The organism is Paenibacillus alginolyticus DSM 5050 = NBRC 15375 (assembly GCF_000422905.1).
Lineage (GTDB): Bacteria > Bacillota > Bacilli > Paenibacillales > NBRC-103111 > Paenibacillus_E > Paenibacillus_E alginolyticus.
This window is the reverse complement of record NZ_AUGY01000014.1, coordinates 1-57,671: the sequence shown is the minus strand read 5'-3', so window position 1 is coordinate 57,671 and position 57,671 is coordinate 1. Positions and strand designations below refer to the sequence as shown.

Genomic DNA, 57,671 nt, shown 5'->3' with positions numbered 1-57,671 from the left:
TATACGCGTTGAAGATCACCAAGACTATATTATCCTTGCCTATACGGATGACGGTAAAGGTATGACGCAAGAAGTTCTTGATCAAATTTTTGATCCTTTCTTTACGACGAGCCGCGGCAAAGGCGGAACGGGTTTAGGGATGAATATTGTCTATAATCTCGTCACGCAATCGCTGAATGGAACCATCGATGGTTCTAGTACGTTAGGACAAGGAAGTTTATTTACGATTACGATTCCGAAAGAGGAGGAAGCCGTACAATGACAGGACAAGATGGGTTAATGGACCAGGATGAGCTTCTTTTTGCTGAGGAAGAAGAGACTGATTCAGCCAAGGAACCTACGAACGAACAAGACCCTTGGGTCGTACTCATTGTTGATGATGAGAAACAAATTCATCAAGTGACGAAAATGGTTCTACAAGATTTCGAATTTGATGGAAGGAAGCTGGAATTCCATAGTGCTTATTCGGCTTTAGAAGCCAAACAGCTGTTGAAACAACAACCGAATGCCTCGTTAGTACTTTTAGATGTTGTCATGGAGCAAGATGATGCGGGGCTGCAAATTGTTAAGCACATACGCGAAGAATTGAATAATCAGGCGATACGTATTATTTTGCGTACAGGCCAGCCAGGTCAAGCACCTGAACGTACGGTCATTATGGATTACGACATAAATGATTATAAAGAAAAGACAGAGCTCACAACGCAGAAGCTGTTCACTACTGTAGTTACGGCACTGCGTTCCTATAGGGATATTAAAACCATTGAGAAAAGCAGATCTGGCTTGGAGGAGATTATTAAGTCCTCTGCTTCGCTGTTCGAGCTGCAATCTATGAAGAAATTTGCTTCCGGCGTTTTAACACAAATGACGTCCATCGTTAATTTACATAAAAATGCGCTTCATTGCAGCTTTGCTGTGACCAAAGGTGTTGAAGATATTTATATCCTAGCAGCGAGCGGGGATTATGCATCCAATCAAGATGAACGAGCACGGGATGTTGTTCCTGCGGATGTTCTCGAAGAGATTGAACATGCCTTTCATTCCAAAAAAAGCAGCTTCGCTTCTGATCGCTTTGTGATTTATTTTCAAAGTAAGATGGGGATGGAAAATGTTATCTATATGAATGGATTCAAAGCACTCAGCGAATGGGAGCATTATTTAGTTGATATTTATTGTGCGAATGTTTCTGTGGCTTTCGAAAATATTTATTTAAATGAAGAGCTGGAAAGCACACAGCAAGAAATTATTTATACGATGGGCGAAATCACGGAAACGAGATCCAAGGAAACGGGACATCATGTGAAAAGAGTTGCCGAATATTCCCGTTTACTGGCCATTAAATATGGATTATCCGAGCAGGAAGCCGAAGTTATTCGCTTGGCATCGCCAATGCATGATGTTGGTAAAGTTGGCATACCGGATGCGATTCTAAATAAGCCTGGATCGCTCACAAGTGAAGAATTTGACATTATGAAAACTCATTCGAATCTTGGTTATGAAATGCTTAAGCATTCGAACAAGCAAGTCTTAAATGCCGCAGCTATCATCGCACAGCAGCATCATGAGCGTTATGACGGTACAGGATATCCGCAAGGACTTCGCGGCGATGAAATACATCTCTATGGCCGTATAACCGCATTAGCTGATGTCTTTGATGCTCTGTGCAGCGATCGTGTCTATAAGAAAGCATGGGAACTTGATCGCGTAATGGATTTACTTAAAACGGAACGAGGACGTCATTTCGATCCTGTGATCGTAGATCTCTTTATTCAGCATTTGGATGAGTTCCTGGTCATCAAAGAGTTTTACAAGGAGCAGCGTTAACGGCATTAATTATCAATAAAGCATAATATGTGAATAGCCTTCTCAGCAAAACCAGATCTTAAATGAACGCGGAGCCCTTGTCCTTGGACAGGGCTTTTTGGTTTGCCAATAAAGATTGATAAATGACAGCTAGCGAAAAGGTGGATGCGTATAAAAGAAATGTATCAAGGAAAATATGTTTCCCTATTGCAACATTTATGGATATGGGTAATAATGTACTGAGAGTTGCCTTTGCTAAACAATTATGCGCTTGTACAAATTAAGAGGCAAGAATTAGAAAAGATAATCCAATCGGGGAGGGCATATCAAAATGAATATGACAAATGTAAGTGGGTTTTGGAAAATGAGCGCTGCTGTTGCGTTATTAGGTATCATGTTGACCGTGTCAGCGTGTGCGAATACTGAAAAAACATCAACATCGACGGAGAAGGAAATTAAAGTCACTACAACAGTAGGTATGATTACAGATATTGTTGAAAATGTAGGTTCTACTCATGTGAAAGTAACGGGGCTTATGAATGCCGGGGTGGATCCGCATTTATATAAAGCCTCGCAAGGCGATATTAAAAAGTTGGATATTGCGCAAATCATTTTCTATAATGGACTTCACTTAGAGGGCAAAATGGTTGAGATTTTGGAAAAGATGGGTAAGCAAAAACCTACCGTAGCTGTGTCGGATAAAATCGATCGCAAAGTATTGCGCTCCGGAGCTGAAATGGAAACGGAATACGATCCGCACATTTGGTTTAATGTGAAGCATTGGATGAAAGCTACTGAGCAGGTGAGAGATTCACTTAGTGAGTTAGATCCAACACATAAAGAAGATTACAAGAACAATGCAGCAGCGTACCTCGTAAAACTTCAAGAATTAGACCGCTACGCGACGGAACAAATCACTTTAATTCCAGAGACATCCCGAGTTCTAGTAACTGCGCATGATGCTTTCGGCTACTTCGGAGATGCGTATCACATTCAAGTCAAGGGACTTCAAGGGATTAGTACAGCTTCGGAGTATGGTTCCAAGGATGTCAGTCAGCTCAGAGATTTCTTGGTCGAGAAAAAGGTGAAAGCGGTATTCGTCGAATCCAGTGTTCCCAAAAAATCGATTGAAGCGGTCATTCAAGGAGCGAAGGAAAAGGGTCACCAAATTCAGATTGGCGGGGAGTTGTTCTCTGACGCCATGGGTAAAGCAGGCACGCCAGAAGGCACTTATGTGGGCATGGTTCGTCACAATGTAGATACCATCGTAAACGCATTGAAATAGCAGTCGCTATAGAATGGCTTGGGAGGATTGAATATGAAACAAACACACGCGCCGCTATCGATACAAAATATGACCGTAGCTTATCATAAGAAACCTGTATTGGAGCAAGTATCATTCACCGTTCCGGAAGGTAAATTGATTGGAATTGTCGGTCCCAATGGAGCAGGGAAGTCCACATTAATTAAAGCGGCTCTCGGCTTAATTCCAAGTCTATCCGGCGAAGTGAAGATATATGGAAAGCCTTATAAAGAGCAGCGCCATCTTGTCGGTTATGTGCCTCAGCGTGAATCGGTGGATTGGGATTTCCCTACCAATGCTCTAGATGTTGTAACGATGGGAAGGTATAGTCATTTGGGTTGGTTCCGCAGACCGGGAAATAAAGAAAAGCAAATGGCAATGTCTTGTTTAGAAAAAGTAGGGATGGCTGACTTCGCAGATAGACAAATTAGTCAACTTTCTGGTGGTCAGCAGCAGCGTATTTTCTTAGCGAGAGCACTCGCACAAGATGCAAGCTTATATTTTATGGATGAACCTTTCGTTGGTGTTGATGCCGCTACGGAAAAAGCGATTATTACGCTGCTCGGAGAGCTCAAGAAACAAGGGAAAACGGTGTTTGTGGTCCACCATGATTTATCTACCGTGAAAGAGTACTTCGATTGGGTTATCTTGTTGAATGTTGGAATTGTGGATATTGGACCGACGAATGAAGTGTTTACGAAGGAGAAATTACAGCAAACATATGGCGGTAAATTAGCGATCTGGGATCGGGAAGACGCCGGGATGCAAATAGGATAGCGAGGTGATCAACATGTTGGAGTCATTATTTCACTTATGGTTAGATCCGAATGCGCGATGGATATTACTTGGATGCTCATTATTAGGACTAAGCAGCGGTGTGTTAGGAAGCTTTGCTTATTTACGCAAACAGTCGTTGATGGGAGACGCGTTGTCCCATGCAGCCCTTCCGGGTGTCTGTGTCGCATTCATGATATCGGGCTCCAAATCGATCCTATTCTTCTTAATAGGCGCAGCTGTGGCAGGCTTACTTGCCACTCTAAGTATCGGATGGATCACACGCTATTCCAAAATCAAGCAGGATTCAGCTTTAGGTATTGTATTATCCGTGTTTTTTGGGGTAGGTATTGTATTGCTGACACAAATTCAGCATAGTTCAAGCGGCAATCAAAGTGGATTAGATAAGTTTCTATTCGGTCAAGCGGCATCTATGGTTAACTCCGATGTCATTACAATGGCTATCATATCATTCCTATTAGTTGGTATTTGTACGTTGTTTTTTAAAGAATTTAAATTATTAAGTTTTGATCCAGGCTATGCGCGAGGTTTAGGTTTTCCAGTAGCGATTCTAGATCACTTCATGATGTTTCTTATTGTTGTTGCTGTTGTTGTGGGGATTCAAGCGGTTGGCGTCGTTCTAATGGCCGCATTGTTGATTACACCTGCTGTTGCGGCTAGATATTGGACGGAGAGGTTGGGTCTAATGGTCATCTATTCTGGACTGTTTGGGGCTTTCAGCGGATTCGTAGGGACATATCTGAGTACGATGGGCAGTAATTTGCCAACAGGTCCACTTAGTGTGCTAGCGGCGACAATCTTATTCGTCTTTTCCCTCTTATTCGCTCCAAAACGGGGACTGATCATGAAGCTTATCAGGCAGTCCTCCATGAAACAAAAGATTCAAAAAGATTCAGAATCCGAGCATTACGTTAAGGCGAAAGGGGTGAGCCAAGTTGAATGATCTGTGGATTATTTTAACGGCTGCTCTTGTCGCGGCTGCTTGCTCCTTGGTGGGCTGCTTCCTCGTATTGCGTAAAATGGCTATGATCGGCGATGCCATCAGTCATTCGGTGCTTCCGGGAATCGTGATTGCTTTCCTGATAAGCGGCTCAAGAGGTTCTATTTTTATGCTTATCGGTGCCGCGGTTATCGGTCTCATCACTGTATTTTTAATTCAGCTTTTTCAACAGAGCGGTGTACAGTCAGATGCTTCAATTGGCGTCGTATTTACGGCCATGTTCTCCATAGGCGTTGTACTTGTCAGTTTGTATACAAGACAAATCGATCTGGATTTGGATTGTGTCCTTTATGGAGAAATCGCCTATGTGCCATGGAATATCATTGAAGTCGGCGGTGTGAGTATCGGACCTAAAGCTATATGGGCGGTAGGGTTTGCTCTTCTTCTCAGCAGTGTTGTGATTGGACTCTTTTATAAACAGTTTAAACTCTGCTCGTTCGATCCGGCACTTGCGGCTGCCGTGGGAATTCCAGTTTTGTTATTCCATTATCTATTGATGGGTTTGGTGTCGATCACGACAGTGGCTTCATTCGAAAGTGTGGGTGCGATTCTCGTCGTCGGCATGCTGATAGTGCCTGCGGCTACAGCTTATCTTTTAACTGAGAAACTAAGTGTTATGCTCGTTTTGAGTGTGGCCGTTGGGGTAGTCAGTTCAATAGCTGGATATTTCGTAGCTTACTTACTTGATGCGTCTATTGCGGGCTGTATGATTAGTGTAGCAGGGGTAATGTTCGTTTTTGCTTTCCTAATGTCGCCAACCAATGGACTGATCATCCGTAAAATTCGCCAAAAACGCGGATTATCTGGGGTAATTCCTGAATCCGTCTAATAAAATGGTATGAAATCTGCTTCTTTGTCTCTTTTACGGAGATGGAGGAGCATTTCTTTTAATTTACATTTCCTGTATGCTAGAAAGGGGTTAGAGATAGAGAGAAAGAAGGTGTAACCATGGAAGGAATTGGACTCGTACTGGAAGGCGGAGGTATGCGTGGCGTATACACCGCTGGAGTCTTGGAATACTTTATGGAACAGGATTTATATTTTCCATATGTCGTTGGTGTATCCGCAGGTGCATGCAACGCTGTTTCATATATTTCCAAACAACCCGGGCGTAATAAAAAAGTAACGATTGGTTATATTAGGGATCACCGATATTTAAGCTATCGCAATTTATTCCGTCACAAAAGCATATTTGGGATGGATTTCATATTCAATGAGTTGCCCAATAAGTTGGTACCGTTTGATTACGATGCCTTCTACAACTCGCCGCAGCAGTTTGCTATCGGTACTACCGATGCGCATACAGGCGAACCTATTTATTACACGAAGCATCAGCTCATGCAGCAAACCATGCCGATTGTTCAAGCTTCAAGCTCATTGCCTTTTGTAGCGACACCCATTCATTATGAAGGTCGGACCTTATTTGACGGTGGCTTAGTGGAACCGATTCCTGTGAAGAAGTCTCTTGCTGACGGGAATAAAAAGCATATTATCGTGCTAACCAAAGAAAAAGGTTATCGCAAGACTCCATTTAAACAGCGATGGTTAGCTAAAAGCTTTTATCCGGCTTATAACGGCCTAGTAAATGTACTTGTCAATCGAAGCGAAATCTATAATGGAACCTTAGAAACCATTGAAAGAATGGAAGCGGATGGAAGTGCGATCGTTATACGGCCTTCGTCCAAAGTAGTAGTAGGCCGCATGGAAAAGGATCCTTTGAAATTAGAAGCGCTGCACGAGCTCGGGTATCAGGATGCGAAGCGAATGGGCTTGCAGTTGAAAGAATGGCTGCTTAATTGATTGGAAGGAGTTATGTTCGTGGCAAAATCAAATCAAAAAATAACGACATTTTTAATGTTTTCTGGCCAAGCTGAGGAAGCGATGAATTTGTATACTTCTTTATTTGACCAATCTGAAATATTGACTATAAAGCGCTATGGAGCGGGCGAAGCAGGCGCCGAGGGGAGTGTTCTGCGCGCCACATTTTCACTTCATGGACAAGTATTTATGTGCATAGATAGCAGTATGAAGCATGATTTCACGTTTACGCCTGCAATTTCGTTGTATGTCACGTGTGAGAGTGAAGAGGAAATTGATCGCGTGTATGAGAAATTAGCATAAGACGGTACTGTTTTGATGCCACTTGCGGCTTACCCATTTAGCGAAAAGTTTGGTTGGGTTGGTGATCGCTTTGGCGTCACATGGCAATTGACTCTTGTGAAAAAATAGATAGATGAATAAAGGCCACTGTTCATTAAGTGAAGCGCCCCAATAAGAATAGGCATTGGAAAAACATATATCATAATACCGTCATGTAATTATCATTTCTGTTTGCAATAAGTACGAACATGAGGTATGTTATAAACAAACCAATAAGAACCCACGGGAGCTTGAGAAGTCAGGCTGAGATTGTGACCGTCATTGTCACTCACCGTTAATCTGATCTGGGTAATGCCAGCGTAGAGAACTCTAATAAATGCACGTTCATTCGATTTGTTTCGAATGGGTTTATCATTTTCTACTCATGGCGCTCCCGGATAACGGGGGCTTTTTCTTGTGGTTAAATAGAGATGTGGAGAGGGGAAACAAAGAATGAAATGGAAGAAAATTGCACCACTTATGCTAGTCAGCCTGTCAGTCGCCTTGGCTGGTTGCGGCAATAAGGTGGCTGAACAGCCGGCAAAGCAAACGACTAAGCCGTTAACGAACGTGAAAGTCGTTCTAGACTGGACGCCAAATACGAACCATACTGGGTTATACGTTGCAAAGGATCAAGGCTTTTTTGAAAAAGAAGGACTAAATGTAGAAATTATTGCTCCCGGTGAAGGCGGAGCCGATGCGATGATTGCTTCAGGGGCTGCGGAATTCGGTGTCAGTTATCAAGAAAGCATTACGCAAGGACGAATTCAAGGTGTGCCGTTGGTTTCCATTGCTGCGGTGATTCAACACAATACATCCGGTTTTGCATCGCCGGTAACGAAGAACATTAAGTCACCGAAAGATTTTGAGGGAAAAACGTATGGCGGTTGGGGTGCTCCGTCAGAAAGTGCGATGATCGACTCGCTTATGCAATCCGAGAAAGCAGATCCGAGCAAAGTGAAGATCGTGAACATTGGTGATGCCGATTATTTCACAGCCGTGAAACGGGATATTGATTTCGCATGGATTTACTATGCTTGGACAGGTGTAGATGCCGAGCTGCGCGGCGAGCCGCTGAACATGATTTATTTGAACAAATATTCGGATAAACTGGATTACTATACACCGGTTCTTGCGACAAGTGAGAAAATGATCAAAGAGAAGCCTGAGCTCGTTAAAGCCTTCATGGCTGCTGCATCGAAAGGTTATCAATTTGCAATCAGCAAGCCTGAGGACGCTGCTAATATTTTGATCAAAGCCGTGCCAGATCTAGATAAAAAACTTGTGCTTGCCAGTCAAAAATGGCTCAGCCCACGTTATCAAGATGATGCTGCTCGTTGGGGCGAACAAAAAAAATCCGTTTGGGAAAATTATGCAAGCTGGATGCTAGATCATAAGCTGCTTGAGAAAAATATCGATGCAGATGCTGCATTCACGAACAAATTCTTACCGGAAAGCTCAAAATAACACGATTTGTTGGAGGGGGCACTTAGAGTGGCTAATGCACTTGTCAGTATTCAAATCATTCCGAAAACGAAAAACAATGAAGATGTCATCCCCTATGTAGATCGTGCAATTGAAGTTATTGCCAAGTCTGGCGTGAAGTATTTCGTATCTCCGCTGGAGACGACGATGGAAGGGGAGCTCGACCAACTTCTGGCGATCATTCAAGACATGAATGCCGCAATGATTGAGATGGGCAGTCCTAATGTAATTTCGCAGGTGAAAATTTACTTCAATCCGTCGGGTGCTTCTATGGACAAGTTGACGGAGAAATACAGATAATGAAACAGCATCGCTGGTTCAAAGCGGGGTGGCCACCGATTGTTGTGGTCATCCTTCTGCTGCTTTTATGGCAGCTTGCCGTGACTTGGGGAGGTACAGCAAGCTGGCTGCTGCCTAGTCCGCTCAAAATATGGAAAGACGGCACTACGGATATGCCCAGAGTATGGATGCACACATTCGCCACATTGCGATTAATGTTGATTGGGTTTAGTGCTGGTGTAACAGGCGGCGTGATTGTTGCTAGCTGCTTGCATCGGGTACCTGCGTTAAAGGCTGGCTTTTACCCGCTGCTTATTTTATCTCAAAATGTCCCGACCATTGCACTGGGGCCGCTGCTTATCATTTTATTCGGTTTTGGCATTTTACCTAAAATTCTATTAATCTCACTTGTCTGTTTCTTTCCGGTGACGATGTCTACCTTGGACGGTTTTATGCAAACAGATCGCAGCATGTACAACTATATGCAGATGATCGGCGCCAGCAAACGGCAAATCTTTTATAAATTAGAGCTGCCGCATGCTTTGCCATTTCTCTTCACAGGACTCAAAATATCGGCTACATACAGTGTGATGGGGGCCGTGATTGCCGAATGGCTTGGTGGAGGCGTTGGACTGGGCTATTATATGATTTTGCAAAAATCAGCGTTCCGCGCGGATCGCGAATTTGTCGCTATTCTGATGATTGTTACGCTCAGCTTACTCTTTTTCTGGCTCATTGCAGGGCTTGAGAAGCTCGTCATTCGATGGAACGCGAAACGGTCATCTTAAGAAAGGGGAGATGAGTTCATGAGTAAATTAGAACTTAGAGGCATTCATCAAACGTTCCCTGGCAAAAAACAGCGCGTATCCGTGCTTGCGGATATTTCTTTGCATGTTAAAGAAGGGGAGTTCGTTTCACTTATCGGCCCCTCAGGCAGCGGAAAGAGCACTCTTTTTCACATTATTGGCGGGCTAGTGAAGCCTTCTTCAGGGGAAGTGTGGCTGGATGGCGTGAATGTGACTGGCTCTAAAGGTCTAATCTCATACATGCCACAGCAGCCTGCTTTGTTCCCATGGCGTTCTATTGAGTCCAACGTTGCACTTGCTCAGGAAGTTGCAGGAGAAACGCGATCAGACGCTCTGGCAAAAGCACGGGAGTGGCTGCCCAAGGTTGGATTAGGCGGCTATGAGCAAGAGCTTCCGCATGTACTTTCAGGAGGGATGCAGCAGCGTGTCTCTTTTCTGAGAGCTTTGCTAAGTCCGCAGGAACTCATGTGTCTGGACGAGCCGTTCGGCTCTTTAGACGCACTTACCCGGCAAGATATGCAGGCGTGGCTGCTAAATATATGGGAACAGAATAAGCGCTCGATTTTATTTGTGACGCATAGCATTGAAGAAGCGCTGTTTCTTTCCGATCGTATCTATGTTCTCTCTAACAAACCTGCCAAGGTCATAGAAGAGCTGGTTATTCCGTTTGCAAGGCCTCGTCAAGAGTCTGTCATGCTTGACACGAAATTTCAAGAGCTTAGGCAGCATATTCAGGGGCTTTTGCGTCAGGAGATTACGTATGATAAAAGCCATTGATGCTCATATTCATCTCGATATGTACATGGAAACAGATGCAACGACTCTGTTAGCGGAATTAGCAGAGTGCCACATCGAGGGACTGATAGCAGTGTCTAGGCATCTGGACTCTTGTAAGGCGACTGAGCGACTGCTGATGCAAGCCCCAGAGCAAGTTTTTGCTGCCTATGGTTATCATCCTGAACAAGAAATACCAACGGATAATCAGTTGAATGAATTAATTCAATGGATTCGTGAGCGTTCGTCTACGATGGTCGCTGTTGGTGAAATTGGCTTGCCTTATTATATGAGGCTTGATGCAGAAGCAGAGGGGCGTGCTTTTGAATTAGCGCCTTACTTTGCACTGCTTGAGCGCTTCTTGAAGCTGGCAGCGTCTTTGGATAAACCGGTCGTCTTGCACGCTGTGTACGAGGATGCTGACATTGTGTGCGACTTACTTGAGAAGCATGGCATTAAAAAGGCGCATTTTCATTGGTTCAAAGGGTCGCATTCAACGGTGGAGCGAATGATTCAGGCTGACTATTATATTTCCATAACACCGGACGTTCTCTACGAAGAAGAAATACGTACACTTGTTCGAGAGTATCCGATTGCGCTGTTAATGGTCGAAACGGATGGTCCATGGCCGTTCGAGGGCCCCTTTGAGGGGCAGCAGACGCATCCGCGTATGATCCATGCTGTCGTTGAACAGATAGCCTTTCTAAAAGGACTGCCTATGGAAGAAGCGGCACTTAAGTTATTGAATAATACCAAACAATTCTACGGCATTCCTTCGCCTCACTTATTTTAATTAAATCTAACTGGACAACTTTTCGGATAGGTTTTATAATAAACAGAGAACGCATGTTCGATTTTTGGATAAGGTGAGTGTTGAAATGACTATAAGATGCGGTTGGGTTAATGAAGATCCGTTATATATCGATTACCATGATCATGAATGGGGAGTTCCTGTCCATGATGATCGCCATTTGTTCGAGATGCTTAACCTAGAGGGCGCACAAGCAGGACTGAGCTGGTATACGATTCTGAAGAAGAGAGAGAGCTACCGGGAAGCGTTCGATGGGTTTGATCCGCAGATTATTGTGAACTATGACGATAAGAAGCTGAATGAACTTCTAGAGAATCCAGGGATCGTTCGCAATCGCTTGAAAATAGCGTCTGTTGTTCAAAATGCGAAAGCCTTTCTTAAAGTGCAGGAAGAGTTTGGCACGTTTGATTCCTATATCTGGGGCTTCGTTGGCGGGAAGCCGATCAACAATCGTTGGACGGATATGAGTCAGGTGCCTGCCACGACGGAAATCTCGGATGCGATGAGCAAGGATTTAAAAAAACGCGGCTTCAAGTTCGTCGGTTCGACGATTTGTTATGCTTATATGCAAGCAGTTGGCATGGTGGATGATCACAACCAAACTTGTTTTCGATATAACTAGCTGTTCAATGACACAATAGTTCCTACATTGTTGTTAACGACTCAAAGCACCTACATTCTGGTAGTGTGTTACATATAAGTACCGAAAGCATCGGGAGGGAACAAAGTCTTCAAAGACTTTGTAATCCTCTCTTTTTTAATTTCCATCAGCAGACTCATCTGCACCGACTAACCGCATCGCGGCCCCATACTGGGCTTAAGTCGATGAGGCGTCGAGAATATAACAACATCATACGAAAGTTCATAAAAAACTTAACGCTATACGAAAATGGTATAATTCATTTATTAACCAACTTGAAAGAAGGGGAAGAAATGGATGGTTAGGAGTCCGGATATGAATACGGATATTAATCTATTTAACAATTTACCGTTGATGGATATTGTAACGATGAACTAGGGGAATGAAATTGGCTAACCTTATTGCTGCCAGTCCAACGGCCTTAAGTCGGGGAGGTGTTGAGAACACAACGGCGTTAGATGAAATAACAGCAATGTTATTATTGAAAGAAATTCAGGAAGTAAATGTTAAAAAAGATCCAATATTAGTGTATACTAGAAAGTAAAACAAAATGGGAGTGAAGGTAATGAGTCTAGAGGAGAAACTAATTAAGGACTTTTTAGCCTTGCCAGAAGATAAAAAGATCGAAGTAATTGATTTTGTTGAATTTTTAAAGACGAGAAATGAAGATAATTTAGAGAAGATGATGGATGAAATTATTAATGAAAATAGTGAAGCTCTTGAGGAGCTGGCTAAGTAATGAAATCCATTGAAATTACTCACGTAATTACTTTTCATAAGAAAATTGTAATAGCTACAGGTGGTTCGGAAGGAATTAGGGATATTGGATTGATTGAAAGTGCTCTTAATAAAGCATTCGTAACATTTGATGGGCAAGATTTATATGAGGGAACTATAAGGAGAATTTCAGTTATCACCTATTCACTAATAAAAAACCATGGGTTTGTCGACGGCAATAAACGTGTTGGAGCAGCCACGATGTTACTATTGCTGAAATTGAATGGAGTAACAATAAAGTATAGTCAAGAAGCATTAATTGAACTAGGATTAAAAACTGCTGATAGCATTTATAAAGAAGAGGATATAGAGCAATGGGTTCTCCAACATCAGGTTTAATCGACTTGGTGTTTTTATTATTTAAGGGCTTTTTTAGAAAGGTATTCGAAAAAGGCCGTTACATCATCTTAGACAATGTTCCGACTGTGGGGCTTATGCCCCTTGGTCTGCCAGAGGTAATTCAAGAAGAGTTGCGATAAAGAGAAAAGGCCATCTGTACGGACATTGTCCATGCAGATGGCCTTATTTGTTCTTAAGCATATTGGAGTTGTTTCTCCATCAAGTTTGTTTTAATTAAATAGATTCTCTTGCGAATGTAGAAGTCATATACGGCTCCTGTTAGTTCGCGAGGTTTAATGCGGTTATTGGTGTCGTTATCTATGATTGTCACCGAACCATCGTCATAAAACTTGAACGTATAATCGGCGTAGTGGGTGTGTGCTTCGTCCAGCATGGCGTCAATCTGTCCGGGAAGAAGATGGTCAGTGTCACACAATGCTTTGTGGTACCAATAATCCCTCTCAATAAAACGAAAATTGTGACTGGTGTTCATCATGTTAACAACCTCCTCATCTAATTGGAACATTTGTTCTTGTTTTTATTATAGCAAACAAATGTTCGTAATGGAAGAGGAATCTATGAAAAATGGGAAATATTTTCATATGAAAAAACCTCCAATCAATTGGATTGGAGGTTCGTTCTGGAAACGATATGCTTCGTGATGGCCAGACCATGCATACGACCTGTCTCAATGAAAATTTCGTTCGCATCATATTTAGAAGAAGCAACAACACCAGCTACATATAAACCTGGGATGTTCGTTTCCATCGTATCTGGTTGAACTAGAGGAGCGTTGGTTTCTACGTGAAATTGTACACCGATGGAGGTCAGAAGACCGCGATCCGGTCGAAATCCGGTTAGGGCAAGTACGAAGTCATTGTCTAAAGTGACGTGTTCGGTTGCTTTACGTACGGTAATGGTATGCTCGTCAATACGTTCAACTTGAGAATCGAACCACATTTGAATACGGCCTTTTTTCACCATACTTTCAAAAATCGGACGAACCCATGGTTTAATGTTGGCTGAGAAGTCCTTGCCGCGGTAAACCACTGTAACTTCAGCGCCAACTCTGAGCAAATCCATAGCGGCATCGACTGCGGAGTTGTTTCCGCCAATAATGGCTACTTTGGCTCCGGCATAAGGATGGGCTTCTTTATAATAATGTGTAGTCTTTGGCAGTTCTTCACCGGGAATGCCAAGCAAATTAGGATGATCAAAGTAGCCCGTAGCTACGATGACGTTGCGCGTGTTATATGCGGCTTTCTTTCCAAATTGATCCTCCGTATGCACCGTAAATCCCGTCTCTAATCGTTCGATAGAAACAACTTCCTCATAGGAACGAATTCGCAGCTGTTCTCTACGCGCAACTTCTCTATAGTATACCAAAGCTTCTTGGCGATAAGGCTTTTCATGAGGTGTTGTGAACGGATAACCGCCAATTTCCAACAGCTCTGGTGTGCTGAAAAACTGTAAATAGGTTGGATATAAATAGATGGCATTTACGATGCAGCTTTTTTCTATAAGTAAAGGTGAAAGCCCTTCGCGCTGTAAGGCGATAGCGGCTGACAATCCGCAAGGACCCGCACCTATGACGATGACTTGTTCCATTGTAACAACCTCCCCAAGACTAAATACTCATTACATAGTATCGCAAGCTGAGGAAGATGCCAAGTTTAGCTAAGGAAAAAAAGAGCAGACAACTGCTCCCTTGATGTAGGAAATAGTATGCTGCTCTGAATCTAAGATGACCCTTACTTCTGATTCAATTGTCGTTCTTCGTTACCTTCGCTAATGTCGTCTTCCGCTATGTTGACAGGTGTCGTATTGGGTGCATTTTCTAACGTGTCGTTCACGAAAGCCATATCTTGATTTTTCGCATTCATGTTCGTTGTGCCTTTGTATTTGCCTCTATGCTTCTCGTTTTCCATGTCGTTCATCCTTTCAAGGGCAGTTTAACGTTCAGCTTTAACGTGTACACTTGTGACTGTTTTTATTCTCCATAAAAAGGAAAGTTGATGAAACCAATACATGCTGGGCGTCGTCTAGTTGAGTAGATGAATTCTGTAAGGGAGGGTGGAAAATGATTCAAGAGCTTGTGCAAAAATTGGCAGCAGCCAAAGAAAATGGCCGTCTGCAAGCCGTATGGTCGGAACGATTAGCGGATTTAGAAAGAGAATGGCGTGACTCAAAAGACCACATTGTCCTTTGGGAAGAGCAGTTTGTAAAAGAAAAAAGAGATGTGGAAAAATTAAAAACTCGCAGCTTTACCGGTTTTCTGTATGATTTAATTGGCAAGAAGGCAGAGAAATTGTCTGTTGAAGAGCAAGAACTGTTACAAGTGAAATTTAGATTCGATGAAGCGGTTGGTCGAAGGGATAATCTCGAAAAAGAGATACTTGAAATGCGGAACAAACTCCAATCCGTACGATTTTGGGACTTAGAAGTGAAAGATTTGACCCTCCGAATTGAATCCTATATTCATGCTAATGACTCTGGGAAGAGCAGGCAGCTGAGGGAGCTTTCTGAACGGATAGCCGAGTTTCAATTACAAACCAAAGAGCTTAAAGAGGCGATAAGTGCAGGGGAATCGGTCGTGGAACATTTGCTGTTAGCAGCTGAATCACTTCGTTCTGCACGCAATTGGGGCACTTATGATATGCTCGGCGGCGGCATGCTGTCTACACATATCAAACACGGGAAAATTGATGAAGCCATGGACCATGTTCGTACGGCACAGAACAGTCTTAGTCGCTTTGAGAAGGAACTCAAGGATGTTCATGTGAACTTATCTATCGACTGCCAGATTAGCGGATTTCTCAAATTCTCAGATTATTTTTTTGATGGCTTAATAAGCGACTGGATGGTTCAAGACAAGATCCATGAAACATCTAAACAAGTAGAAGATAAATCGATGGAAGTGAAACGACTTTGCAACGAGTTAGAGCAAGCTTTACGCAAGGCGGAGGCGAGCATGGAAGAAGGAAAGAGGTTATATAGTTCGTTGATACAAAATCCGCTATAATGGTTATAGTTGGAGACAAAAGGAGAAGAGAAACCTATGAATCAGGCAAGTATCAAACATATGGTTGTATTTAGTTTACACGCAAGTAAAGATTCGCAGGAAGCAGAACAATTTCTAAAAAGCAGTGTGCAAGAACTGGCGGCTATATCTGGAGTTGAACAATTTGAAGTGTTTCATCAAGTTAGCACAAAGACAGATTATGATTACGGATTCTCAATGGTATTTGCAGATAGAGCGGCTTATGAAGCTTACAATGTTCATCCCGTACATACTCATTATGTTGCGGAACGTTGGGTGAAAGAAGTAAGTCGGTTTCAAGAAATCGATTTGATGATTTTTGAGTGAGGTGCTCGTATGAAACCTTTGAAATTAGCGAAAGAAGAGAAAGAATTGTTGATTGAGGATTTGCAAGGCTATCTGGAGTTGGACCATAATATTGAATTAGGACGTTTGGCCACGGAACAATTAATCGATTATATGCTTCAGCAATTGGCTGTACCTATATATAACCAGGCCATAGAAGACGCTGGCAAAACATTGATGGAAAGAATGAGTTCATTAGAAGAAGATCTCTATGCCATGAAAATGACGAAAAAATTAACACGCAGATAGAAGGTACATAAAAGGTTCTGAGGGGAGAACACGAGCATTTTGAACCAGTCAGAAGAGATGTTTGATATCTATGATGAAAAGATGAATAGGCTTGGGGTGGCTCCGCGCTCAGAAGTGCATGCAAAAGGGCTGTGGCACCGAACTTTTCAGTGTTGGATCGTTAGCTTGGAAGGGAAGGAGCCTAGTCTCCTACTCCAGTTAAGACATCCAGAGAAGGATTTGTTTCCGAACTTGCTGGACATTTCTTGCGCCGGGCATCTCGCTGCTGGAGAAACCACGGAAGATGGTGTGAGAGAACTAGAGGAAGAGCTGGGGCTAAAAGTCGATTTCAGTGAATTAATCCCTTGCGGGATGTATGCAGAAGAAGATCTGATTTCGGATCAACTCATTGATCGTGAGTTTTGTCATGTGTTTATATATCGTTGTGATCAACCGCTGAATCGTTACGCGCTGCAGCCAGATGAGGTAGGCGGTCTGTTCGCCGTAGGTGTCGCAGACCTTGAGCGTTTAGTTCATCAAGAAACAAATGAAATAAAGGCAAGTGGCTATAAAAGGGGTCTCGATGGTAAGTTAGATCATACAAGTTTGCTTCTGAGCTTAGATCATTTGGTGCCGCATCCTGTCGCTTATTTTGATCTTGTGTTTCGCACATTAAAGGGAAATAAATGGTCGGAATGAAAAAGAACCGTATTGGTGTTCCAATCGGTTCTCATTGCGTACATATCTAATTTTAGACGAAATACTTGTTCGCTATGTAAGCATAAGCGATATAACAGATAATGGAGAGCCCGATACAGACAATACCAAGAGCTGTTTTCCGCTTAAACAAAAGCAAGAATCCGGCACTAAATGCCGATCCCATAACTAACATTGAAATAAAAGTTAGAACACCCATCGCTATTTATCTCCTTAACCTTTGTTTACGTAATCACGCACCATGTCTTCAGATACATAAGAACGGAGCGGAGAAATACCTTCTTTGGCATGGGCGATGATTTGAGCTGTTATGGCGTTAATCGCATCAACGCTAAAAGGGAGCCCGCTTCTGCACAGATCGACAGCAGCGTCAATAGCTTGCTCACGCTGTGCATCTAGCTCTGCAAACCTAACGAGATGTAGGTGCTGTGCATTCGAATGTTTGGTTATCGCTTCATGTACATTCATCTTCAAGTTCTCCTTTAGTGACCATATTCTAATCTAGTATACACGATTGAATGGATGAGTAACAGGTTTTGGAAGAGGAAATCCGAACATTAATCGACATATTAAAGCTCACTTCATTAATAATTAATGTCGTTAATTGAATGAGTCCAGACTTGAAATGACGGAAACCCGTACGAGACGTATGGAGCAAGCGAAAATAAGACTGACAGAAGCCTCGGAGTGAAACTAATGAACTCGTTACCGATTGAAACCGTGCTTCCTCAATTGAAAGAAGCTTTACGAACAAATCCATGCGCAATACTGGTTGCTCAGCCTGGTGCAGGTAAAACAACGCAAGTACCGCTTGCTTTACTGCAAGAGTCTTGGCTGCAAAACCAAAAGATACTCATGCTCGAGCCCAGAAGACTGGCAGCTCGTGCAGCTGCTCGTTATATGTCGAAGCTTCGTGGTGAAGAAGTTGGGCAGACGATTGGTTACCGAGTGAAAAAGGACACCAAAGTTGGACCGAACACACGAATTGAAGTGATAACGGAAGGTGTTCTTACGCGCATGCTTCAAACAGATCCTGCCCTGGAAGGCGTAGGGGCTGTTATTTTTGATGAATTTCATGAGCGCAGCTTACATGCAGATTTGGGGTTAGCACTTAGCAGGCAATCGCAAACTCTGATTCGTGAGGATCTGCGAATTCTGATTATGTCGGCTACGATTGAAGCCAATACGGTTTCGGCCATGCTTGATCATGCGCCCATTATTCAAAGTGAAGGGCGTACTTATCCCGTTGTAACTCATTATCTGGAAGCGAAAATGACAAGCAAAATAGAACAGGCTGTAGTCACAAGCATCCAACGTGCCTTGCAAATGAACGAAGGAAACTTGCTCGTATTTCTCCCTGGAGCAGCTGAAGTTCATCGTGTTGCTAACAGCCTTGCTGCGCTTAAATTAGGGAAAGAGATAGAGATCGCACCTCTGTATGGTAATCTCTCTCAAGAGGCGCAGGACCAAGCGCTTGCAGTAACTTCGCCTGGGCAACGCAAGATTGTGCTGGCCACGTCGATTGCCGAGACAAGCTTGACCGTCGAAGGCGTCACGGTCGTTATCGACAGCGGGCTTATGCGCGTGCCCCGCTTCTCGCCGCGCACCGGCATGACCCGTCTGACGACCGTGCCTGTGTCTATCGCCTCTGCAGATCAGCGCAGAGGCCGTGCCGGTCGGCTCGGTCCAGGCGTGTGTTACCGCCTATGGACCGAGACCGAGCAGCGGCAGCTCCCGCTAAGCAGCACGCCAGAGATCCGCGAAGCGGATCTGGCGCCGCTTGCGCTGGAGCTCGCCGCTTGGGGCGTGCCAGACCCAGCTTCGCTGGTCTGGCTGGACCCGCCGCCTGCTGCTGCGTATCAGCAGGCGCGGGAACTTCTCGTGCAGCTGGGCGCGCTGCACGAGGACGGGGGCTTGAGCGCACACGGCAAACGCCTAGCGTCGCTGGGTCTGCACCCGCGGCTTGCGCACATGGTGCTGCAAGCCATACCGCTTGAGCTCGGCGTGCTTGCGTGCGAGCTCGCCGTCATGCTGAGCGAGCGCGATTTCATGCGCGCTGCTGAGGGGAGAGATGCGGATATTCGTACCCGCATCGAAGTGCTCTGGCGCGCTGCGCAGGGCGAGCAGCGCGCAGACGTTGACTTTGGCTTATGCCGCCGCATCGCGGCGGAAGCCAAAGTGTTCATGCAGCAGCTCGGTATCCGGCCGAGCGTGAATAAAGCGAATGTGAGCGGATTGCTGCTCGCCTTCGCTTATCCCGACCGCGTCGCGCAGCGGCGAAGGGCGGGGCGGTTCCTTCTCAGCAGCGGGCGCGGCGCTGTGCTGCCCGAGCTGCAGCCGCTCTCGAACGAGCGTTATCTCGTCGCCGCCGAGCTGGACGATAACGGAGCGGAGAGCCGAATTTATTTGGCTGCCCCGATTCAGGAGGACGAGCTGGTTAGAGCCTTTGAGGACCGCTTGCTCAAAGAGCAAGAAGTGCTTTGGGAACAGGCAACGGGTTCCGTTAAAGCAAGACAGCGCCTTCGGTTAGGTGCCATTATTCTCAAAGAAAACCCCTTGCAGGATCCAAACCCTGACTTGGTGCTGCAAGCTTTGATATCCGGTATTCAAGCTGAATCTTTGGAGCTGCTCCCTTGGACTCGGAGCGCAAGACAGCTGCAACAGCGAGTTATGTTTTTGTATCGATTTGATGTAGAATGGCCAGATATGGGGGATGCCAATTTGCTTGCTTCCTTAGAGGACTGGTTAGGACCCCATCTTTACGGTTTGAAAAGCAAGGGGGCTTTAGGGCGTCTTAACTTGACAAGCATATTAGAAGAAATGCTAACATGGGAGCAGCGCCGATGGTTAGAAGAATGGGCCCCAACACACATTCAGGTGCCCAGCGGTTCTCGTATTCCTGTTGATTATAGCGTCAGCGAGTCACCAGCTTTGTCGGTTCGTTTACAAGAAATGTTTGGTTTAGCCGATACCCCCCGGATCGCAAAGGGGAGAGTGCCAGTTACTTTACATTTATTATCGCCTGCTCAGCGTCCTGTTCAAGTGACGAAGGACTTGGCGAGCTTCTGGCGGGATGCTTATTTTGAAGTGAAAAAAGATCTCAAAGGCCGATACCCCAAGCATTACTGGCCGGATGATCCGATGGCGGCGATGCCGACGAATCGAGCTAAACCGCGTTCCTAACCTAATTTGTACGAGAAGGGAACTGAGCAAGCCATGACAATCCACTCCGAACCGGAGGAATTCGTCATTTATGTATCTGCTGGTTTTGCTACAGCACCTAATTTCCTAGATGTTTTCGCCGCGGCACTGGCTGCACGTTTTAAACAAGCAGGTTCACGTGTCAAAGTCGTTATCCATTATCCGTATGGCGATTGGACGCGACGAAAGCAAGTGCAGCTTCGGGAAATTACCAGTGATCTATGGAACAATGCACATCGGAAAAGGTCTCATTATGGTGGCAAAAGCTTATTGAAATTGATCAACGACAACCTGGTCCCTAGACAGCAACTGCTGCTAATTGGGCATAGCGCAGGGGCTGTGGCTTCTATTCTGGCGGCCGATGTCCTTATGAAAGAGGGGGTTTCCATCCTCGGTGTGGTCCAAATTGGATCGCCGAAATGCGCGATTCCTCTATCGTTAAAGAGCCGTGTTCTTTATCTTGATGCTGCTAATCAGTTGGATAAATCCAATGATCCAGTACCAAGACTTGGCACATGGGGTGGCTGGATGAGAACGCGCTTGGGATTGCGCAGTTGGAATGGCATGAAACATGCTCCTTCTCATCGACAAACTTTACCTTTAATAGGTGGACATGCCGATTATTTCAGAGATCACAATCCCTATATATGGAATGAAGCAACGAACCTGCAAACGACGATGAACACGATTTGGACTTGGTTACAACGAATAGAAAAGGATGATGAACATGATTGAAATTCTAAAAGCGAGCATGGAACACAGCAAAGAAGAAGGCTACCTAGGACAAGTGCAATTCAAGGTGGAAGGCCATGAGCATCCGTACGAAATTACCCTGCAAAGCAAACGAGGTAAAGATGACTGGAGCTACGCGCTTCACTTTTTACAGGAATCTGGAAAAGAAGAGGATATCGAAGCTGTTGAAGATTTGCTGGAGGATGATGAATGGTTTGATATGCTCGTGGACGCAGCTCAAAAAAACCTAGTGAAGTAAGATAAGAGGCTGACTCAAAAGGATAATAACCTAGCGAGCAGCCTCTATTTTAGGGGGGAATCGCTATTTAGGGTAGAAACAACAGAGATAACGTGAGATTTTCCATGTAAACTAGCTTTCTATGAAAAAAAACCTAAAATAACGGTAGGTTTCCATGTAGTACAACAGTGAAAACAGAGGCAGCCTAAAGATACTGACTCGCCAAGAAATGTACTGTACTTGGTTATTCATGGCGTTTGCTACTCGTGTCACTGATCAGTTGTTAGACCTTGATTTACATCTTTATGATCAACTTGGTCATGGCATACAATGGCAAGTTGTTGTGATCCAAACTGTTTTTCCAGGGGCGGTAGGTATTATAATATTAAACTTTATGCCATTGAGTAGATTCAAGTTTTTCGCTTATTTAATTGGATGCACGCTATTTTCCATTGTCTTTGAATGGATAGCCATACGTGTAAATTATCTGACCTATAATAACTGGTCAATGTGGTATTCGGTTGGTGTGTATATAATTGGGATTATCTTACTACGTTTTCATCTTTCTTTTTTAAGAAGAAATAGCATTTGCTTTACGATGAAGCCTACTACTAAAAAATAAGAGTCATGCTGCAATCGCAACATGACTCTTTCTCATTTAGAATAATCTCCTAGCCGTAACAAAACGCTTTTTCCATTTCTCATCGAAGTCTGCGATGTGAACGCCAAGCTCTTTCGAATAAGTATGAAGGATTTTTCCGTCTCCCGCATAGATGCCAACGTGGCCGATATCGAGCCCGCGAGCGCTGAAGAACAGCAGATCGCCTTTGCGTATTTGGTCGATGCTGATTTCTTTCCCTTTCTTGGCTTGGTCGTAGGAGACTCGCGGGAGATCGATGGACAGCACTTCGTTGAAAACATGTCGGACGAAAGAAGAGCAATCAAACGTATTCGTTTGGCCGGAAGCGGCACCGAACTCGTAAGGGGTTCCCAGGAATTTGGATCCATAGGCGAGCAATTCGTCGGCTTTCTTTTCAGCCAATGCTGGGCTGGCGTAATCGGTATACATCGGTGCAGCCGAGATGAAACCAATTGTATTGTCTTTGGTCTGCACCTCTAGCCAATTTGCGTCGATTTCTCGGATTACGTGGATTTTCTCGCTTTTCGAAAGTAATCGGAGAACACGGGCATCCGTATCTTTTGCTGGAGAGTCGCGCAGATTGACTCCGTATTCGATGGTAGTTTCATAGTCATGAGCTGATGAAATAGTAATCGAACGGGAATATTCATGCCATTTCACGATATTGCCTAGTGCTTCGCTAATAAATCGCACTGGAACCATGGTAAATCCGTCGATAATTTTACCTGACACAGGCATCTCGAGCCGTTCATGGTTTTTATAAGCGACAGTATCTCCAATTCGGTATGTAAGGACGACGCCATCTTTAAGGGCAGTAACGGTTCGTGTGCTCTCATCCCAAGAAATTGCGGCACCCTCAGCCTCAAAAATGGGACGCATCGGAACGAGACTATAGCCGTTTTCGATCACGGGAGGAGTCTGAAAGGACAGCGGACGCCCGTCCAGAAGTACAGAAGGGGACTGATTCACCTCGGCATGTACGGAGGTTGCAGGGATCAGCATCATGGTCATCAGCGTAAATGTGGCCATGCCAAATAAGCCGTTTTTAATCTTCATATTCAAACACCCTTACTAAGTTTTCTTTGATAATAGTTAGACGCAACTGCAGGGGTGTTTGTTACTTTCCAATTTGTGGGCATCCTATCAACGAAAAAAGTTGAAACAGATGAAAAATATAATTAATTTGATAGGCCTGTATGTTAAAATGTGGATAGCATTTTACGACTAGATCCAATGCAAAGGAGTGGAATAATGAATCAACACACATCGGGAGCTCAACAAATTACAGCGTTTGCTGAGAAGAAAGTGACCTGGCTGGAACTTTTTTATGATCTGCTTTTTGTAGCGGCAGTTTCTAAAGCGAGTCATGTTTTATTACATGTCGAAAATGGAGTCATTCCTCTTGAATATTTAGCCAAATTCGTACTCATATTTGTTCCGATTTGGTGGGCTTGGGTGGGGCAATCCCTCTTTGTAAATCGGTTTGGACGAGATATTTTATCTCACCGCATATTTCTGATTCTACAATTATTCTTTGTACTCATCATGACGGCCAGTCTATCGGTTAATTTTGATCAGTATTATGTTCCCTTCTTGATAGGCTATGTTGGTTTGAGAGCAATGACAGCCATCCAATATCTTTCCGTACATAAAAAAGAAGAAGCACATAGAAAAATAACAGCCCGTTATTTAGGAAGCCGCTTTTGGATTGGATTAGTGATATCTTCTTGCTCACTTTTCTTCGACTCATGGATTCGTTATGCCGTTTTATATGCGGGAATTATAATCGACATTTTTCTCCCATTAATCGGTCGGCACCACTTGGTGAAAAGCCCTATAAATACGCATCATCTGTTAGAACGCTTCTCCTTGTTTACACTCATTCTTCTTGGTGAATCCGTCATCAGTATACTTGCAGTTTTGCAGTCTAGCGACTGGACGTGGCCATCTATTTTATTTGCGTCTGTCACTTTTCTATTAATTATTGCTATATGGTGGCAATATTTCGATAATGTTGAAAAGAAAGTGAATAAGACATTAGAAACCGCCGGGCAAACTATCATTTATGGCCATCTATTCATTTATTTATCCATGTGTATGATTGCAGCTTCGATCCAATTGTTATTTTTGAAACAATTAAATTATTCTTTTATGCTAAGCTTTATTTTTGGATCTGTTCTGCTTTACTTTTTCTCAACTACGTTGGTTTTCCATAAATATCGACACGCACATTTGAGATTAGGCATGTATCATTTAGTATTTCTAGTGGGGTTGCTCGGGATTTTTTTCGCGGTGGATTTGTTTGTTATTTTGCCAAATTACATGGTTATTGGAGAAGTAATGCTGTTCTTTGGTGTATATGCTAAGTTAACGACTTGATCTTTTAGGTGAATGAACCAAGACAAACATCGTGCCGTGTCATATTACCATCCTCATATAATGTGGGTAGTTTGTTATAGCTAGAAGGATATGAGGAAGATGATGGCATTGGCTAGAAGACGAACGTTATCAAGCGTAGATAATGATATACAAGCTCTGAGGAGAGAAGTTAAGAAGCTTGAAAAGCTTATAACATCAGACCAATTAGCAGTGAGGGCAGTAACGAGAAGGGAACTTGCTCCAAGATCTGTTAGTGGATCCAAGATAGCTAGGAGGGCCATCACACTAGACAAACTTGCTCCCAGCGTCGTTAACAATATCACATCGAACATTGTGCAATTGATTGGTGCTGGTGCTATAAACGCCGCAACAGCTGCTAGTCAAGCAGGTAACGCAGTCGGTCCCCAGGGACCGATCGGGCTCCAAGGGCCTGTTGGTCCGATTGGTCCACAAGGTCCGCAAGGCTTGCAGGGGTTACAAGGTTCACAAGCTCCTACGGGAACGACTGGACCAACAGGAGCGACAGGAGCAACAGGAACAACAGGAGCAACAGGTGCTCAAGGACTCCAAGGCGCGCAAGGCCCGGCGGGATTAACTGGGATGACGGGACCATCCGGTATCGTCGATGTTCGATTCGCAGGAAGCAACCTTCCTGTCCCCTTTATCATTATCCAAGGAGCGGGAGACGCTACGACAGAGTTAATGTTACCGCCAATAACACTGCTAGCTAATCAGGTGGTCAAATTAGATGCATTTGCAAACATTAATTTTATCACGGTTCAAAATTATTCGGTGGATAGCTCTATTTCCAGAAATCAAGATGACATCGTAACAACGGATCAGGCTGTCATGCTCCAAAACCAGGGTCAGGCCCTTTTTCCGCAAGCTGCCGTAACGACTGCGCTAACTTGGGTAGATAATCCGGGTCCAGGAACCTATAATTACACGTTCACAATTTCAGGTTCAGCTAACGGTATAACGGATGCTTCCATCAATAGCAGGGGATTAACGGCCATGGTGATTACTGTAACACAGTAAGTAATAAATAACATTTATTGGAAACAATGGAAATAAGGCTGGACACCTGTGGTGTTCAACCTTGTTTTTACTATATGGCAGATTTTGCAGCATCCGTTGCGCTAATCTGCTAATAACTGATCCTTTTGCCATTCGGCTTCAAGTTCGGGAAGTAGGAGGACACTCTCCTGTTCATTAGGATCAGTACGAGCAATAAGAGCCGTGCAGGGCTCAGTTTAACTCGGATTATAGGGAAGATGGGGCATCCCTGCTGGGATGTAAAGAAAGTCACCCACATCTAATTCCATATGCAGCTCAAGATTCTCACCATACCACATTGCAGATTTTCCATGAAGCATATAAATGGCTGTCTCATGATCTTGATGCAGGTGAGCCTTCGCTCTTTTTCCTGGCGGAATAGTCAATAAATGCATGCAGATCCCTTGAGCATCAACGCTCTCTTTCGATATGGCTTCCGCATAATCAAGCCCTTGTTTTCCATGATAAGTTCGAGATGAGCGGATGAGTCGACAAGTCCTCTTTTTATCCACTTTAGTAATTTACCTCCTAATGATTCAAGGTGTTAGATTCGTTCATCGGTCTGCGAACATGTACCACACGCGCACTTTGGCATAAATCGTTAATTGTCCCGGTTCGATTGGGGTGACGGCACTTTTGGTAAACACTGCGGTTGCATAGGGGATCGGTTCGGCACTACTTGCAATTTCTTGAATTTGGCTTGGGACTGTGAAAAGAGTAACTCCCAGTGTATTTGCAATGGTCACCGCCTTTTGACGTGCGTTGCGAATGGCAAGCGATAAGGCCTGATTCTCGTAAATTTCGGGCTGTGATGTCGTAAACTTAATGTCGGTGATGTTATTGGCGCCACTAGAAACGGCAGTGTCAACGAGAATTCCTGTCAGCTCGACTTTATCGTTGATGATTTGCAAGAGATGGGTTACTTTATAGCCTCGAAAAATCTGCTTCCCTTCTTGATAATCGTATTGAATTTCAATCCTAAAATCATGCGTTTGTATCTTTTCTCTGGGAATGTTTAATTTTAATAAGGACTGAATGATCGAGGTTATGATTTTTGCGTTTTCGGTTTGGACAGCAGGCAAGACAGGACCTTCGGTTACGGCACCCAGTACGACTACCGCTCTGTCGGGAGCTGCAGCTGCTGTTCCCATTCCTAGGACTTCTATGGTAGGCGGGCATTTAAAATTAGGAAAAGAGGCCGACTTATTAATTGGATAATTGTACATAGCAGGACTCCTTTCAAGTGAAGGGCATAATCTAATGTATGGAAATAGGCGGGCAAAAATTCTAGTAAAGAAGCATGCTCATGTATGAAAAGGGACTGTCAATCGACAGTTCCTTTTCATTTATAGAATTCAAATTCAAGAATTGGGTTATATCATTAGTTCCTTTGCATACCTGCTTTCATACCTCATTGCATAAATGAGATGTAGTGGAGGTATGTTTGAGCAAAGTAGATGAAAATCTGGATTGGCTGACCTCAGTCAGCCCTGTAGGATATTACTATCCATTTACGGCTGATGGGTACAAGCTTTTCTATGAGGACGGGATAGTTTGCGATTTTGGCATTCTTGAAGCCGATGAGGTCAAACAAATTCCGCATGGGACAGGCCGTATGATTTGGTGTGAGGAAGGTTTTGACCCAGCTATTACAGCGCCTACCTATTCAAGCAGCTATGATGTAAACCCTCAGGATATCAATTATGCAGTAGGTGAGATTTTGTCCAGTCTCTATGTAGGCTTATGTCGATACGCACGCGGCGAGAAACTGTCGGCTACCAGACATATTCAAAACAGCGCATTAGATAAGTTATTAGCTTGCTCGCAGTTATTTGCGAAAGAAGAAGCCTGCTTTAAGGATCCTTTTCAAAATGAGCGGCGTTATGAGCAGCGATTCCCTGCTTTGGCTGCCTCGTTATCGAATATGATTCAAGGATATGAGCGATGTCCCGAATCAGCCTTAGAAATTATTTCTTTTTTAGAGAAACACACGCCTATCAACCCTTTCATGAAGAAATTGATTACAGAATTTGCGCAGGATCTCATAATCAAAAGATCATAATATCGCAACATACATTGCGGATTAGGAGTCTCAATTCAACATGCGGTCCATATCCTTTAGTAAGATATTGTTCTTATGAAAGGATGGTTACATTGTTGTATTCGCCTCATTTGATTACACATAGAATCATGCCGGAAAATCAAGAATTCCCCATGCTGTCACTGTCCAGTCGAATTACGCCGGAACATCTGTTTTATAGACGAAACCATTTTCCATATCCAAATGTGGATATGCGCTTTTGGAGACTTTCAATCGAGGGATGTGTAAACAAACCACTTTATTTTCGGTACGATAATCTCTTGAACATGCCTCAAGTTACACTGCCCGTAACGCTCGAATGTGTTGGGGATAAAAGATCGTTTTTTGAACCGAAAACTCGCGGCGAGCAGTGGGGACTTGGGGCTATTAGTCATGCGGTTTGGACAGGGGTTCGTCTTCAAGATCTATTGCATGCAGCCGATGTTCAAGGGAATGCACGTGAAGTAACGTTTGAGGGCATGGATAAGGGAGCTCGAACAGATATGCCAGGCGTATTTTCCTATAAAAGAAGTTTATCTCTCGAGCGTGCTCTGCATCCCGATACGATTGTAGCCCTATACATGAATGGCAAACCGCTCCCCTTTCGTCACGGCTATCCAGCAAGATTAATTGTTCCAGGATGGTATGGAATGGCATCAGTCAAATGGCTTCACCGTATTGTCGTCATAGAGGAACCCTTCCAGGGACCTTTCCAAGTCGTAGATTATGTATTTAATCGAAAACCATTAACACCATTCGCTCCAGAACCGATTACAACCATTCGTCTCAATTCGACCATTGCGGGGCCAACAGATCAGGAGGTATTGGCAAGAGGGGAGAATTGGATATGGGGAATTGCGATATCTGGCAGTGCCCCAGTCGTACAAGTAGAGATAAGTATTGACAATGGAAACAGCTGGCTAGTTGCATCTTGGATGGAACAACAAGAAGCTTATTCTTGGAGGCGCTGGTGTTGGAAATGGACGGTAACTGAACCCGGAACCTACGACATTAAAGTTAGAGCCAAGGATGCAGCAGGTAACACTCAAAGCGAAATGGCAGATTGGAATGTAAACGGTTATGGCTATAATGCGATTCAGCATATTCGTGTTTATATTGACTGATCATTTTATCCGATTTAATGTCAAGTAATAGCAGTACGTTCCTCGACAGAGGGCGTGCTGCTTTTGTTTTACCCGGTACAAATTAACAATTACTTAACCCACCAGTTGAATTCTGTTTGTTATAATTTGCTTGACACAACAAGAACTCTGATAAGAGAGAGAGAGAGAGAGAGAGAGAGAGAGAGAGAGAGAGACTAGCATTCGCGCAAACAGAAGAAAGAAACAAAAAATGGATAGGTGGAGAAAAATGCTTACTAAAAAATTGAAGCGTTTCATTGTTAGTTTGACGCTTGTTAGCCTCATGATCGGTCAAGGAATTCCTGCATCAAGTTGCAAACATACATGAAGAGTTCAGTGAACAAAATGATTTCAGTGGTCCTATTATTGATATTACCAATAAATTGGTGGGTGTAGATGCCGTACTGGGTGCTCACGCTCACAGAAATTTAAAAACAGTTGTGAATGGTATTCCATTGATTATCGGTAGAGACCGTGGCAAAGACTTGGTACAAATGAAAATCACGTTATCTGTCGATAACAAGTTAACATTCGATTACAATTCGATTCCGATGGATAACGAAAGTATGAGCTTTCCGTACGGGTATAAGGCGACAAAGCCAGTTATTAGTACAACTACGCAAAAATTGATTGATGATATAATGGCCGAGTATCTCGATGGTTCGGTGACTTCACATTTCAAATTCGATGAAAAATACGGTTCTGAAGCCCCGAATTCAGCAGCTGGCGGAACTAGTGCCAAGCTGAAAGACGGAGCAGATTGGACAGACGGATTAAATGCTGGAGGGGTATCTTTAGGGGGAACCAATTCAGAGGAAACCAATGCATATGTGGAGATGTCTACGGGAATTCCTGAGAATACAGAAAATTTCACAGTGGCCACTTGGGTAAAAATAGATGATAGAAAGCAATGGTCGAGAATATTTGATTTCGGTAAGGGCGAACCCGGTAATAGAAATTCACTTGCTTTGACGATCGATAACGAAGGCTATTATTTCTTCTATAACCGTGAAGGAAATCAGATCGGCGATCATATCAGCAACGTTCCAGCAGGTGTGTGGACGCATGTAGCGGTTGTTATTTCCGGAGCGACTGCAAATATTTATGTAGACGGAATCCATAGTAAGAGTATTGATTTAAACGGCAACAAGCCTGCTGATTTGGGGAAGACTCCAAATAATTATTTAGGCAAGCCGCAGCAAGGTAACGATCCTTACTTTGTCGGGAAGTTTGATGACTTCCGTGTTTACAGCCGGGCTTTGAATGGAGCAGAGATTCAGACACTCGCTAATGATGTAATGGCTATTCAGTTATCTAATTTCAAACAAGTAACGAGAAATCTGGATTTACCTAAAACCGGGGCAACCGGAACAAATATTAGTTGGGCTTCCAGCAACACCTCCGTCATTGAAAATGATGGCACTATACATCGTCCTGCTTCCGGCTCCGGCGATGCAACAGTGACTTTAACAGCTACGGTTGCCAAAGCAAATGAATCTGCGACCAAACCATTTATAGTAACGGTTAAAGAAGGCAGTGCCAAAGAAGGGAAATGGTTGACGGGAGAATTCCATACGCATACTTATGAATCCGACGATGCGCAGATATCGCTGGAGGATAGCCTGAAAAACGCATTCACAAAATATGGGTTGGACTGGTTAGCAACAGCCAATCACTTGCGGTCATCCAGACGGGATGATGACGGACACAATATACCTGGTGGATCCGTACCTTTATCTAAGGGAGCTATTCAATATGAAGTGCCGAAGGTCAATGCTTGGCAAAACGCCGGGTTGTATCCGGGCAAAACTATTTTCTCGGGATTTGAATGGGATATTCCGACTCATGACCATGCGGCAATAGGGATTTTAACCGATTCCCCGGGTTCATCCAAAGCATTAAAAGCTGCGAATCAATTTGAATATATGTTTACAAAAGAAGATGAAAATACGTTCAATGCTAATGATGTAGCTGAATGGAAGAATTCTGGAGCTTTAAAAGGATTTTCCACCCATGCCGATGCCTTATCCGCGGTTAATTGGCTGAAAACGAATTTTGGCGACAAAAGTTATTTACTTATCACACATCCGTCCAGGGGGAAAAATGGCAATACACCACGGACGACGATAGCCGATCTGCGTGACTTCAACAATGAGGCTCCGGAAGTCAACTTTGGCTTCGAGGGTATGATTGGCGGCCAGATGGAGCCCGATCGAGGCGGTTACAATACGACTTATAATATAAGTAACCCTACTGCCGACGAGAATTATAAATTCCGCTCTTTTGGCGGTACAGATTACATGGTAGCTAAGGTTGGCGGTGTTTGGGACGCTCTGCTTGGTGAAGGCAGGAATTATTGGAATTTTGCCAATTCCGACTTTCATTTTAAGATTAGAGGACCCTACTCCAGCGGATACTGGCCTGGCGAATATGCTAAGAATTATACTTGGAGCAACGGCACTGACATGCAGGATATCTTGAATGGCATGCGGTCGGGGAAATCGTTCTCTGTCTATGGCGATCTGATTAACGCACTTGATTTTAATATTGAAGGAAATGACGGCAAGTTAGATATGGGCGCGTCGAACCCGCAGGTAACCGTGACCGAGGGGGATCATCTTAAGCTAACGATACGCTTTAAAAGCCCTGCTAAGAATAACTATGAAAATCCTGTAATTGGTGGAACTCCAGCTAATATAGCTCCTAAAGTTGACCATGTGGATCTCATCGCTGGGGATGTAACTGGGAAGGCAGCTGCCGGAACACCTGCGTATAACAAGGATACCAACGATTCGACCAAAGTTATTGCATCTTTCACTAGTAAGGATTGGACGACAGATAAGGACGGTTACAATGTCATCAACTATGACTTGGGTTCTGCAAGCAAGAAGCAATATTTTAGATTAAGAGGTACCAATCTTGGTTTGAACGTTCCAGGAGAAACGGATGCGGCAGGAAATCCGCTCCTCGACCCGAAGACGGATGATGCAGATGATAACACACGATTTAATAATATTAACGACAGAAATTATAAAGATTTATGGTTCTATTCGAATCCAATTTTCGTGGATCCTACGCCTTACACGAATCAACAGGCTGTAACCGATACGATCAACAAACTAACCTTAGGCGATTTAAATAATGTCACTAAAGGAATCGAATTGCCGACAACAGGCGAGCATGGTACAACAATACAATGGGAAAGTTCTATGCCCTCGATGATCGGTCATGATGGTAAGCTCCTTGTCCAACCAGCCAACAATACATTGCTCACGTTGACAGCTACGATCATTCGAGGTGATGTTAGCAAGACCAAATCGTTCCCTGCCATCGTCAAAGGATTGAATGCAGCAACGATTGAACTTCATGGGAAGTTGAATACCGCGAACGGGCCTTATACCAGCGGTACATGGACGAATCAGAATGTTACCGTCAGTGTTTATGCCAGTGTTTATGCGCCAAGCACGTCCGCAGTTATCGAGTTTTCGTTGGACGACGATAAAGAGTCAAGCTATAAGCCTTATGAAAGCAATACACCTATTGTAATTAAGGATCAAGGTGAACACCGTCTTTATTTCCGAGGCACCGATAATACAAACCATATTGCAAACCTGAGTTATACAGTAATAATGGATACAGAATCTCCAGTCATCAGACTGGTTGGAGACTCAAGTATTAGTCTCTCTAAAGGCTCTATTTATACGGAACAAGGAGCTAAAGCAACAGATAACTTAGACGTAGGTCTCTCAACGAAAAAAGTTACAGTCACTGGATCTGTTTACACGGACAAAGTAGGAACATACGAAGTTAAATATAATATTCGTGACTTGGCCGGGAATGCGGCAAAAGAGGTAGTTCGTACTGTATATATTTATGAGAATGATGAACCCGGCACACCTTCGCCAGGGAAGGAGCAACAAAAAGAAACGCCAGAAATTAAAGAACCATCAAAAACCGTTCAATTTGATGTAAAAGCGACGCAGGGTTCGGAAGGCAGCATCAAGGACGTAGTGAAATTCAAGGTTCCGGCAGATGCCTTGTCCTCAGACGGCAAGATTAATGTGACGGTCTTAACGAAAGATCAAACACCATCCTTAGGAAACCTTCAAGCATTGAGCCAAGTGCTGGAATTTACTAGCACCTCTGGTCATACGTTTAATAAACCTATTGAGATTACGTTAAATTACAACAAGGATCCAAACAGCAAGGACGCTAACCTTGTAGCAGTCTACTATTACAACGAGCTGCAAAAGAAATGGGTATTCATCGGAGGTAGTCCGAAAGCAGACGGTACGGTAACCGTTCAGGTTAACCATTTTACGAAATTTGCTGTATTTAATTATCAGCCTACTTTGTTTACAGATTTGATGGGACATTGGGCTTCCGTATATACCGATCGTCTAATTGGTATGAAAGCAATTCAAGGGTATGAGAATCAAACTTTTCACCCGGAAGAAACCATAACAAGAGCTCAATTCGCTAGTATACTTGTCAAGGCGCTTGGACTTCAAAATTCCGCAGGTACTGTGAATTTCGCTGATCAGAGTGATATACCTACATGGGCTAAAGCGGATGTTGCCGCAGCAGTAAAAGCAGGATTCATAAGCGGTTACGAAGAAAAAGGTCAGTCGGTTTTTAAAGCCAATCAAACCATCACAAGAGCTGAAATGTCTGTGATCATCGCCAACGCGTTGAAAACGGTCGCCAGAAAAGCCGATTCTGATTTAAAATCATTTCAAGATGCTTCTAATATCCCAGATTGGGCTGCTCCTTCGGTGAGCGCGGCCGTAGCTGCAGGTATTCTGAAAGGGTATGAGGATAATACGTTCCGAGCAAACAATGCAGCTACGAGAGCAGAGGCGGCAGCGATGATTTACAAGCTGTTGGAAGCTTTGAACATCTAAACATCATTAGAGAACAAGGGATCATATGCGAATGCGTATGGTCTTTTGTTTGGGTTTGGGGTAAGCAATGCTTACCTTTTTTATTGTATAGGAAATTATGTTAGATGCCGATCTGTGAATAAGTATTGTAAAATGAACACGGAAATGGAAGGGTATAATCCAGTGGATTTGCACCTTGTCCTCGTGCACTCCAGAATAAGCGCGTTTTCCGCGCTTACTATTTGCACACCTCTAAACTGCCGTATATGTACATACAAGTTGGGCAAATGATATAATACGGTCAGAATCAATAACCTGAGGTGAATCATGAAAGAAAAGCAAATGCCAAAATACTTACAGTTGAAACAGGAAATCCTATCGTGGCTTCATACCGGGAAGCTAAAACCGAATGATCAAATGCCATCGGAAAATGAAATAGCCGAGCAATTTCAGATGAGCCGTCAAACAGTTCGTCAGACGTTCGGCGAGTTAGAGCAGGAAGGCTGGCTGTATCGGATGCAAGGGAAAGGGACATTCGTTTCCACACCCCAAACGCAAAAAAGTCGAGATGTGCAAACTATAGGTATTCTGACAACCTATATCTCTGATTATATTTTTCCCCACATCGTAAGAGGAGCGGAGTCTACCCTGCGTGCGAGAGGGTACAGACTGCTCTTGTCATCCACAGACAATGATAAGGGAAAAGAGAAAGAAAGCCTTGACATGATGATGAGTCAACCTTTAAGCGGCCTTATCATTGAACCGACCAAGAGCGCGGAAGGCAATCCGAATTTAAGCTATTACCTTTCCTTAGACTATCAACATATTCCGTATTTGATGATAAATGAGCGGTATCCGGAGATGAATTGTCCTTCTCTGGTCGTGGATGATGAAGAGGGCGGATTCAAAGCTGCTCAGCACCTAATTGAGCTTGGTCATCGCCGTATTGCTGGGTTTTTCAAGACCGATGACTTGCAAGGGGTTAATCGGCTGAAAGGGTTTATTCGTGCTCATCAACACTATGAAATCCCGCTGCTGCCGGAATTCGTCATTCACTATTCGACGGAGGAGAAGAGACACAAACCCTACGAAAGTGCACAAGCGATGCTCGGTCAGCTGGAAGAGCGGCCAACAGCTTTCGTTTGCTACAATGATGAGATCGCTATACATCTGCTTGAAGCTGTACGTACAATTGGTCTTCAAGTGCCGCAGGATATCTCTCTAGTCGGATTTGATGACTCTTCGTTAGCAACCGCAACAGAGGTCAAATTAACGACACTTTCTCATCCCAAAACGGAAATGGGCGCTGATGCTGCTGAGATATTGATCGATATGATACAGAATAAACGAGCAAATGGAAGTAAAACGGGAAAAGTCTACAAGCCGGAATTAATCGTTAGAGAGTCAAGCATCCGAGTTTAACTGTCTTAAAAATTCATATGGTAAACTTGTACGTACAAGTGATATACTGGATATAGAAACAGTTGAAATTTGAAGGAGGCTATCCATGTCTAAGAGATATGCGATTGGTGTTGACTATGGAACGGAATCAGGCCGTGCTGTTCTAGTCGACTTGAGCGATGGAACTGAGGTTGCCGATCACGTAACGCCATACCCGCACAACGTGATTGATGAGAAGCTGCCCGTATCTGGGATCAAGCTTGCGTATGATTGGGCTTTGCAGCATCCCCAAGACTACATTGATGTATTGACCCAGTCTGTTCCAGCGGTTGTGCAGGCATCCGGTGTGAATCCAGCCGATATTATCGGGCTTGGAATAGATTTCACGGCCTGCACGATACTCCCGATTGATAAAGAAGGCCAGCCGCTTTGTTTCAATCCGCAACTAACGAATAATCCACACAGCTGGGTGAAGCTATGGAAGCATCATGCGGCTCAAGACGAGGCGAACCTGATTAACGAGATCGCGGAAAGCAGAGGAGAATCGTTCCTCCCTCGTTACGGCGGCAAAATCTCTTCCGAATGGATGATTGCGAAGGTTTGGCAAATCTTAAACGAAGCTCCTGATATTTACGATCAAACGGATCGTTTCTTAGAAGCAGCAGATTGGGTCGTTTCGCAAATGACGGGTCAATCGGAAATTGTCCGAAACAGCTGTACCGCGGGCTATAAGTCCATTTGGCATAAGAAAGATGGCTATCCGAGTAAAGCTTTCTTTCAGGCTCTCGATCCTCGTCTTGAAAATTTGACAGAAACCAAGCTTCGCGGTGATGTCGTTCCACTGGGCACCAAAGCTGGTGAATTAACGGAAACGATGGCTAAAAGGATGGGTTTGAAAGCTGGAACAGCCATTGCCGTTGGTAATGTAGATGCTCATGCTGCTGTACCGGGTGTCGGTGTCGTTACACCAGGTAAATTGGTCATGGCGATGGGAACTTCCATTTGTCACATGCTGCTGGGGACAGAAGAGAAAGAAGTGGAAGGAATGTGCGGCGTCGTAGAAGACGGCATCATTCCTGGATATATGGGCTATGAAGCTGGTCAGTCGGCGGTTGGAGATATTTTCGCTTGGTATGTGGAGCAGGGGGTACCTGCTTATGTGCAAGCTGCGGCTGAGCAAGAAGGAACGAATGTGCATGAATGGCTGGAACGTCATGCATCCGCTTACAAACCGGGAGAAACGGGCTTGCTTGCCTTGGACTGGTGGAATGGAAATCGGTCTGTACTCGTGGACACAGAATTAAACGGCCTTATTTTAGGATATTCACTCTTAACAAAACCAGATGAAATTTATCGTACGTTATTGGAAGCTACGGCGTTCGGAACTCGTAAAATTGTTGACGCCTTCCACAATAACGGCGTAGAAGTGCAAGAATTATATGCTTGCGGCGGATTACCGCAAAAAAACCAGCTGCTCATGCAAATTTATGCCGATGTAACGAATCGGGAGATCAAAATCGCGGATTCCAAACAAACGCCAGCGCTAGGAGCAGCGATGTTCGGGGCTGTTGCAGCAGGTGCAGTCAATGGCGGCTATGATAATATCGTTGACGCTGCGCACAAAATGGCCCGTGTTCGGAAAGAAACGTTCAAGCCAATCGCAGAGAATGTAGCTGTCTATGAGCAGCTTTATCAGGAGTACAGCAAGCTGCATGATTATTTCGGACGCGGAGAGAATGACGTGATGAAGAAGCTTCGTTCTATTCGTGAGGAAGCTCGTCAATAGTTCGGATTCTTTCATTCCAACCAAGGAGGCTATTAGCCATGAACCCTTTTTCAGATAAAGTATTTTGGTTCGTCACCGGAAGCCAGCATTTATATGGACCTGAGACACTGCTGCAAGTGGAAGAGCATTCCAAACAAATCACAGAAGGTATTGACCGTGACTCTTCAGTCCCGAGTAGACTTATTTTCAAACCTGTACTGACAACACCAGATGCCATCCGCAGGCTCTGCCTGGATGCCAATGCCGATGACAATTGCGCAGGAATCATTACCTGGATGCATACATTCTCGCCAGCCAAAATGTGGATTGCCGGTCTCGCTGAGTATCGCAAACCCTTGCTTCACTTACATACCCAGTTCAATCGGGATATTCCATGGGAAACGATTGATATGGACTTCATGAACCTGAATCAAGCGGCGCATGGCGATCGCGAGTATGGTTTTATCGGTGCACGCATGGGTATTTCCCGTAAAGTGGTTGTTGGTTATTGGGAAGATCCAGCAGTACTTAGTCGCATTGCTGGTTGGATGCGTACAGCGGTTGCTTTCATAGAAGGACGTAGTCTGAAAGTGGCTCGGTTTGGCGATAACATGCGTCAAGTAGCGGTGACCGAAGGCGATAAAGTGGAAGCGCAAATTAAATTTGGTTGGTCCATCAATGGCTACGGGGTTGGCGATCTTGTGCAGCGCATAGGAGACATCTCTGAAGCCGAGGTTGATCAGTTAATGGATGAATACAATGAAGTCTATGATATCACGGCAGAAGACCGCTCGGCAGGTCCAGTGCATGAAGCGATTCGCGAGCAAGCTCGCATTGAGCTTGGATTGAAGGGATTCTTGCAAGAAGGCGGCTTTGGGGCATTCACGACCACTTTCGAGGATTTGCATGGGTTGAAGCAGCTGCCAGGACTTGCTGTTCAGCGTTTGATGGGGCAGGGATACGGCTTCGGTGGTGAAGGCGACTGGAAAACGGCAGCATTGACGCGTGTAATGAAGATCATTGCAGACAACAAAGGGACATCCTTCATGGAGGATTACACTTACCATATGGAGCCAGGGCAAGAGCTTGTGCTTGGCGCACATATGTTAGAAATTTGTCCGACAATTGCAGCTACGCGTCCCAAGATCGAGGTTCATCCGCTTGGTATCGGCGGTAAAGCGGATCCTGCGCGCCTCGTTTTCGACGGTGCTTCAGGGGCAGCTCTGAATGCATCGCTGATCGATATGGGCAACCGATTCCGCTTGCTGATTAACGAAGTGGATGCTGTTCGGCCAGTCAAAGCTATGCCTAAATTGCCTGTAGCTCGTGTGCTTTGGAAGCCGCAACCATCGCTGCGTGATTCCGCAGAAGCTTGGATTTATGCTGGCGGCGCGCATCACACCGTATTTTCTTACAACGTAAGTACGGAGCAATTAGTAGATTGGGCAGAATTAGCGGGAGTCGAAGTTGTGATTATCAATAAGAACACCTCGCTGCTGCAGTTCCGAAACGAGCTTCGCTGGAGTGAAATTGCATGGAAACATTAAACGATAGCAGCTGTTTTTAATAAAATGTGAAACCGTTCTTCCTTTTTGAGGGGAACGGTTTTCTCATTCGTGCCTTTCCGAAAGTCACATTTATCATTGTATGCGTTATTTTCATCCATTGACTTCCATGATTCACATGCTTTAGAGTAAATTCATAAGAGCCTGTCCAAATTTTAAAGGCACAGCTATGTAGGAGGTTAACGCGAGATGACGACGAAAGCGTTTGAAGGAACATTCCAAGGAGAGAAAGCCGTTTGGTTACAAGCTGGCCGTTATGAAGCAGCTGTATTACCGGAAATTGGCGCTAATCTAATTGCTTTTAGAGATACTGAAAAAGAATATCGCTTTTTGCGTGAGCCAGCCATGGATGAGATGGAAGCGTTTAAAGCACGTCCAATCGTGCACGGGATTCCGGTATTATTTCCACCCAATCGGTATGAGGACGGGAAGTTTCCTTGGCAAGGCAAAGTGTATGAATTTCCGATCAATGAACCGAAAACAGGAAATCACCTACACGGTTTTGTACACAATATTCCATGGGCTGTTGAGAAATTTAGTGCGGATGAAACGGAGAGTCGTGTTACCTTAGCTTTGCGCGTAAGAGAAGGGCATTCGGTATATACGTTTTTACCGCATGAATTCACGATACGCTTGACTTACACGTTGAATGCATACGGTTTGCATCAGCATATTTCCGTACACAATGAAGGCAAAGAGGCTATGCCTTGCTTGATAGCGTATCACACGACGATCAATGCCCCTTTTGCGCCGAACAGTCAGGCTTCTGATTATGGGTTCAAAATGACGATCGGCAACCGCTGGAAAATGAGTGAAAGAATGCTGCCGACTGGTGAGTTTCAGCCATTATCAGCTGACGAAGAGAAGATGAAAGTAGGCGGTTTGTCGCCGTTCTTTGAATCCATGGATAATCATTATACAACCTCGCCGCAAAATGGCCGCAACTATATGGAGTTGACAGATTCACGTGAAGGTATCAAACTTGTTTATGATGTAGGGACTTCCTACAAACAGTGGATGATCTGGAATAATGGCGCTTCTGAAGGGTTTTTCTGCCCAGAGCCGCAAATGAATCTGGTGAATGCACCGAACGTTGATCTCCCGGCTGATCAAATTGGACTTGTTTCCTTGGAGCCAGGCGAAATTTGGGAAGAAACTGGACGTCTTTATACGATTGAATTGAACAAATAATAGGAATAAAAAGGCGGGGAATCGTTGGAAAATAATGAAGGCTCGGAAAAGAAACAGCTCCTAGATCAGATCAAAAAATTAACGTTGGAAAACGAGAGATTGAAGCAAGAAATCGCGAAACTGCGCGGAGTTAAGCGTCCATCTTCGGGCTCCATGGATAGCATGTCTACGAAATTAAAAGAAGCGTTGAGAGAGTAGACATAAAGCCTATACAGATTCACTAAAATAACATTAAATCTCTTGGTGAGCGTCACCAAGAGATTTTTTTCGTGTCAAAATACCAAAGAAAGTAACCATTGTGCTCTATCAAGTTCGCCACAAATATGATACTTTTTATACCAAACATACAAAGAAGGAATAAGGCAGGAAGATACCGTGTCATGAGCGAAGGGGTTCTGAAGACATCTTATCCATCAAGGAGATTCCGACTATGAATTTATTAATTGTGGAAGATGAAGTCCGCCTCAGAAACGCATTAGCCAACAATATTCCCTGGGAGAAGCACGGTATAGAGGTCGTCGGGCAGGCTGGAAACGGCATGGAAGCGCTGCGGCTGATCGACCGCAAAAAGCCTGAGATTATCTTGCTGGACCTACAGATGCCGGAGATGGACGGACTCACATTAGCAAGGCAACTTCGACAAGACGATCCTTTGTTGAAAATCATCGTTCTCAGCGGACATGACGATTTCGTTTACGCTCAAGAAGCATTGGGGCTTGGTATAATGAAATATTTGTTAAAACCGGCTGGGGACGAGGAGATATTGGAGACGGTACTCGAAGCGGCCGACCGTTTGAAGAGCGAGCTTGAGCAACGTCATAACGAGGATGAGCTAAAGCAAAAATGGAAGCAGAATCTTCCAAACCTTATTAATGAATTTTTCCAAGGTTGGCTGAACGGAAAGTATGAACCTTGGGAGATTGAACAGAAAAGCAAGGTTCTTCAACTGGATTTACAAAAGGATGCCGAATATGCGGTTGCCGTAGTCGATATGGACCCGCTGTCGGAGGATGAAACCCGATTCAGCAAGAAAGATATTCCGCTGCTCCAATTTACGCTGAGCAGTATCGTGAAGGAATCTTTAATGGCCACTCCTTGTTGGGTGTCCACTGATTATGCGGGCTGTACGGTCGTTGTGTTCCAGCTTGATGGAAATGAAGAGCCCGGAGTAGCTCTCCAGAAAATCAATGCAATGACCGAAAAGCTGCTTTTAACTGTACGAAGCTGCCTTAGGCTTAGTGCAAGCGCGGGGATTAGCGGTATAACAGGCAGTCAAGAGGATATGAACAGGCTGTACGTACAGGCGGTACGCGCGTTGCAGAATCGGATCGTGCTTGGTTATGATCTGGCGATCCCGTACCGGGAAGAGCAGGGGAGAGAACCAGAACTTACATGTCAACCGAACCTGGAGAAAGCGCTGGAAATCGCACTTGAAACGGGGGATGGCGACAAGGCGATCGAAACCTTAACTGCCCTTTGGGACAGTGGCATGGCCAAAGCGGAAACAGTTGAAGACATGCATGAGCACATCCTTTATTTTACAAGCCTTTTTATTTGCATGATCCAGAAACAGGGATGGCCAGTGCGGGAAGTAGCCGGTGAGGATTATGTGTATTTCCGCAATCATTTGGAGCTGGCCGCAAAGGAACAAATTCTGTCTTGGCTGCAGCGGATGATAAGGGCGTATTTAACCTATGCCAGCCAGAGGCGGAAATCGACGAGTCATAGCATGATCAAGACGATATTAAGTCTCGTCGAAAATGAAATCGATCAGGAAATGACACTGCATGCTGTCGCCGACCGGCTGTATGTGAACTCATCCTACTTAAGCCGTCTCTTCAAACAAGAAACAGGAAAAGCCTTTTCCACCTATGTACTGGAACGTAAAATGGAGCGAGCCAAAGCGATCCTGCAAGAGGGAGCAAGGGTATACGACGCCGCAGCAGGTGTCGGGTATAGGGATGTGAGCTATTTTACAAGAGTATTCCGTAAGTATTGGGGTGTGACGCCCGGGGAAGTTCGTCATTGAATTCCTATAAGCCGTTTTTTTAACAGCCTTCTCAGTTTATCTGGGAAGGTTTTTTTATGCCAGTCGTGAGAAGTTATGAAAGTACCAAAACAAGTAATATTCCTCTAATTCGTAAAAAAACGGCGGGTGATAAACTAAATCTAAGAAAGACAGGTAAGAAGGAGGAGACACCTTGCAAGAAACGATCACTACGACAGAATCTGTCATATCTACAAAAAAGAATGGTAAAAAGAGCTATAACCAACAATTGTGGATCGATATTAGGAAAGATTGGGATTTGTATCTCGCACTCATTCCCGGCATCGCATTTCTGCTGTTGTTTAAGTACACGCCGATGTACGGGATTATCATTGCTTTCAAGGATTTCAATATTTTCGACGGTATGGCGGCAAGTCCATGGGTCGGGTGGAAGCATTTCGATAAATTGATTTCGTCCGCCAGTTTTTTGCAGGTGTTCCAGAACACTTTGATTATTTCAGTGTATAAAATCGTATTTCTTTTTCCGCTTCCGATTGTGGTCGCCATTTTGCTTAACGAATTGAAGAACATGGCGTTCAAAAAAAGCGTACAAACCGTCGTTTATCTACCTCATTTCCTATCTTGGGTAATCGTCAGCGGCTTGTTCATCGATCTGCTTTCCACGAACGGCGGTATCGTCAACAAAATAATCGTCGCCATGGGTGGTGAACCGATTCGGTTCTTCCTGGACAGCCAAATATTCCGTTCGGTTCTCATCGGCACGGCAGGCTGGAAGGAGACTGGCTGGAACACGATCATTTACTTGGCGGCTTTGGCCGGTATCGATCCCGGGTTGTATGAAGCGGCCAAAATCGATGGCGCCAATAAATGGAAGCAAATTGTACATATCACGCTTCCTGGTCTGGTTCCTATTATCCTGCTTATGTTTATCCTTCGTCTTGGTTATGTATTGGAGGCGGGAACTGAACAAATTCTCGTTATGTACAATCCAAGCGTATACAACGTCGCAGACGTAATTGGCACCTATGTGTATCGCATAGGACTCGGTGAACAGGATTACAGCTTCTCAACCGCCGTAGGCGTATTCGAATCGGTGGTCGCATTTATTTTGATCTTATCGGGTAACGGCTTGGCCCGAAAGTTTTTCGGACGAGGTATCTGGTAAACGGGGAATAAAGCTTATGCTTACGATGTTAGTTTTGCTAAAGCAAAACTTTTAGGAGGATCAGCTATGCATACAAAAAGCACCTTACAATCACCTGCCGCAAGAAGGTCAGGAGCCATCCAAACATCCCTCGGCGAGAAAATCTTCACGGTCGTCAATCATATTTTCTTTATCCTGCTGGGACTTTCCACCATCTTTCCGTTCATCAACCTTATCGCCAAATCGCTTAGCAGTGAGTCGGCGGTCGTTTCAGGGATGGTTACCTTGTACCCGATCGATTTTCAAATAGGGACTTACAAGTATGTGGCGAGCAATTCCTTATTTCTGAATGCGTTTATGGTTTCTATAACAGTGACGCTGGTTGGTTCGCTGCTCGCGTTATTCATGACAACGTTAGCCGCATATCCGCTTTCCAAGCCGAGGCTGCGGGGACGCAAGTTTTTTATCATTATGTACCTCTTTACAATGCTGTTCAGCGGTGGATTAATCCCGACTTACCTGCTAATGCACAAACTCAATCTTATTGATAAACTGCCAGTGTTGTTCCTGCCATTCATGATTAATGTGTACAACATGCTCATTGTCAAAAGCTATTTCGAAAGCCTGCCCGACAGCCTTGAAGAATCGGCGAAAATGGATGGGGCTAGCAACATGACGATCCTTGTGCGCATCATTTTGCCGTTGTCGATGCCAGTGCTGGCTACGATCGCATTATTTTACGCAGTTACGTTCTGGAACGATTACTTTACGTCGCTTATCTATATCAACTCAGTAGAGATGAAACCTCTGCAGCTTTATTTGAAGGAATTGTTCGTTTCTTCAACGGATGCATTCATGCGGACCAATGTTGACGCTTCGCTGAACGTTTCACCGCAGTCGATTCAAGCGGCTTCCATCATTCTGGCGACGCTGCCGATCCTATTCGTGTATCCGTTCCTGCAAAAATATTTTGTTAAAGGCGTTCTGGTCGGCTCCGTAAAAGGCTGATTCTCACAAACAATTCTTGAAGGGTGGTGGTGGGCAGGCTCAAAGATGGTTCCATGAAATTTTGGTTTTACGCACTTCTCCATACTCATAGTTCGAAAAGGGAGGCTCTTTCATGGTCAAAAAATTTTTAGCTCTGATGTCCATCACAACTTTGGCAGCGGCCATCACCGCTTGTGGCGGAAGCAGCCAAACGGCAAACAGTAGCACAGCACCATCGCCGTCGACAGCTCCAATCGCAACTGTAGATACGAACAAGCCGAAGCCAGAATTCAAGGCGCTGCTGCAGTATGCTCGATTTGATCCCAATGCTGAAGTCGTAGCGAAGTTCCTGAACGAAAAAACCGGCTACAAAGTTACCTACGACATGCTGCCGGTCGAGAACCCAGACGATAAGCTTAACTTACTCATGGCCAACAAGGAGAAATATGCCTTCATGCTGCTCAGTGGTCCGCAGTATTCCAGGCTCTCATCTTCCGGCGCACTGGAGCCGATTGATGAGTTGGTAAACAAATATGGCACTAACATGAAAAACGTTATTTCTCAAAACTCCTGGAACGGGGCAAAGCTGAACGGTAAAATTTACGGTATTCCGCAGACCGGTTCGGGTACGATCGTCAACACGGCGCTTATCGTGCGGCAGGATTGGATGGATGAACTCGGACTTAAGGCACCGACAACACGCGATGAGTTGTACAACGTCATGAAGACGATCAAAGAGAAGAAGAATGTTATGGCGTTGTCTGGCGGTAAATCCCCGCTCGTTACTGAAATCATGCCGACGTTTGGCCTCACGCTGGTTCAATCGACCGCGACGACCGGCTGGCAGGATGTTAACGGCAAACTGGTCAATGTGGTAGAAAACCCGAACATGAAAAAATACTTAGAGTTCATGAAGAAGCTTTATTCGGAGAAATTGATTGACCAAGAATGGTCTCTCAATCAGGCGAACAAAGTCATCGAGAACTTCACGAGTGGCAAAACAGCTATCATCTCGAACGGCTACTTCAACGCGCCTACCGTACAAAATGCTCTTCTGAAAAACACGCCTAACGCCAAAATTGCGAGCCTACCTTACCTGATAGGCGATGACGGCAAAGTACAAGTGATGGGTTCCGCCGGTATCAGCTATTACGTGGGTATTCCGAAATGGGCCGATAACAAGGAAGAGATTATCAAATATCTGGATTTGAAGCTAGACAAAGACATTCATAAGGAAGCGACAATTGGTAAAGAAGGTGTTCACCACAAGGTGGAAAACGGTAATTACTTCCCAATTCTGCCGATTTTCAACGACCAGTATAACAACGCTTCTTCGTTTCTCACAGGCGTGGATGAGAAAAACTACCCGATCTACTGGCAGGCGCGTGTTCGTAAAGATCCTATCCTGACCGATGCCTTTAACAAAAATCAGGAAGCTGCCAAAGGCAACATCGTCATAGACCCGCTCTCTTTTGCACCTCCGCTTGAAGCAATAGGGAAGTACAATTTAAAGCTGCAAAAGTTGATGGAAGATACCTTCCTGAAGTACATCACAGGGGCAGAGCAGCTCGAAAATTATGATAAATTCCTGGCTCAGTGGAAAACAGAAGGCGGAGAAGAAATGACGAAAGCTGTCAACGAATGGTACGCAGCGAACAAAAAGTAAGTTTGTTTAATAGCTAAATCCCCTGCGGTTCATGCCGTGGGGGTTTTATTTCTCGAGAGGAGTGGGGATAAGGATGAAAAAGATCGGGTTTATTGATTATTTTCTGGACGAGTGGCACGCGGAGAAATATCCGGATTGGATTGAAAAGGCATCGAATAGCGGCATGAAGGTCGCATACGCTTATGGCAAGTCAAATATCGAAGGAAAACTCAGTAATGCGGACTGGAGTGAGAAAAAGGGGATTCAGCTTCTTGACTCGATCGAGGCAGTTGTGGAACAGAGTGACTTCATGGTCGTGCTGTCGCCGGATCATCCGGAGTACCATGAGGAACTGTCGCTGATACCGCTTCGATCCGGCAAGCCTACTTACATTGATAAAACGTTCGCGCCTAGCCGGTCAACTGCCTTGCGGATGTTCGAATTCGCAGAAAAGCATGGGACACCCATGTACTCGACTTCGGCTTTACGGTTCGCTTCAGAGTATACAGGACTTGAAAAGCAGGGGATTGAGTCCATTTGCAGCCTAGGACCAGGACAATTTGAGAACTATTCGATCCACCAGGTGGAGCCGATCATCTTGTTGATGGGGACGGATGTCAAACGTGTGATGTGGACAGGAACGGCGAACACGCCGGCGCTGCTGATCGGGTATGCGGACGGCCGCCAAGCAACAATAAACTTATACGGGTGGGAGTGTCCATTCAGCATGGCACTCCATTATGAAGCGGGTTCATCGAATTTTCTAAAGATCGAGTCGGATTTTTTTGGGGCATTTATCGAGAATCTTATCGGTTTTTTCGAGACGGGTAAGCCTCCGGTTCCGCAGGCAGAAACGATTGCGATTGCGACGATTCTAGAATTCGGAATGAAGGCGGCGAAGACGCCTTTTCAGTGGTTGGAGCTGCCGTAAACGGCGATGTGAGCTTTGAGTTGAAATTGGCAAGTTGACTGGAGGCTCTGGAAGCGGAACGAGGATGCGCTAAAGTGCTGCAAAAGGCCGATTTCGAAGTTAAGCGGAACGACGATCCTCTATTTTGCAAAAATACAGCTAAATGCCCGCATTTTAAAGAAATAAGGTATTCTCGTTCCGCGAAAATAAGTCCATTTACATAATCTGCCCAATAAAAAAGCATCCGGACCTTTCCAAATGGAAAGAACCGGATGCTTTTTTTGAACATGTGATGTTATCCGTTCTCAAACGTTACCCGTTGTCAACCTTAGCCCATATCTCCAACGTCATTCTCTCTATTCGTTCTCTCCATCGTCGTACACACCATCATCGTTCTCATTATCTTCAATCTTCTCTTTATGAGTATTGAACACTTTGATCTTAATCTCCGATTGTTTGCCACGATATGTGGCAGTGATGGTTGTGGAACCTGGCTTCAAGGCTGTTATAGTGCCATCACCAGCAATGGATGCAACTTTATCTTGTGAAGAGATGTATGTCACACCTTGGGTGATATACGTTGTTGAGCCATCTGAGTAAGTAGCTCTGAGAGGCGCTATGAAGGTCTCACCTTTCACAAGACTGTGCTTCTTCTCATCAAAGGAGAGACTTGCCAGCTCGACGACAGTAATGACTGATTTGGCTGTTTTCCCCTCATATACAGCGGTGATTTCCGCAGTTCCAGCCTTCAGGGCGGTAACCGTTCCGTCTGTGGCAACGACAGCAACGTCAGGATTGTTGGAGCTGAACACAGCACCAGTCACTACGGCTTTCGTTTCGTCCGAGTAGACGGCTGTCGTGACAGTGGCATGCTTGTCGCCTGCCACTAGACGGTAGGCGGCAGCATCAAGCTCAATGCTAGTGATGACGGGAGCCGTATGCGTTATGGTTACGGTTTTTTCGTTCGTTTTGCGGCCGTCAACATAAACAGAGATTTTTACGGGATTGGCGCCAACTTCCAGCGAGACTTTGCCGCTAAAGTCTCCGTTGCTAGCCATCGTAGCCGTAACGCCGTTTAAACGAACATCAGCCGTTCCCGGCCCAAGCACTTCAACATTGCCTTTGATCTCGAGATTCTTCAGCGGTGTGCTGGTGTTTGCATAGTCAAGATGACCGCGCAGCACGGCCGATCTGACAGCATCGCCGACCTTGTATGTTTTGGCGACCAGCTGCCGTCTCGTCCGTACGCCTGAGGCATCCAGAGCAGAGATCACGAAGCCGCCCTGCGGAATGACGCTGTTATTGGGTGACATATTCGTCCAGTTCCAGCTAAGCGCTTGTTGTTGGTTAACAACCTTAGTGACTTTACCGGTGCTGTCGACGATTGCTTCGACACCAAAGGTGCTGGTAGCTGTCGTAAGACCGAACGAATCCGTATAGACGTTGAGATTATTTTCGTTACGGCTCACATTGTACAAATCGCCTTCTAGGAACGATTCCGGATTGCTAGGAACACTTGAACCTACCTGATAATCTTTGACGTATTCCACATTCTGGAGCGACGCTTTCACGACCGACCAGTTAACCTGCGAATAGTCGAAGAGCATCAGACCATTTGATTGCGACAAGCCAACCTGGAACACGGACCGCTGCAGCGGGGGATCCTGGATGTTCGCAAGCGCGATACTAGCGTACATCGGAACTTCACCGTTCGTTACAATGTTGCCCAACGTGATGTAATGCTCGATTTCTTTTTGCGTTGTTTGGTACGTGCCGATCATGAGAAAATCGATGTTGCCCGTATAACCGGTTTGTGCGTAAGCGTCGGTATAAAGGCTGTCGTCAGGGAATTTCAAGCGGCTGTCGTATTTGAAATTCGGGCTGCCCCAGTGAACACCGTTGAGGTAGTAAGATTCAAACCAGGAGCCAACATAGGCGGAAGAGTAGACCTTATGACCTTTCAGTGCTGTGTAGCGATCGGTGAGTGAACGGACTTCATCCGTAAACGTCTTGATCGTCTGCGAGCGGAACTCCCACCAATCATTGATGAGCGGTCCGAATTGCCGTACATTGTTCACGTAAGTGAAAACGTCGGCCGGCCAGTTTGTTAGCTGTTTACCGCGAACGGCGAGAAACGCCTCGAACTTCGAGCGGGTTAACGGGCTGAAGTCAGCAGTTTCATTGTCATAACGGGTTCGGTCGAGCACGATTCCATCAACATCGTAGTTTTTGATGACTTCTTCCATGTTTTTCAACTCGAAGGCTCTTACATCATCATTAGCCGGGTTAACGAAAGCGACGAGGGATTTTCCCGTTTTGAAATAGTTGCTCTCACGCAGCCGCAGAATCTGGCCGCCGTCCTCGGGACGGTATACATGCTCTTCCCAGTCTAGGTGCTGATTCAGCATTCCATACTCGTTGTGCGCAGGTGAGCCTTCGGCAAAGACATTGAACGCTGCGTGGATTTTGATGCCGAGCTGATGCCCGTACCTGATGAACTCCTCCAGCATGTCAAGGTTCGGATTCGCCCCCGCACGGGTCGGCGCCGTCATCTGGGAGATATGCGGACGACCAGTTAGGTCGTTCTTCTTGTAGTTGGCGAAGCCTTCTACACCTTTAACATCCAGTGCTATGGCCGTGACACCGGCGTCTTTCGCCTTGGTCAGCATGTCGTGAACATTTTCAGGCGTTTGGAGCTTGAATATATTCGTTCCTTGGTCAACCCAGAGGACGACTTCCTTCGCGGTTCCGGTTTGCTTTTTATAAAACACGACAAGTGTCTTACGGTCATTTTCCGTCCCGTTCTTGGCGGCAATGACTTCAAGGTAATTGACACCTTCCGTGAGACCAACATCGAGCTGAAAGGTGCCGTTCGCTTGCAAGGCAACCGTTGATTGGTTCACACGAATCGAATAGGGGATACCTTGCTCAAGGTTTTCCAGCTTTCCGGAGACAACTGTTTTCGGTTCTGTTACCGTAAACCATTCATCGTTGTTCAGCTTAAGCCGAGCTTTGAGGCCTTGACCTGTCATTAAATCAGAGACAGGGATAACTTCACCATTTTTGCGCAGCTTGATTTTATCACCGACCTTGAAATTTTTCGCGAGATATTGCTTGTAGGTTTTGTTCGCCCAACTGTCGTCATTTGATACTAGGATGTAGCCGCTATGAGGGATGTCTAAGTCAGTAGGTCCTGTCCAGACAGGCACTCCGCCGTTCACTGAAGGGTTTACCACCCGAGTGACCTGGTTAGTTCCATCGACGACAACGCCGACGGAAGTTTTGCCAACCGTAATCTGAGGTGCATATTCCGATGTGAATAAAGCTACATAATCAGTGATGCCGCTTACATCCTTATCAACCGCATTAATTTGCTTGCGAGGACCTTCAACATTAATGGTAATGTCGACCGGAGCGGCTTCTACTTCGATGTAATCGGCGGCGTTCGGAGCAGCGGCAGAGGCGGCGGAGCCAGAGACGGTTTCCGCAGCAAGCGCGGTCGTGGACCAAAGGGAAACGATCATGGGCAGCAATAGGGTTAATGACATCCATTTCGACTTATTCAACGGGTTTCACTATCCTTTCATTCATTTGATAGGGCTAGTTTTGGACCGGTTCTATTGAGATTTATCGTAAGCCGTTTCTTAGAAGTATATTTCTTTGCCTTTTTCGCTAGATTCATAGATACCGCAAAGAATTTTCATCATTTCAACACCGTCTTGCACAGGCGAAAGAGTTTCTTTTTTGCCTTGGCATACTTCAATGAAATAATTGATTTCATCCTGAAACCCAGCAACAAAATCGAAAGACAGATTGTTGATCTGCGGTGTGAGGTTCAAGATGGTATCGTATTTCTCCGAAACGATGGATAGTTGAGGCTCCAGTTCGGCGCCGCCTTTGTCGCCATACAGCTTCACGGTAAGCTCGTCTTCCTTCGCATGAAGTGTGAAGCTTACGTCAACGAGGATGGAGGCGCCATTCTCAAAACGGATCAGCGCATTCGCCATATCCTCCACGGTATTGTGGGAAGCGTCATAGTCCGCCGCCTTGTAAAAGGCAAGATTTTTCACGTTGGCGCGGTTGCCAAGTCTTTTATAGGTATTGCCGGAGACTGACTTCACTTTCGGTCGGCCCATCAAGTACCAGCAAAGGTCGATTACGTGGACACCTACATCAATCAGTGGACCGCCGCCTGAACGCTCAACATCCGAAAACCAGCCGCCTGGATTGCCGAGACGACGAATGCACGAAGCTTTAGCGTAGTAAATTTCACCGAGTTCATCGTTTTCGAGAAACGATTTGATGATGCGAGTATTAGACGCATACCTGCGGACAAAACCGACTTGAAGCGTTTTGCCGGAATGGCGGACCGCTTCCTCCACAGCTCGCGCTTCGTTAACCGTCATGCAGAGCGGTTTTTCAGTAAGTACGTTTTTGCCGGCATCCAATGCGGCGATGGAGATCGGCGCATGGCTATTGTTCCACGTACAGATGCTGACGGCATCGATCCCAGGATCGGCAAGCAATTCTTTATAGTCTGTGTAAATGCGTGTTATGCCGTATTTTTCTGCTTTCGCCTTTGCGCGTTCTTCATTCAGGTCGCAGATGGCGTAAAGCTCAGCGTCAGGATTATTTTGGTAGGACTTTAAATGCATTTCAGAAATGGAACCTGCTCCGATGACCGCTATACGTACTTTGCTCATTTGACTAACACCTCGTCTTTAGAATGATTGTTTTATACCGAATGAATCGTAGGCCACGCGAGTTCAATTCCATAGCTTACAAGCATATTCTGGAAGCCCCGAAGCTCTGTCTCCATACTGCGCACCTCGCGGGGGAGGAGTTCGCGGTCGATACAGCGGCTGGCAAGAAATCCTGCGGCCTCACCAATGTTCCATTCAACTGGATGGAGCCGGTAACAGCCGTTTGTGATGTGTGTGACGCCAAGATTTTTGCATGCTGGCAGCAGATTGTTCATGCGGACAGGAATTAGGCTGCCCAGTGGAATCTGGAAAGGCAGGGAAGAGATATCGATATAATGGCGGTTTCCCGTGCTTGGATGCAGGTCAATCCGGTAGCAGCCTATGCCGACGGAATCGGCGAATTGCTCTGCTTTACCATCGGGTCGGCAGGCTGTGCTTACATGCTGCTCTAGTATGGTAAACTGGGCTTTGATCCTCCGTGACTCCCGCATATACGGAGACATGGCCAAACCGTCCTCGGTGCCTGTAATGTCTTTGCGCAGACGAAGTCCCGGGTAGCCGAACCCCCCGTCCGGCCGAGGCGCTTCGGTTTGCAGCCAGTAAAGCAAAGAGAGACTAAGCTGTTTCGCATCCCACAGATTCTGTTCTCTTTCCTCGTCGCTCACGTCGATGACCGAACCAAGCCAGTAGTCATTCTGCGGCCAGTTGACCAGTGTAATACTCCCTGGATAAAAGCCTTGCTCGAAGTTTCTGCTATCGATGATGCGCCGATAGTAGAACAGGGAGTACTTGTCCGTCCCCTCAAAAAGCTCATAAGTGACATGCTCTAGCGTATGAGGGCGGACGCCGGACCAGCTTAGCAGCCGATCGGGCCAAAAGTCGGCTTTATATTGCAGCCAGAAGTCATAGCGCTCTGGACGTTCGATGGTGTGGTCTTCACCTTCGATGTAATCCATCGCAAAGCAGTATGTAAAGCCCTGCATGTCCTGCGGAAGAGCATCACCTTCCACGGCATGCGGCTCCCCGGTTTGGCTCTTGGATTCCGCGCCAGTCACATATTCCGCCCCGGCTAGAGGCAGAACATCTCCACATTCCGTTGCGTCAAGGAAGTAGGCGGCAGATAGCTCCACGAGATCCCCGGTAAGTAAACTGCGTACCGTTACCGTTCGTACGTCATCACCATCCACGGAAGCCGATTCTGCGCGATGGCGGGTAAGAATTTGCAGCCTCCCGCTGTGAATATAAGGAGCCAGCATTTCCTGCAGAACTGCCAATGCTGCGCGTGGTTCATGGCACAATCGCGATACGCCACCATTCCCGGGATTAAGATTAATGCGGGACCGTGCCTCTTCGGTAAGGGGGAAATGGCGCCGGTAATAATCACGAACACCATCCCGGAACTGCCGGTACGTGCGAGTGCAGCCGAACTGTTCAATCCACGGGTGCTCATCAGGCGGAACAGCCTGGCTTGTTAATTGCCCACCAATCCAGTCGTTTTCCTCGGTCATGATCACCGTCTTACCCGATTTGGCAGCGGCAAGCGCGGCTGCGCAGCCGCCGGTTCCCCCGCCAATCACGACGATATCGGCATGAAATTCTTGAATGTTGTGGTTGCTGTTCTTGTGTGCCAACGGAAATGTTCCCTCCTTTTTCCTCCTCGCCTGCAGGTTTTCACAGGCTATCCTCATTGTAATACAGCGTAAACGAGGCCACAGCAGAGGACCATGACTTCTTTTGGTACTTTAATAACCATTGCCTATGGAAAAAAAGGGATTATTTGATCGGAGTCGAAAATGGATAACAATGCCCTACAATGCGATTAGATTTTAAGGAGTACTTAGAGGAGGAATGTATGATGCCAAATGAACAACAACCTGTAAACGCATTACGCTTAGATGCAAACATGCGAATTCAACAATCCGGCGACAAAGATGTTAATTGGTATTCACCGCTAGAGAAGCCATTCCATATTGCCGGTTTCGGCTGGCTGCACGAAGAAAGACTCTACCGCCGGTTGCCGGCACAACCAGATTGGAAGCTCCCAGAGGCGGTAGATCAATTGGCCAACTGTACCGCCGGCGGTCAAATCCGTTTCGAGACGAATGCTGCTTCATTGACCGTTAAAGTAAAACTGTCAGGAACTGCCAATATGTATCATATGACGGCTACAGGGCAGTGCGGCTTTGACTGTTACATAGGAGGTCCGGGAGAGCAGCTGTATTACGGCACAACCGTTTATGATCACACGCAGGCCGAGTATGAAGTTGTTATTTTTAAGGATATGGCGCGGGAGAGTCGGATTATTACGCTGAATTTCCCACTCTACCAAGGTGTAGAGGAAGTTTGGATCGGCTTGGAACGGGAAGATCAGATCGCACCGCCACCAGCGTATGATAATAGCGGGAAGATCATCGTCTACGGCACCTCAATCACGCAAGGCGGGTGCGCAGCCCGTCCGGGTATGGCTTATACCAACATACTATCCAGACGTATCAACAGGGAGTTTCTCAACCTGGGATTTTCCGGAAATGGTAAAGGAGAACCTGAGCTCGCTCATATCCTTTCTGACATCCCGGACCCTACATGCCTGATCCTGGATTACGAGGCGAACTGTGTTTCTACTGAATTGCTTCAGGTAACACTGCCCGAGTTCATATCGATCTATCGAAATAAACACCCATTGACGCCGATCCTTGTAATCTCGCGCATCATCTATGCGAAGGATAAATTTCATGATCAAATGGCGCAAGATCGGGCGGAACGCAAACAATTCCAGCTCCGAACTGTAGAGCAGCGGCGCGAACTGGGTGATGCCAACATCTATTTTTACGATGGATCAAATTTGCTGGGTGAAGATGCGCACGAATGTACCGTTGACGGAGTTCATCCGACCGACCTTGGCTTTTTACGTATGGCAAATGCGCTGGCACCCGTCCTACAGAAGATTTTGTCCGATTAATTGCGGGTTTCTTGTGTCTGAAGGGGTGGTTGAAAAATGAAAAGAAAAAGCGCGGCCATTCTCGCCTTACTCACATGCTTCGCTACCGCCGGATGCAGCTTTCCAGAATGGTCAAAGTACGAAGGTAAAGTTAAGGTAGCTGTACAAGAACCGGTCATTCGAATCGTCGTGAACAGCTTGGGCATGAACTTCCCGGAAGGTATGGATGAGAATAACAACCCCTATTTAACCTATATCGAGAAAAGCATCGGTGTACAGGTGAATGTGACACTCCCGCCGCTGAATGGATACGATGAGAAGCTAAACGTCATTATGACGTCTGGGGAGCCTCCAGATCTGCTGAACACGAGCAATCCCTCTTGGTTTATCAATTTCGTGAATCAAAAGGCGCTTACACCCTTGAATGATTATATAGAAAAGTATGGGACGAACCTGAAAGCCAAGATCCCAAAAGAAGCTTGGGACAACGTAACCGTCGATGGCCATATATACGCTATACCTAGTTTGAACGAAGTGAAGGGAACTGAAATCGTTTACGCCCGAAAAGACTGGCTGGACAAGCTTGGCCTGCAGCCTCCGCGAACCATTGAAGAGTTTACTGCGGTGATGAAGGCTTTTGCCGAAGGAGATCCGGACGGAAATGGAATTAAGGATACAGTTGGCCTTTCGATCCTAGAGCGTCTAAGGAGAACATCGCCATTTCTCGGTGCCTTCGGCGTACAAATGAACGCTTGGTATGAGCGGGATGGTAAGTTGGTTTACTCCGGTATCCTCCCAGAAATGAAAGAAGCACTCATTTACCTACGCAGCCTGTACGATCAGAATATTCTGGATCCGGAATTCCCGCTAAATAAAATCGATGTACTTGGCGAGAAGGTAGCGAGCGGCAAAGTCGGCTTATATTCCGCGGCATGGTCTGACACACGCACTCATATTGCGGCTAACCGTAAAAACGATCCGAAAGCGGTGTGGATCCCGCTTGATTTCCCGATCGGACCGAACGGCAAACACGGGGTCTACAGCACTTCAAACGTCCGTTCTTACAATGTTGTGCCTATCAAGAGTCAAAACGCGGAAGCGGTTGTTAAATTTCTAGATTTTATCGCAGGACCTGGTCAAACCAGCCTGAAGCTCGGTTTTGAGAACGAAATATGGACTAGAGTTAACGGAAAGCTTTCTATCCGATTTGATGAACACACGAAGCATGGCTATCGGGGTATCTACGGATCGTTGGTTGATACCGCAGAGCGGGACATAACCCGGGATCGGTTGGAGGGACTCGGCGAGCAGTTTCATCTATACGAAAACCTGCAGCGGATCGAAAGCAACTTGATGGAAGACCAGTTTAATGGACCGCCGACCCCCGCAATGGGCAAGCATAATGTCAAGCTGTCCAAACTGCAAGAAGATACTTTTACGAGAATCATTGCAGGGGTGAGCCCCATTGAAGAATTCGATGCCTTTGTGAAGAAATGGAAAGAGGCTGGCGGCGATGAAATAACCGGAGAAGTGAACGAGTGGTGGAGAGAAACCGGCAAGTAACCGGAAAGAAACAGGGCACGAATGGAGGGACCACCCATATGTTCAAAGAAATCCTGTCCAAAGTGCGCAAAATACTGGCCGGTTATATTCAGATTCGGCTAACATGGTACTTTCTGCTGATTCTGCTTCCGCTCGCCGGTTTCAGTCTTTTTGCCATCGCAAAATCACAGACGATCTTAGAAGAGCAAACGGGCGAGAGGACACAAGGGGCTCTGCATACGATGACAGATTACATCGATCTGACCCTGCAGAACCTCGAACAGCTTTCTTCGCTAATCGCGTTCGATATGAACATGAACACGACCCTTCAATCCGTCGGGCAGGAGCCGGAAAAGCAGTCGTTTGTTCATTTTGCACAAGTGATGGACCAGATTACGAACATGACGACGGTCAATTTGATCGTGGATCAAATCTCCATCATCCATATGCCGTCACGTACCGTCATTTCCACTAAACTTGGGGGGCGCAAGCTGCCCGAAGGGGCGGAGAAGCAGGAATGGTACCAACGTTTAATGGAGTCGAGTGGGGGCACGGTTTTTTTTACGCCGAAGGAAGGTGAATCTTACTTTGATGCAGATAGTATTCATCTGATCCGGACGATGGATCCGTATAACAGGACGCTCATTAATCCGAATCTGCTCGTGCTCTCCGTCAAAAAAAGCGCCCTAATCGAGTTGGCGAAACCGCTTCTTCCCTCTAGAAATGCGAACATCTATCTGTTTGGCAGCGACGGAAGTTCAATCACTGGCACAGGTGCGAGTGTACATCCACAAGTCTGGGACACCGTGAACGAGGTTAGGTCCATCCGTAAGTCACAGCAAACAGGTACGGAAATGGTTACGATCAGCGTGAAGTCGAAGTTTTCCGGATGGTCGCTCATGATGGAGCAGCCCTTGGAGGAGCTTCGCAGCCATACCGACTCTCTAAAGGTGTTTAGCTATGGGATTTTAGCCGTCAGTTTGGTGCTAGCCGTTTGGATTTCCTGGATCATCTATAGGGGGATTTCCGCCCCGCTGCGGAAGCTAGCTTATGGGATGAAACAGCTCCGTACAGGTAATTTCACGATACAACTGGAAGATACGCGCGTAGACGAACTGGGATACGTGATCGAATCGTTCAACCGAATGGCTGAGAACCAGAAGACACTTATTCGTGACCACTATGAGAAGCAGCTTTTACTATTTAAAATGGAGCTTAAGTTTTTGCAATCGCAAATCAACCCGCATTTTCTTTATAACACATTAGACTCCATCTATTGGACGGCCAAAAACTATGAAGCCGATGAAATCAGCGAAATGGTGCTTAATCTGTCGAAATTTTTCCGGTTAAGCCTGAACAAGGGAAATGAAACGTTTGCAGTCGGGGAGACCATCGAGCATTTGAAATATTACATTAAAGTCCAACAGCTGAGGTTCTTGGATCATTTTACCGTTCGTTACGATATCGCCGAGGAAAGCGCCTCTTATCATGTTTTGAAGCTCCTCTTACAGCCGCTGGTTGAAAATGCTGTGCTGCACGGTCTGGAAAAACAAAGTGGGGGTGGAGAACTCTTCATTTCCTCATATTTGGAAGGTAATCAGCTTGTGCTTGAAGTTTGCGACAACGGGGTAGGGGTCAATGACGAAAGGCTCGCCTATATTTGTGACAAACTGGAGGAAGCTTCTAAGCTAGCGGCAGAAGGTATTTCAACGGACCTCAAGAAGGATAAGGAGCTGTTCGGACTGCGGAATGTGGTCACACGGATGATTATGTACTATGGCAAGGAATCGCAATTTCACTTCGAGAGTGACGCTAAAAGGGGCACCCGGATCACGCTTCGCCTTCCACTGGAAAAATGTGTGTCGCCTTATGAAGAGCAGGCGGGCTAAGCGCTTTCGTGAATTCGTTCTATTATATTTCTTTAATTTAAAAACGGCCCATTCACAGATGCGAACGGAGCCGTTTTTTGCTGTATAGGAAATTATGCAAGATGCCGATCTGTGGATAAGAATGCAGAACAGAAGATTCCTCGGATTCAATGAGCGAGCTTATGCAGTACGGACGTTCGGCTGAGAAGTCGATTTCCGGCTTCTCAGACACTGTCAACGAGCTTTGGCTCGAGGAACTCTCGCTGAAAGCGCGTTTTTGCTCTTCTGTCAAGAAAGTGGACACCGCTTAGCTAAGCTACACTCTCGTAGTACAACTGTTCAAATTGCAATGGCGACATGTAACCAATTGTA

General features: G+C 45.4%; 53 protein-coding genes and 1 pseudogene (1 of these 54 running past the window's edge). 42 read left to right on the top strand and 12 right to left on the bottom strand.

The window, feature by feature from the left end:
- The 17 genes and pseudogenes from G519_RS42210 to G519_RS0107740 all read left to right on the top strand — a co-directional run.
- Nucleotides 1–262, top strand: the 3' portion of a protein-coding gene (locus G519_RS42210) for a sensor histidine kinase (RefSeq protein WP_051253239.1). It extends 1,274 nt beyond the left edge of the window; the window shows 262 of its 1,536 coding nt (coding positions 1,275–1,536); its start codon lies off the left edge, out of view; it ends in the stop codon at nt 260–262.
- A complete protein-coding gene (locus G519_RS0107820) occupies nt 259–1,824 on the top strand; it encodes a DUF3369 domain-containing protein (RefSeq protein ID WP_208860882.1) in 1,566 nt (521 codons plus the stop codon). Before G519_RS42210 ends, G519_RS0107820 begins: the two co-directional genes overlap by 4 nt.
- A 310-nt stretch (nt 1,825–2,134) precedes the next feature.
- Nucleotides 2,135–3,088, top strand: a complete 954-nt coding sequence (locus tag G519_RS0107815) for a metal ABC transporter solute-binding protein, Zn/Mn family (RefSeq protein ID WP_051253238.1) — start codon at nt 2,135–2,137, stop codon at nt 3,086–3,088.
- Between the two features lie 33 nt (nt 3,089–3,121).
- The gene (locus G519_RS0107810; protein ID WP_029194196.1) at nt 3,122–3,883 is read left to right on the top strand and encodes a metal ABC transporter ATP-binding protein; all 762 of its coding nucleotides are present in this window, start codon (nt 3,122–3,124) and stop codon (nt 3,881–3,883) included.
- Between the two features lie 13 nt (nt 3,884–3,896).
- Nucleotides 3,897–4,844 carry a metal ABC transporter permease gene (locus G519_RS0107805; RefSeq protein ID WP_029194195.1) on the top strand — a complete coding sequence of 316 codons (948 nt, stop codon included), beginning with the start codon at nt 3,897–3,899 and terminating at the stop codon, nt 4,842–4,844.
- A complete protein-coding gene (locus G519_RS0107800) occupies nt 4,837–5,730 on the top strand; it encodes a metal ABC transporter permease (protein ID WP_029194194.1) in 894 nt (297 codons plus the stop codon). The genes G519_RS0107805 and G519_RS0107800 overlap by 8 nt, the downstream gene beginning before the upstream one ends.
- Before the next feature lie 119 nt (nt 5,731–5,849).
- Nucleotides 5,850–6,701, top strand: a complete 852-nt coding sequence (locus G519_RS0107795) for a patatin-like phospholipase family protein (protein WP_029194193.1) — start codon at nt 5,850–5,852, stop codon at nt 6,699–6,701.
- An 18-nt stretch (nt 6,702–6,719) separates the two neighbouring features.
- Nucleotides 6,720–7,130: pseudogene (locus G519_RS42205) on the top strand (VOC family protein).
- A gap of 363 nt (nt 7,131–7,493) precedes the next feature.
- Complete coding sequence (locus G519_RS0107785) at nt 7,494–8,507, top strand: ABC transporter substrate-binding protein (RefSeq protein WP_036632339.1); 1,014 nt, start codon at nt 7,494–7,496, stop codon at nt 8,505–8,507.
- A 27-nt stretch (nt 8,508–8,534) separates the two neighbouring features.
- Complete coding sequence (locus G519_RS0107780; RefSeq protein WP_029194191.1) at nt 8,535–8,825, top strand: thiamine-binding protein; 291 nt, start codon at nt 8,535–8,537, stop codon at nt 8,823–8,825.
- Nucleotides 8,825–9,592 carry an ABC transporter permease gene (locus G519_RS0107775; protein WP_029194190.1) on the top strand — a complete coding sequence of 256 codons (768 nt, stop codon included), beginning with the start codon at nt 8,825–8,827 and terminating at the stop codon, nt 9,590–9,592. The genes G519_RS0107780 and G519_RS0107775 overlap by 1 nt, the downstream gene beginning before the upstream one ends.
- Before the next feature lie 18 nt (nt 9,593–9,610).
- Nucleotides 9,611–10,387 carry an ABC transporter ATP-binding protein gene (locus G519_RS0107770; RefSeq protein WP_029194189.1) on the top strand — a complete coding sequence of 259 codons (777 nt, stop codon included), beginning with the start codon at nt 9,611–9,613 and terminating at the stop codon, nt 10,385–10,387.
- Nucleotides 10,371–11,177, top strand: coding sequence for a TatD family hydrolase (locus tag G519_RS0107765; RefSeq protein ID WP_036632338.1), 807 nt, complete (start codon nt 10,371–10,373; stop codon nt 11,175–11,177). Before G519_RS0107770 ends, G519_RS0107765 begins: the two co-directional genes overlap by 17 nt.
- An 85-nt stretch (nt 11,178–11,262) precedes the next feature.
- Nucleotides 11,263–11,817, top strand: a complete 555-nt coding sequence (locus tag G519_RS0107760) for a DNA-3-methyladenine glycosylase I (protein ID WP_029194187.1) — start codon at nt 11,263–11,265, stop codon at nt 11,815–11,817.
- 406 nt (nt 11,818–12,223) lie between these two features.
- A complete protein-coding gene (locus G519_RS50030) occupies nt 12,224–12,379 on the top strand; it encodes a hypothetical protein (RefSeq protein ID WP_154669551.1) in 156 nt (51 codons plus the stop codon).
- 21 nt (nt 12,380–12,400) lie between these two features.
- Nucleotides 12,401–12,574: a DUF2281 domain-containing protein gene (locus G519_RS50025; protein WP_127528160.1), complete on the top strand. Its 174-nt coding sequence runs from the start codon at nt 12,401–12,403 to the stop codon at nt 12,572–12,574.
- Nucleotides 12,574–12,951, top strand: a complete 378-nt coding sequence (locus tag G519_RS0107740; protein ID WP_029194186.1) for a type II toxin-antitoxin system death-on-curing family toxin — start codon at nt 12,574–12,576, stop codon at nt 12,949–12,951. Before G519_RS50025 ends, G519_RS0107740 begins: the two co-directional genes overlap by 1 nt.
- Before the next feature lie 193 nt (nt 12,952–13,144).
- On the opposite strand, the gene G519_RS42200 is transcribed toward G519_RS0107740, so the two are convergent.
- From G519_RS42200 to G519_RS51240, 3 genes are all read right to left on the bottom strand, one after another.
- Entirely contained in the window at nt 13,145–13,447 is a 303-nt protein-coding gene (locus G519_RS42200; RefSeq protein WP_235550974.1) for a hypothetical protein, read from the bottom strand.
- Between the two features lie 122 nt (nt 13,448–13,569).
- Nucleotides 13,570–14,559 carry a YpdA family putative bacillithiol disulfide reductase gene (locus tag G519_RS0107725; protein ID WP_029194184.1) on the bottom strand — a complete coding sequence of 330 codons (990 nt, stop codon included), beginning with the start codon at nt 14,557–14,559 and terminating at the stop codon, nt 13,570–13,572.
- Between the two features lie 143 nt (nt 14,560–14,702).
- Nucleotides 14,703–14,879 carry a hypothetical protein gene (locus G519_RS51240; RefSeq protein WP_164826781.1) on the bottom strand — a complete coding sequence of 59 codons (177 nt, stop codon included), beginning with the start codon at nt 14,877–14,879 and terminating at the stop codon, nt 14,703–14,705.
- A 152-nt stretch (nt 14,880–15,031) separates the two neighbouring features.
- Between G519_RS51240 and G519_RS0107715 the strand changes: the two genes are divergently transcribed.
- From G519_RS0107715 to G519_RS0107700, 4 genes are read left to right on the top strand one after another with little or no spacing between them, the layout of a single operon-like run.
- The gene (locus tag G519_RS0107715) at nt 15,032–15,973 is read left to right on the top strand and encodes a hypothetical protein (RefSeq protein ID WP_029194183.1); all 942 of its coding nucleotides are present in this window, start codon (nt 15,032–15,034) and stop codon (nt 15,971–15,973) included.
- A gap of 36 nt (nt 15,974–16,009) precedes the next feature.
- Complete coding sequence (locus G519_RS0107710) at nt 16,010–16,318, top strand: Dabb family protein (protein WP_029194182.1); 309 nt, start codon at nt 16,010–16,012, stop codon at nt 16,316–16,318.
- Between the two features lie 9 nt (nt 16,319–16,327).
- The gene (locus G519_RS0107705; protein ID WP_029194181.1) at nt 16,328–16,585 is read left to right on the top strand and encodes a DUF2164 domain-containing protein; all 258 of its coding nucleotides are present in this window, start codon (nt 16,328–16,330) and stop codon (nt 16,583–16,585) included.
- Between the two features lie 39 nt (nt 16,586–16,624).
- Entirely contained in the window at nt 16,625–17,263 is a 639-nt protein-coding gene (locus G519_RS0107700; RefSeq protein WP_127528158.1) for an NUDIX hydrolase, read from the top strand.
- A 52-nt stretch (nt 17,264–17,315) separates the two neighbouring features.
- Here the strand turns inward: G519_RS0107700 and G519_RS50020 are convergent, their stop codons facing one another.
- The gene (locus G519_RS50020; RefSeq protein ID WP_154669550.1) at nt 17,316–17,480 is read right to left on the bottom strand and encodes a hypothetical protein; all 165 of its coding nucleotides are present in this window, start codon (nt 17,478–17,480) and stop codon (nt 17,316–17,318) included.
- Nucleotides 17,481–17,494: 14 nt separating this feature from the next.
- Nucleotides 17,495–17,749 (bottom strand): YpbS family protein, encoded by a 255-nt coding sequence (locus G519_RS0107690; RefSeq protein WP_029194179.1) that lies wholly within the window; start codon nt 17,747–17,749, stop codon nt 17,495–17,497.
- A gap of 228 nt (nt 17,750–17,977) precedes the next feature.
- Between G519_RS0107690 and hrpB the strand changes: the two genes are divergently transcribed.
- The 3 genes from hrpB to G519_RS0107675 are packed head-to-tail and all read left to right on the top strand — an operon-like array spanning nt 17,978 to nt 21,473.
- A complete protein-coding gene (gene hrpB, locus G519_RS0107685; protein WP_029194178.1) occupies nt 17,978–20,464 on the top strand; it encodes an ATP-dependent helicase HrpB in 2,487 nt (828 codons plus the stop codon).
- Nucleotides 20,465–20,497: 33 nt separating this feature from the next.
- Entirely contained in the window at nt 20,498–21,217 is a 720-nt protein-coding gene (locus G519_RS42195; protein ID WP_051253236.1) for a lipase family protein, read from the top strand.
- Nucleotides 21,210–21,473, top strand: coding sequence for a hypothetical protein (locus tag G519_RS0107675; protein WP_084160067.1), 264 nt, complete (start codon nt 21,210–21,212; stop codon nt 21,471–21,473). The genes G519_RS42195 and G519_RS0107675 overlap by 8 nt, the downstream gene beginning before the upstream one ends.
- A 637-nt stretch (nt 21,474–22,110) precedes the next feature.
- Here the strand turns inward: G519_RS0107675 and G519_RS0107665 are convergent.
- Nucleotides 22,111–23,148, bottom strand: coding sequence for a stalk domain-containing protein (locus tag G519_RS0107665; RefSeq protein WP_029194175.1), 1,038 nt, complete (start codon nt 23,146–23,148; stop codon nt 22,111–22,113).
- A 195-nt stretch (nt 23,149–23,343) separates the two neighbouring features.
- Between G519_RS0107665 and G519_RS0107660 the strand changes: the two genes are divergently transcribed.
- Nucleotides 23,344–24,471 carry a low temperature requirement protein A gene (locus G519_RS0107660; RefSeq protein ID WP_051253234.1) on the top strand — a complete coding sequence of 376 codons (1,128 nt, stop codon included), beginning with the start codon at nt 23,344–23,346 and terminating at the stop codon, nt 24,469–24,471.
- A gap of 108 nt (nt 24,472–24,579) precedes the next feature.
- The gene (locus tag G519_RS52930; RefSeq protein ID WP_218033610.1) at nt 24,580–25,509 is read left to right on the top strand and encodes a collagen-like protein; all 930 of its coding nucleotides are present in this window, start codon (nt 24,580–24,582) and stop codon (nt 25,507–25,509) included.
- Nucleotides 25,510–25,724: 215 nt separating this feature from the next.
- Here G519_RS52930 and G519_RS42185 read toward each other — a convergent pair whose 3' ends face one another.
- Nucleotides 25,725–26,039, bottom strand: coding sequence for a cupin domain-containing protein (locus G519_RS42185; protein ID WP_208860881.1), 315 nt, complete (start codon nt 26,037–26,039; stop codon nt 25,725–25,727).
- Nucleotides 26,040–26,081: 42 nt separating this feature from the next.
- Nucleotides 26,082–26,753, bottom strand: coding sequence for an SIMPL domain-containing protein (locus tag G519_RS0107645; RefSeq protein WP_029194172.1), 672 nt, complete (start codon nt 26,751–26,753; stop codon nt 26,082–26,084).
- A gap of 218 nt (nt 26,754–26,971) precedes the next feature.
- On the opposite strand from G519_RS0107645, the gene G519_RS50015 reads away from it, so the two are divergent.
- The 13 genes from G519_RS50015 (at nt 26,972) to G519_RS0107570 (ending at nt 46,269) form a co-directional block, all read left to right on the top strand.
- A complete protein-coding gene (locus G519_RS50015) occupies nt 26,972–27,589 on the top strand; it encodes a hypothetical protein (protein ID WP_051253232.1) in 618 nt (205 codons plus the stop codon).
- Nucleotides 27,590–27,681: 92 nt separating this feature from the next.
- Nucleotides 27,682–28,731 (top strand): sulfite oxidase, encoded by a 1,050-nt coding sequence (locus tag G519_RS0107635; RefSeq protein ID WP_161632909.1) that lies wholly within the window; start codon nt 27,682–27,684, stop codon nt 28,729–28,731.
- A 473-nt stretch (nt 28,732–29,204) separates the two neighbouring features.
- Nucleotides 29,205–33,653 (top strand): immunoglobulin-like domain-containing protein, encoded by a 4,449-nt coding sequence (locus G519_RS48400; protein WP_127528197.1) that lies wholly within the window; start codon nt 29,205–29,207, stop codon nt 33,651–33,653.
- A gap of 306 nt (nt 33,654–33,959) precedes the next feature.
- Entirely contained in the window at nt 33,960–35,054 is a 1,095-nt protein-coding gene (locus G519_RS0107620) for a GntR family transcriptional regulator (RefSeq protein ID WP_029194170.1), read from the top strand.
- An 85-nt stretch (nt 35,055–35,139) separates the two neighbouring features.
- On the top strand, nt 35,140–36,819 hold the full coding sequence (locus G519_RS0107615) for a ribulokinase (RefSeq protein WP_029194169.1): 1,680 nt from the start codon (nt 35,140–35,142) through the stop codon (nt 36,817–36,819).
- A gap of 38 nt (nt 36,820–36,857) precedes the next feature.
- The gene (araA, locus tag G519_RS0107610) at nt 36,858–38,345 is read left to right on the top strand and encodes an L-arabinose isomerase (protein WP_029194168.1); all 1,488 of its coding nucleotides are present in this window, start codon (nt 36,858–36,860) and stop codon (nt 38,343–38,345) included.
- A gap of 207 nt (nt 38,346–38,552) precedes the next feature.
- Nucleotides 38,553–39,554 carry an aldose 1-epimerase gene (locus G519_RS0107600; RefSeq protein ID WP_029194167.1) on the top strand — a complete coding sequence of 334 codons (1,002 nt, stop codon included), beginning with the start codon at nt 38,553–38,555 and terminating at the stop codon, nt 39,552–39,554.
- Between the two features lie 24 nt (nt 39,555–39,578).
- Complete coding sequence (locus G519_RS50010; RefSeq protein ID WP_154669549.1) at nt 39,579–39,752, top strand: hypothetical protein; 174 nt, start codon at nt 39,579–39,581, stop codon at nt 39,750–39,752.
- 232 nt (nt 39,753–39,984) lie between these two features.
- The gene (locus G519_RS0107590) at nt 39,985–41,583 is read left to right on the top strand and encodes a response regulator (protein ID WP_029194166.1); all 1,599 of its coding nucleotides are present in this window, start codon (nt 39,985–39,987) and stop codon (nt 41,581–41,583) included.
- A gap of 205 nt (nt 41,584–41,788) precedes the next feature.
- Nucleotides 41,789–42,727, top strand: coding sequence for an ABC transporter permease (locus tag G519_RS0107585; RefSeq protein WP_029194165.1), 939 nt, complete (start codon nt 41,789–41,791; stop codon nt 42,725–42,727).
- Nucleotides 42,728–42,793: 66 nt separating this feature from the next.
- Nucleotides 42,794–43,714, top strand: a complete 921-nt coding sequence (locus tag G519_RS0107580; RefSeq protein ID WP_029194164.1) for a carbohydrate ABC transporter permease — start codon at nt 42,794–42,796, stop codon at nt 43,712–43,714.
- A gap of 112 nt (nt 43,715–43,826) precedes the next feature.
- Nucleotides 43,827–45,359 carry a type 2 periplasmic-binding domain-containing protein gene (locus G519_RS0107575; RefSeq protein ID WP_029194163.1) on the top strand — a complete coding sequence of 511 codons (1,533 nt, stop codon included), beginning with the start codon at nt 43,827–43,829 and terminating at the stop codon, nt 45,357–45,359.
- Between the two features lie 73 nt (nt 45,360–45,432).
- The gene (locus G519_RS0107570; RefSeq protein WP_029194162.1) at nt 45,433–46,269 is read left to right on the top strand and encodes a Gfo/Idh/MocA family oxidoreductase; all 837 of its coding nucleotides are present in this window, start codon (nt 45,433–45,435) and stop codon (nt 46,267–46,269) included.
- A 335-nt stretch (nt 46,270–46,604) separates the two neighbouring features.
- Here G519_RS0107570 and G519_RS42170 read toward each other — a convergent pair whose 3' ends face one another.
- The 3 genes from G519_RS42170 to G519_RS0107550 all read right to left on the bottom strand — a co-directional run bounded on the left by G519_RS42170 (nt 46,605) and on the right by G519_RS0107550 (nt 52,555).
- Nucleotides 46,605–49,814 (bottom strand): Ig-like domain-containing protein, encoded by a 3,210-nt coding sequence (locus G519_RS42170; protein WP_051253228.1) that lies wholly within the window; start codon nt 49,812–49,814, stop codon nt 46,605–46,607.
- A gap of 78 nt (nt 49,815–49,892) precedes the next feature.
- On the bottom strand, nt 49,893–50,951 hold the full coding sequence (locus G519_RS0107555) for a Gfo/Idh/MocA family protein (RefSeq protein WP_029194161.1): 1,059 nt from the start codon (nt 50,949–50,951) through the stop codon (nt 49,893–49,895).
- Between the two features lie 32 nt (nt 50,952–50,983).
- On the bottom strand, nt 50,984–52,555 hold the full coding sequence (locus tag G519_RS0107550) for an FAD-dependent oxidoreductase (RefSeq protein ID WP_029194160.1): 1,572 nt from the start codon (nt 52,553–52,555) through the stop codon (nt 50,984–50,986).
- Between the two features lie 248 nt (nt 52,556–52,803).
- On the opposite strand from G519_RS0107550, the gene G519_RS0107545 reads away from it, so the two are divergent.
- The 3 genes from G519_RS0107545 to G519_RS0107535 are packed head-to-tail and all read left to right on the top strand — an operon-like array spanning nt 52,804 to nt 57,320.
- Nucleotides 52,804–53,910, top strand: coding sequence for an SGNH/GDSL hydrolase family protein (locus tag G519_RS0107545; RefSeq protein ID WP_127528194.1), 1,107 nt, complete (start codon nt 52,804–52,806; stop codon nt 53,908–53,910).
- A gap of 36 nt (nt 53,911–53,946) precedes the next feature.
- Entirely contained in the window at nt 53,947–55,452 is a 1,506-nt protein-coding gene (locus tag G519_RS0107540) for an extracellular solute-binding protein (RefSeq protein ID WP_051253227.1), read from the top strand.
- Between the two features lie 38 nt (nt 55,453–55,490).
- Nucleotides 55,491–57,320, top strand: coding sequence for a cache domain-containing sensor histidine kinase (locus G519_RS0107535; protein WP_051253225.1), 1,830 nt, complete (start codon nt 55,491–55,493; stop codon nt 57,318–57,320).
- 52 nt (nt 57,321–57,372) lie between these two features.
- Here G519_RS0107535 and G519_RS0107530 read toward each other — a convergent pair whose 3' ends face one another.
- Nucleotides 57,373–57,591: a hypothetical protein gene (locus G519_RS0107530; RefSeq protein ID WP_029194156.1), complete on the bottom strand. Its 219-nt coding sequence runs from the start codon at nt 57,589–57,591 to the stop codon at nt 57,373–57,375.
- Nucleotides 57,592–57,671: the final 80 nt, after the last annotated feature.

Bases quoted from the DNA above. Each gene is read 5' to 3' on its own strand.
- G519_RS0107820 (WP_208860882.1), top strand. From the start codon at position 259: ATGACAGGACAAGATGGGTTAATGGACCAGGATGAGCTTCTTTTTGCT.
- G519_RS0107815 (WP_051253238.1), top strand. From the start codon at position 2,135: ATGAATATGACAAATGTAAGTGGGTTTTGGAAAATGAGCGCTGCTGTT.
- G519_RS0107810 (WP_029194196.1), top strand. From the start codon at position 3,122: ATGAAACAAACACACGCGCCGCTATCGATACAAAATATGACCGTAGCT.
- G519_RS0107805 (WP_029194195.1), top strand. From the start codon at position 3,897: ATGTTGGAGTCATTATTTCACTTATGGTTAGATCCGAATGCGCGATGG.
- G519_RS0107795 (WP_029194193.1), top strand. From the start codon at position 5,850: ATGGAAGGAATTGGACTCGTACTGGAAGGCGGAGGTATGCGTGGCGTA.
- G519_RS0107785 (WP_036632339.1), top strand. From the start codon at position 7,494: ATGAAATGGAAGAAAATTGCACCACTTATGCTAGTCAGCCTGTCAGTC.
- G519_RS0107775 (WP_029194190.1), top strand. From the start codon at position 8,825: ATGAAACAGCATCGCTGGTTCAAAGCGGGGTGGCCACCGATTGTTGTG.
- G519_RS0107770 (WP_029194189.1), top strand. From the start codon at position 9,611: ATGAGTAAATTAGAACTTAGAGGCATTCATCAAACGTTCCCTGGCAAA.
- G519_RS0107765 (WP_036632338.1), top strand. From the start codon at position 10,371: ATGATAAAAGCCATTGATGCTCATATTCATCTCGATATGTACATGGAA.
- G519_RS0107760 (WP_029194187.1), top strand. From the start codon at position 11,263: ATGACTATAAGATGCGGTTGGGTTAATGAAGATCCGTTATATATCGAT.
- G519_RS50025 (WP_127528160.1), top strand. From the start codon at position 12,401: ATGAGTCTAGAGGAGAAACTAATTAAGGACTTTTTAGCCTTGCCAGAA.
- G519_RS0107740 (WP_029194186.1), top strand. From the start codon at position 12,574: ATGAAATCCATTGAAATTACTCACGTAATTACTTTTCATAAGAAAATT.
- G519_RS42200 (WP_235550974.1), bottom strand. From the start codon at position 13,447: ATGATGAACACCAGTCACAATTTTCGTTTTATTGAGAGGGATTATTGG.
- G519_RS0107725 (WP_029194184.1), bottom strand. From the start codon at position 14,559: ATGGAACAAGTCATCGTCATAGGTGCGGGTCCTTGCGGATTGTCAGCC.
- G519_RS51240 (WP_164826781.1), bottom strand. From the start codon at position 14,879: ATGGAAAACGAGAAGCATAGAGGCAAATACAAAGGCACAACGAACATG.
- G519_RS0107715 (WP_029194183.1), top strand. From the start codon at position 15,032: ATGATTCAAGAGCTTGTGCAAAAATTGGCAGCAGCCAAAGAAAATGGC.
- G519_RS0107710 (WP_029194182.1), top strand. From the start codon at position 16,010: ATGAATCAGGCAAGTATCAAACATATGGTTGTATTTAGTTTACACGCA.
- G519_RS0107705 (WP_029194181.1), top strand. From the start codon at position 16,328: ATGAAACCTTTGAAATTAGCGAAAGAAGAGAAAGAATTGTTGATTGAG.
- G519_RS50020 (WP_154669550.1), bottom strand. From the start codon at position 17,480: ATGGGTGTTCTAACTTTTATTTCAATGTTAGTTATGGGATCGGCATTT.
- G519_RS0107690 (WP_029194179.1), bottom strand. From the start codon at position 17,749: ATGAATGTACATGAAGCGATAACCAAACATTCGAATGCACAGCACCTA.
- hrpB (WP_029194178.1), top strand. From the start codon at position 17,978: ATGAACTCGTTACCGATTGAAACCGTGCTTCCTCAATTGAAAGAAGCT.
- G519_RS42195 (WP_051253236.1), top strand. From the start codon at position 20,498: ATGACAATCCACTCCGAACCGGAGGAATTCGTCATTTATGTATCTGCT.
- G519_RS0107675 (WP_084160067.1), top strand. From the start codon at position 21,210: ATGATTGAAATTCTAAAAGCGAGCATGGAACACAGCAAAGAAGAAGGC.
- G519_RS0107665 (WP_029194175.1), bottom strand. From the start codon at position 23,148: ATGAAGATTAAAAACGGCTTATTTGGCATGGCCACATTTACGCTGATG.
- G519_RS0107660 (WP_051253234.1), top strand. From the start codon at position 23,344: ATGAATCAACACACATCGGGAGCTCAACAAATTACAGCGTTTGCTGAG.
- G519_RS0107645 (WP_029194172.1), bottom strand. From the start codon at position 26,753: ATGTACAATTATCCAATTAATAAGTCGGCCTCTTTTCCTAATTTTAAA.
- G519_RS0107620 (WP_029194170.1), top strand. From the start codon at position 33,960: ATGAAAGAAAAGCAAATGCCAAAATACTTACAGTTGAAACAGGAAATC.
- G519_RS0107615 (WP_029194169.1), top strand. From the start codon at position 35,140: ATGTCTAAGAGATATGCGATTGGTGTTGACTATGGAACGGAATCAGGC.
- araA (WP_029194168.1), top strand. From the start codon at position 36,858: ATGAACCCTTTTTCAGATAAAGTATTTTGGTTCGTCACCGGAAGCCAG.
- G519_RS0107600 (WP_029194167.1), top strand. From the start codon at position 38,553: ATGACGACGAAAGCGTTTGAAGGAACATTCCAAGGAGAGAAAGCCGTT.
- G519_RS0107590 (WP_029194166.1), top strand. From the start codon at position 39,985: ATGAATTTATTAATTGTGGAAGATGAAGTCCGCCTCAGAAACGCATTA.
- G519_RS0107580 (WP_029194164.1), top strand. From the start codon at position 42,794: ATGCATACAAAAAGCACCTTACAATCACCTGCCGCAAGAAGGTCAGGA.
- G519_RS0107575 (WP_029194163.1), top strand. From the start codon at position 43,827: ATGGTCAAAAAATTTTTAGCTCTGATGTCCATCACAACTTTGGCAGCG.
- G519_RS0107570 (WP_029194162.1), top strand. From the start codon at position 45,433: ATGAAAAAGATCGGGTTTATTGATTATTTTCTGGACGAGTGGCACGCG.
- G519_RS0107555 (WP_029194161.1), bottom strand. From the start codon at position 50,951: ATGAGCAAAGTACGTATAGCGGTCATCGGAGCAGGTTCCATTTCTGAA.
- G519_RS0107545 (WP_127528194.1), top strand. From the start codon at position 52,804: ATGATGCCAAATGAACAACAACCTGTAAACGCATTACGCTTAGATGCA.
- G519_RS0107540 (WP_051253227.1), top strand. From the start codon at position 53,947: ATGAAAAGAAAAAGCGCGGCCATTCTCGCCTTACTCACATGCTTCGCT.
- G519_RS0107535 (WP_051253225.1), top strand. From the start codon at position 55,491: ATGTTCAAAGAAATCCTGTCCAAAGTGCGCAAAATACTGGCCGGTTAT.